Below are 57,671 nucleotides of genomic sequence, written 5' to 3' on the forward strand. Positions count from 1 at the left end.
GCTCCTATTTCATTGATTTGTTTAAAAGAACTTGGCACAAAATAACCGAGATCAGATATTAGCAAATCATTGCTTAATATATTACTTAAATGTTTCCTATATCCCTGGTCTGATCTTACCCCCTCCGTTAAATTAAGTTGGTCTATTATCTGATTCATGTAGTCGAAAACTAATTGTAACTTTATTCCAGACTTAGTATTGCTTTCATAGCCACTGTAGCTAGTACCATAACCTTTATACATCTCTTCCATACTGTTAGGTAGAGTAATATAGCTACTGTCCAATAATTTAACACTATTAAATTGCTGTAAGATTTTGCAATCAACTTGCAAGATATTTTTAAAGAGAATCACAGATTCATTATACATCCTTTTCATAAATTCCACTGCTTCTTCAGTAAATCTAAAATCCAAACCTTGTTTTGTTATATCTATCGAGTCCTCGTTTAGTAATTGACACATTGTTTCTACGCTACAATTATCAACTCCTATATTACCCAAGACCATGGCTTTTACGAATGATGAACCTTTTAGCTTTCTCTTTCTTTTTATAAACCTTGTTGTAATTGAGATTTTCTCTGCTTTTTCATTAAAAATTTCTTTGAGCTTTTTTGATAAGCAAGTTATTTTATTCATTGGTTCTCTCACTAAAAGTATATCTGGGAGAACTTATACCTTATTATTCTATCTCTTTCATACCTTTATTTCCTTAACTTGACGCGTATGATTTGCCATACAGGCTCAAGAATTTAAGCATCCAAACAGCCTATCAGGATGAACCTGAGTTGGAGAGGCTATAGACTTATTGCAGCAGATGGTTCTGGTATGAGATTACCCAGCTCTGGGGAAATTGTATCCGAGTTTGAACCAAATGGAACAACAGGCACCATTGGCAATTTGTTTGTTGATTTGTGTACTTCATTGATTTGCAGTGCTCGTCTTGCAGCTTGGAATATAGGTGAACAAACGTTGGCGGCAGAGCAATTACCCGAAGTTATCACTCAAATGCGTTTATTAAATCAAGAGAAATTATTATTTATCTATGATCGTCTTCAGTAAAATTCATTCAGCAGCATTATGATTTGGAAGTAGATTTTATTTTTTGCTTGCAAAAAAGAAATTATAGTAAGCTATGGGAACGCTGGCGAATTAGATTTTGATTTTATATTAGAAAATGAAAAGCTAAAAAATAAAATGAAAGGACAGAAAGTAAGAGTTATAGTGCTGACATTAGCCAACTGAGAAACAGAGTTTTTGACCGAGACTTTGGAGCAAAGCTTATGTGTTAAGGTGGCACATAGAGGAGTGCTATAAACGACTCAAAGTAGGAGCAGAGTTAGAGAATTTTTCTGGAGAGGCTGTATTACAAGAATTTTGGGCAAACTTGGTCATGTGCAATATATTATCGCTTCATATATGTGATGCACAAGGGCCTTGGAACCCAGATCAAATTACTGAGTATCGTTTAAATTTTTCAGTTTTATTTAGTGTAATGAGACAGAAACTCTATCAGGTACTTATTGCGCCAAAAAACTTTCAAGCCCTTTTTAAGTATACGCGCTAAAGTTAAAATCCGACCGGGACAGCCGCAATAAAGTAGATAAGCCTAAACGCCATCATGTCTTTAGGAGAGTTTGCTAATGAAAGTTCTTAAGTTGACGCCATTGGCTAAACGGATACGGAATGACACCATCCTTTTTTCTGGATTCCAGACTGGAATGACACCTCTGGGCACTTCCGTTGTAAAGGAACCAGTGTCAGCTACTCGGATGACACCTTTTTTCTACTTAGTTTGGGTTATGCAAGAAGTCTAATGAAGTGAAAATAAATTTATTTACCAAAATAGAGTTGCCTTGGTCTACAGATCTTAGTTTCTTTATCATTTATCATTTCATACCACTGAGTAACCCAACCAGTGGTTCTTGCAAGTGCAAAAATAGGCGTGAACATATTTGAGGGGATATCAATAGCATTCATTATTATACCTGAGTAAAAATCAACATTTGGATATAACTTACGCACGATAAAATATTCATCCTTTAAAGCTATTTCTTCAAGTTTTTTTGCAATTTTAAGCAATTCATTATTTTGTTCTAGTTTACTTAGAACCTCATGGCAAGCGCCTTTCAATATACGCGCGCGCGGATCATAATTTTTATAAACACGATGTCCAAATCCCATCAATTTAAATGGATCTTTATCATCTTTAGCTTTTTCGATGAATTTATCTATATCTCCACTTTGCTCTATCTCTTTTAGCATATTTATAACTGCCTCATTAGCTCCACCATGTGCTGGTCCCCAAAGTGTAGCAACTCCTGCAGAGAGGCTTGCAAACAGATTAGAACCAGCCGATCCCACCAATCTGACAGCCGCCGTAGAAGCATTCTGTTCATGATCAGCATGGAGAGTAAATATTTTATCCAGAGCTTTTGCAAAAAGGGCGCTTTTATCATTATCAACAGCATCGCCAAATATCATCTTTAAGAAATTTTCACTGTAACTTAATTCATTGTTAGCATTTATGAATTCCTGATTGTTGATATGCCTATAAATCATTGCAATAATTGTGGAAACTTGCGCTATTGCAGAAATTCCAAAATCTAGGTCTTCACCATTGACATTGTTGCCATGCTTTTCATGATAAGATGCTGACAAACTTGCAAAACATGCAACTAAGATTGACATAGGGTGAGCAGTTTTTGGAAATGCTTTAATTACATTTGTAACTTGCTCTGATACTTTGGATGATTCTTGTATTTTGAGAAGAAATTTTTTGTGTTGCTCTGAACTGGGTAATTCACCATAGAGCAATAAATAAATCACAGCAGTAAAATTATTATTCTCTGCCAAATCAGCTATATTATGTCCCCTATATTTAAGAACTCCTTCATCTCCATCAATGAATGTAATTGTAGAAGAGCATGAAGCTGTAGAAACAAACCCTGGATCGTAAGTGAATAATCCTGTCATCTTATATAAATCCTTGATATTTAACACATCAGGACCTGTTGTTCCGCTTAATACAGGTAGCTCGATTTTTAATCCATTACTTAGTTCTAATAGCACTTTTTTATCCATCACTTAAGCTACTTAAATTTTATACAGAATATACAAACTGAGGAGTATATATTAATACAGTTAACTTTACATTAACCGTATTAAGCGGTCATCAATGCTTTTACTTTTGCATTTAAGCGACTTATTTTACGCGCAGCAGTATTCCTATGAATAACACCTTTATTCACACACTTGTGTAAATTAGATTCAGCATTCCGAAATGCCAGAACAACATTTTCTTTGTCGCCAGACTTGATTATATCAACCAATTTTCTAATAGAGGTGCGAGTTTTACTTTTCCGCATCTTATTTATTAAAGTGCGCTTTGCTATTACCTTTATCATTTTTTTAGCACTCTTATGATTTGCCATATATTAATACCTAAAATACTGTACTTTTCTTTTAATTATAAAGTTTTTTTGTTAATTTGCAATATCAGTTTTTCCTATGGTTAATCTACTGCTTCTCTCTTCAATAATTTTTTCTAAACTTTGCAAGAATTCATTTTTGTTTAACCCAGGATATATTGGGGGCAATATTTCTATTACTGCCTTTCCGGGATTCTTTCTCAGAGAAAGTATGCTTTTTGGCCAAAACAAACCAGTGTTTAAAGCAACCGGTAACACAGGAACAGATAATACGCTATATAAAGCAGCAATACCTGGTTGATATTTTATATTTTGGTTTATAGTTGTTCTTGTACCTTCAGGAAATATTATTATGCTTCTATTTTCTTTTATACGCATTTTTGCTAGTTTGATTATATGGCGTATAGAACTGATACCATCTGAACGGTTAATAAAAATCATTTTCAGCGCTATAAGATGCAAACCAATGAATGGAATCCATTTCAATTCACGTTTTAAAATAAAAACCGCTTTTCTAAATAGTAGTATAAAAATAAATGTTTCAAATGGAGATTGGTGTTTAGATGCAATGATAAAAGGTTGCTTAGGGATGTTTTCCATTCCCCTCACTTCATATTTAATGCCACATAATAAACGCAGCATGAATAATACAACTCTCACCGAACAGACGAGGAAAATGGTTATTACACACTCAGAAAAGAAAATTACAGGGAGAGTAATGAAAGTATAGAATACCTCCCATAATATAAGAAAGAAATTAAACAATAAACTTGAAATCACAAACTCACATAAATTTATTTAAATTTAACTTTATTACAAATTAAAAACAATAAATTTAATTATTGATCATCTGAGTAATAGGATGCGAATCAGCTAATTTGTCCTTTAACTTTTCGTTAGCAATATGAGTATATATTTGTGTTGTAGAAAGGTTAGTATGGCCAAGAACTTTCTGTATCAACACAATATTTGCTCCGCTATTTAGTAGATGGGTAGCAAAAGAATGCCTAATCACGTGTGGAGAGATCTTATTTTCATCAATATTGCATTTTCTTGCCAAATCCTTCATTAATTGACCGACCCTCTGCCTTGTAATTGGTTTATTAGGTTTATCACCTGGGAATAGCCAATCGGATTCCTTTTCTTTAGAGATCAGATTATCACGAACTGATAAATAATTTCTAAGGCTCTGCAATGCTTGTTCATTAAAAAGAATTTGCCTCTCTCTACCACTTTTTCCTTTTATTATTATATAGCATTCTTTGTTATTACTGTTTATTAAATGTGACACTTCACATAATTTCATACTAATTAGTTCAGAAACACGCATTCCAGAAGAGTAAAGGATATCTAAAATCGCACATAGCCTTTTACTGCTTATCTCTTTATTCGATTCGCTTGCTGATTTTCTCACTGTGTCCATTAGCAAAAATATTTCTTCGACACTTAAATACTTAGGCAAAGGACGAGAAACTTTTGGATTCTTTAATTCAGCATCATTAGCCGGCGCTGGATTAAAATCTATTATTCCGTCATTAAATAGACACTTGTAAAAATTTTTCATAGCGGATATTTTTCTTGATATAGAGCTACTTTTATATTTTTTTTGTGTACATAAAGATTTCACATAATCTTTAATATTGGTTTTGTTTACACCAACCAAGGTAGTGCCGCTTTCCAATAAAAATTCTTCAAACTGGTGTAAATCCGAACGATAACTTTCCAGAGTATTTTGTGCAGCGGACCTCTCTGAAGCTAAAGCATCTATGTAATATGTTATGTAAAGATTTTCTTTTTTATTTTGCGACTGTTTATTTTTCATTATCAGTTCCTATATTTATTTCTTTGGCTATAATTTGATTAGAAGTGTTCCCTGTGTTTCTTATGAGAAAATATGAGACAAATAAAGCATTTATCAATAAAGTGAACATCACAAACTTTTGCTTTAACCTTTTTCTTAAATTTAATCTTACTCTTATCATAGTTAAATTATAACGTTAAATCTATAAAAAACACCTTATAAAGTGAGCTCTACTATAAATATAGAATACTTCTTAGCTGTATCTATCTATATTTATTATAACATAACATTGATTATAATTCTAACATGGACAGATAGAGATTCCAATTACGTTAGTGTTATGGGTGTTAATAAATTTTTAATATACACCTTTACAAAAGAAGAAATCAAATGGCATCTTTTTTTAATAAAGTGCTAATAAAAGGAACGGTCACATTTGACCCTATAGATTCATTATCTATCTTTTCTATAATTTTATCAATGCTATAGAAAGAACGTTCTATTCTTGCTAAAATATAATTAATCACTTTTAAATCAATTTTTAACTGTTTATCTGAAAATCGTTTTATTAGCATAATTCTTAATAATTCCTCGCTTGCAGGCAAAATTTTTACGCTGATAGTTGATAATATTCGAGAACTTAAATCTCTTAGTTTGAAGTTAAGCTTTTTTGGTGAAATTGAAGAAGTGATTAGCAGCCTCTTGTCGTTTTCTTTCATGTAATTGTAACAATGTAATAACATTGCTTCATCTTTAATGTTTTGTACGTCTTCTAAAATAAAAGCATCGCTATACCTAATCTCGCTTACGAAGTTATTCACATTGATAAAGATTGCATCGTTTATTGATTGCCAAATATGAGCAAGATGAGTTTTACCGGAGCTTTTAGGTCCAAAAAGAATCAGACATTTCCAAGATAAATCATTAACTACCGAATTATATACGTGCTTATTTTCATCTAAGATGATGTAATTTTGCCGGCTATAATCAGCTTGATTGTTGTTAAATAAATTTAATTGCACGTTGAACCTCTTACGTAACCTCTTTCTGGTAGTAATTTTTGCGCAGAAATTTACTTACGCTCCTCAAATGTGTCAGGTATTCTGGGCTCATTTCTCCTCTTACCATAAATTGATTATGCAAAAGGTCTGTTAGCCGTTTTTATAAAGCTCACTTTTAAAATATTTATTGATTGCATATTCTACTGATACATTGAACATTGCTATTATTGGAATAAAAAGTAATATACCTGTAAATCCAAAATATGAAGCGCATATAGTAATTCCCAGAATAATTACAGTTGGATGTATATGAACTTTTTTTCCTATTAATAAAGGAACTAATATATTTGAATCTATTAATTGTCCAACACCAAATAATAGCAAAACAGCAGCACTTTCAAACCATCCACTAAATTGAGTGATAGCGCTCAAAAACCCAATAATGGTATATAATAATGGCCCTACGTAAGGTATGAACGTTAACATTCCTGATAAAATTCCAATAACAATAGAGTGTTCCAATCCGATTATGCTCAGGCTCACAGAGTAAAAGACCATCATGACAATACATACATTTACCTGCCCCTTTAGATAATTAGATATAATGAAATCCACTTTGGAAAAATAATCTGCAATTTTTCCTCTGTAAGGAATAGGGATTAATTTACTAGCTTTTTCTATAATTAAAGGCCAATCACGTAATATATAGAAAAACACTACAGGAGTAATCACCATTAATGATACCGTGTTAAAGCTTGAACTTAACACTTGGATTATAAAGTTACTAGCAATATCAAGAGCATTCATGAAATAAGATACATAGTTGCTGTAATTTTCTGCTAGATTTTTAGATAAATGATCAAATAAGCTATCCTCGATTTTCATATTAAGAAATTCTAATACAGAGGGGATTACTTTAAGCTTTAATGAAGGCACTTTACTCACTAAGAAATTTAATATTGAAGTAATTTGAACATATATAATAGGTAAAACAAATGTTATGACTAGTATAAAAGCTATTAATAAAATAAGTATTATAAAAATTACAGAACATGAACGTGGTATTCTATACTTTTCAAACTTGACTACTAGCGGATTAAACAAATATGCAATAATAATAGATATTAAACATGGAAAAATCATAGGACGCATCAGGAATAACATCCCTATTATAAAAAGCAGTATGAAACAAATAGTTATATGACGTTTTTGCATGTGTTTAGCATAGCTAATTTACTGAAAAATATGCAATTTATTTTTCCTATGTTGAAAGTATTTTACGATTTGTAATACTATCGTTTTTTACTAAAATTTAGTTGTTTAATCCGCAGGCAAAGATAGATTTTGAGCTCTCTAAATATCTCTTTTGCTATTATAATTATGCTAGTTAATAGGGGAAGTAACTTTTATATGATGTCAGAAATTTTATTTTTCGGAAAGAATCTTGGATAGAGAGGAAAGCTTCTACAAAAAGAAATATGTGCGCTAAGAAATACAAAATAGCAGCATTAATAGTTGCAGCGGGAGTAGGCAGTAGATGCAATTCTACGATTCCTAAGCAATATATAAAACTGGCAGGTAAATCTGTTTTATTTCATACAATTAAAAGATTTCTGGCTAACCAATATATAGATTACATAAGAATAGCAATTAATAGAGACCATGAAAGTTTCTATGAGAAAGCTATATCACTAATTACAGACACTAAATTACTAAGCCCTGTATACGGAGGAGAAAACAGGCAAAGTTCAGTTAAACTAGGGCTTGAAAGCTTACAAAAAATTAACCCAGATTTTGTAGTTATACACGATGCTTGTAGGCCTTTTGTGTCAGATGTTCTGATAGATAACTTGGTTGAATCTATGATTAATGATCAATATACAGGAGTAGTTCCAGCAATAGAAGTTGAAGACACTATGTCATTGGTGAGTAATAGTTTTATTGAATCTACGATTTCAAGAGGAAAGCTCAGAGCCATACAAACCCCTCAAATTTTTAATTTCAAAGAATTATTATCATGCCATCAATCAGTCAAAGAATTTACTGACGATTCATCACTAATGGTAGAGCACAAAAAACATGTTGCGATTATTAAAGGTGAGAAAAGCAATTTTAAGTTAACCACAAAAGAGGATATCAATATGGCAAAGCTTCTTTTTGAAGAGCCAAAATTTCGTGTCGGAGCCGGTTATGATATACATAAGTTCATTAAAGTTCAAAATGGTGCTGAAAGCTTTATAAAAATTTGCGGTGTGAAAATTGAACACAACATGGCAATAGAAGCGCACTCTGATGGTGATGTTGCAATACATGCAATCGTTGATGCAATACTCGGAGCACTGGGATGTGGCGACATAGGAGAGCACTTTCCTCCTAGTTCCTCTGAATGGAAAGATTGCAATTCATCTCACTTTCTTGACTTTGCTGCTAAAAAAGCAAAAGAAAAAGGGTACAGCGTGTCTAATTTAGATATTACTATAGTTTGTGAAGAGCCTAAAATATCGCCTTACAAAGTAGAAATGAAGAAATTCATATCAAAAGCATTAGAAATTGATGATGAATTTGTAAATATCAAAGCAACCACTGCAGAGAAATTAGGTTATATTGGAAGAAATGAAGGAATAGCAGTGCATGCTTCTGTGTTATTGCATACAAACTTTTATTGGAAATAGAAACGAAAAAACTTACTTGACACCCTTCGCCAGCCCCCTTATCATGAAACTGAAGCTATTTATTTATCTTCTCTGTACAGATTAAATGACAAAAAAACTCAACGTATTTGGCGTCTCATGTTTAATTTTTTGCACTATGTGCACCTTATGTCTTTATCAAATTTCTAGCTATACAAGCTAAAATGCGCTTATAAAGCATTTAAAACATCAAAAAACGCCAACTTAAAAAATGGATAGTGAGTAATTAGCTACCCTAGGTTTTCTTTGCCTTTTTTTCTGTTTAGTAAATTTCTTAATGTTTATAATTTAGATTAGTTGCGGCTTAAAAGCAGATGAATCGCGGTTATTAAACGTTTAGAATAAAAAAACGCCATACTTGAAAGTATAATGTAAGTAACTAGCCAACCACGGGGCTTCTTTTGCCTTTTTTTTCGTTTGGTAAATTTCTTAAACATTTATGGCTAAACGACAACCGTCATCCCGCTACGTGTTAGCGGGATCTAGAGATACCGCGGCGGCATGACGTAGGACTGCTGTCATTCAAGTAGCTGACGCTGGAATCCAGCCTTGCTGTAATCTCATCAAGAACGTTGTGTTTTAACATAAGATCAGCCACTTTTATGCTTACCAACTTAATAAAATTCCTGGATCCAAGTAGTCAGGCTACTCGGATGACACCTTCATAAAGTGAAATGAGATCCCGCTAACAAGCAGCGGGATGACGAGAAAGGGGCTACTCGGATGACACCCTCATAAAGTAAAATGAGATCCCGCTAACAAGCAGCGGAATGACGGGAAAAGAGGTGCTGGGATGACACCTTCACAAAGTGAAATGAGATCCCGCTAACAAGCAGCGGGATGACGGGAAAAGAGGTGCTAGAATGACACCGTTTACTATGTAACATCTCATCATATCACAATGTTCGTACAGTTGTGGCGGTATGACGTAGAAAAACTGTTAACTTAAATCTATATTGACATGTCCCATTTTACGCTTATCCCTAACCTCTTTTTTCCCATATATGGTTAAACTAGCTTTTTCGTTGCTCAAATACTTATGAGAATCATATATATCATTACCTATTATATTTTTCGTCATACAAGGAAAGCGTAATACTACTTCCTGCATAGGTAACCCGCATATTATCCTAACTAGCTGTTCAAATTGACTAACGTTACATGCATCCAAGCTCCAGTGGCAAGAATTGTGAGGTCTGGGAGCTAGTTCATTAACTAACAATTCGTTATCCTTAGTAACAAAAAATTCAATAGCCAGAATTCCTATTACATCAAGCGCATTTGCTATTTTCTTTGCAGCTCGTTGTACCTCTTGAGTTAATTTACTATCTATTTTAGCTGGCACTGTTGAAGTGTCAAGTATTCCATCAACGTGGTAATTTTCTGCTATAGGAAAAAAAGCTACTTTACCGTTTTTATCTCTTGCAACGACTATTGAAACCTCTTTCAGTAGATCAACACTTGCTTCAAGAATGTACTCTGTATTCCAATCAAAGGAAGCAAATTGCTTCACTTCAGAATCATTCTCAAGCACATATTGCCCTTTTCCATCATAACCCATTTCTGTTGTTTTCAGCCTTGTTGGATAGCCAAAAGCTCTACTGCTTTTCAGTAGCTCATTATAATTTTGTATACTCTTATAGTTAGCAGTTTTTATACCCAAGTTTTTAATAAAATCCTTTTCTCTCAGTCTGTTCTGCGAAATGTGTAACGCTTTTTTACCCGGATAGAAATTTACATCGATATCAATTGCACTACATGGAATATTTTCAGACTCAATAGTAACTAAATCCACACTCTGTGCAAAAGATTCAAGAGCTTTCTTATTAGAGAAATCTGCTATTGTGAAATCATCAGCAACAGAGCAAGCCGGATCGTCTTTAGCACTGGCAAAAACATGTGTTTTTTGTCCAAGTTTTGTTGCAGCGATAGCAGTCATTTTACCTAATTGTCCACCACCTATTATTCCTATTACTTTTTTGCTAAGCGCATCTGGTTCATTCATACTATAAATTGATACTTCCTAATTAAAGTATACTTGAAAAATCTATGAAAAAAGTATATAATTAAGATACTATTTTCTTATCATGAATATTTTATAATGATAGAATACACACTAACTACCAACTTTGTTGAAGTTACAGTTTTACCAATTTATATTGAAGAGCAATCCATTCCTTATGAAAATTGCTATGTATGGATGTATAACGTTAAGATAAAAAACAAAAGCCAATCAACTATTCAATTGTTAAGTCGTCATTGGCAAACAATAGATTATAAGGGAAAAGTAAATGAAATTGCCGGAGTTGGTGTTATCGGAGAACAACCTGTGATAAAATCTGGAGAGGTATTTAAATACACAAGTGGAACATACTTAAATGTACCGTCAGGAATAATGCAGGGTAAGTATGAATTTCTGAATGAAGAAAGCATAAAAGTTTTTGAAGTTATGATACCACCCTTTTCTTTGGATAGTCCATACATCAAAACTAGACCCCATTAACTGTCAAAATAGTTTATTTGTAACCAGACTGCATTCTGTGATTTTTAGCAAAGCACGATCTTTCATTTGAGCTTTCTTCAATTTAAAATAAATACAGAAACTAGCTATCTTCAAAAATATGGTTGAATAATTGTTAATAATAGTGTATAATTATTAATATTTTCAAGCATTTTTGCCATGGCTCTTTCAAAATTTCTCGATCCTCGCAATGATTTGTGTTTCAAAAAAATCTTTGGAACGAAAAAAAATAAGAATATCCTGATCCACTTTTTGAACGATATTTTAGGGTTTACTGAGATAAATGCAATACAAGAAGTTGAGTTTCTTAGCACTATTATGGATCCCGAAGTTGCCTCTGATAAACAAAGTATTGTTGATGTTCTCTGCAAGGATTCTCACGGAAATAGATATATAGCAGAAATGCAGCTCGCTAGAGACAAGGGCTTCGAAAAACGCGCTCAATTATATGCCGCTAAAGCCTACTCAAGACAATTAGATAAATCTGGCAACTACATTGATTTAAAGAAAGTCTTCTTTATTGCTATATCAAATTGTAACTTACTTCCTGAAGAAGTTGATTATATTTCTACTCACAATATACGTGATATAAAAACTAACGGCCATTACTTAAAAGATTTTCAATTTATCTTTATAGAATTGCCCAAATTTTCAAAAAGTAAAGTAGAGCAGCTAGAAAGTACAATAGAAAGGTGGTGTTTCTTTTTTAAATATGCAGAAGAAACAACAGAAGAGGACTTAAAAGAGATAGCAGAAAAAGCACCAATAATAAAGCTGGCGTATGATGAGTTAGACAAGTTTCGTTGGAACGAAAAAGATTTAGTAGCCTATGAAGAAAGGATAATGGATCTACGCAAAGAAGAAGCCATTCTTGAATACAGACTTGATCTTGCTACTGAAAAAGGCAAAAAAATTGGTAAAGAGGAAGGGAAAATTGAAGTCGCAAAAGCAATGCTGGCTAATAATGTTGATGTCAACACTATTGTCAAGTTTACTGGCCTTTCTATTAGTGAGATTGAAGAATTAAGTGGAAATCTGTGAACGGTTACGTTTATTTTTTATCCTTATCATCAAGTGTAAATAAGGTTATTGTAGAGATTAAGCCTATTATAACTATTATTAACGAAAATGGGGCAGCTTCTCTATAGCGCTCATCGCTTACAAGTTCATATATTCTAGTTGATATAGTTTCAAAATTAAATGGTCTTATAATAAGTGTTGCTGTGAGCTCTTTGATAGTATCCATAAATACGAGCAAAAATCCCGATAATATACTCTTCTTGATGAGAGGGATATGAACATTCAAACATGTGGAAATAGGTCCATGACCCATAGTATATGCAGTCCACTCAATTTCATTTGGTGTTTTTTTGAGCCCTGACTCTACCGCCTTGAAAGATATAGCAAAAAAACGAAATAAATATGAGTAAACTAATGCGCCAATAGTTCCTACCAAGCTAATTTCCACAATATATTGAGTAATGAAAGAGGATATTCTGCTTAAAAATATTATTATGCTAATTGCGATAATTGCATTTGGAATTGCGTAGCCTAAAGAAATGAGACGTGCTACATTATTGATTACCTTATTTTTACGCGCCGTATATCCAATAATTATTGCAATGCTAATTGAGATTAGTGCAGTGATGAATGATAAACTAACGCTATTTGCTATTATGTTATAGAATCTTGCTTCATATATGAAAAACCCCTTCTCTATGCTCCAATATATGAGCGGAATCATTGGCAAAATAAAACCTATTAATATCGGCAATACACACATAAGATAAGCAAAGATCAATGGTATAGTGCCACTTATACTCCGTTTGTTGTGATAATCTGAATTAGTATTGATTGAAGAGTAGGATATTCCTTTTTTTTGTAGTTTTTTTTCGATAGCTATTAGTGTTGCAACGAAAATCAACTCTGCAACTGCTAAAACAGTAGTTGAATATTTGTCATGCAGTAAAAACCAGGTGCGATATATTCCTGTCGTAAAAGTATCGATAGCAAGAAACTGTGGTGTGCCGAAATCTGTAATTACTTCCATTAGTACCAAAGACAACCCAGCTATAATCGATGGGCGTATGGAGGGTATGATGACAGAAAACAGGCTCTTCAATGAGGAGAACCCAAGTGTTGACGCAATAGTGACTGAGTTACTAACATTCTTTAGACTTGAGCGGACTAACATATAAACGTATGGATATAGGCTGAATCCCATTACTAATATTCCACCACCTAGGGATTTTATTTCAGGAAACCAATAGTCACCTTTGCTCCACTCTAAAATGTCTCTTAATGAGCTCTGCACCGGACCTGAAAACTCTAGCGTATTTACATAGACGAACGCTACTATATATCCAGGAATCGATATCGGAAAGAACAAAGCAATCTCAAAAATTTTACTTCCAGGAAATGAAAAAAATGTGGTGAGCCAAGCTGGAATTACTCCAAATATGAAAGATATTCCCCCCACTCCTATCATCAAAATTAACGTACTCAGTATATATTCAGGGAAAAGTGTGCTGATTACCCATCCGGAATTTGCTGTATCTGTAAATAGAATTGATATTAATGATAATATTGGACAGACGAATAATATACTTACTAGAAATAAGAATATATTTTTAAATACTCTTAAAAACATTAATTTGAATCTATATTTTATATTAAAATGTTATATGTAAAAACTGAAGATATCCAGTAATTAACAGCCGTACTATTGAATATCTTTATAATTTTGTATATCATGTTTTTAGTTGATAAGTGAATAATCATGAGCTTCGTCATTGCAACTTTCTATCACTTTGTAGAACTCTCTAATTATTATGACATGAAAGACGAAATAAAAGCTGCATGCAACAACGTTGAGTTAAAGGGCACTATACTCCTTGCAGAAGAGGGTGTTAATGCAACAATATCTGGTGAAAGAAACGCAATTGATAAAATATTCGATTTTCTATGTTCTGATTATAGGCTAAGGGACCTTACATGGAAAGAGAGTGCAGCAGAATATCAACCATTTAGCAAGATGAAGGTAAAATTAAAAAGAGAGATTGTGAATCTTGGTGTAAGCAATCTTGATATTTCCCTTAAGGGTAAATATGTTGATCCAGAGCATTGGGATGATTTTACTTCTCAACCTGACGTTTTAGTAATAGATACACGAAACGAGTATGAAGTGAAATTAGGCAAGTTTAAGAATGCAATTAATCCACACACACAATGTTTCCGTGAGTTTCCTCAGTGGACAGAGTCATTTTCTGAGAGTAAAAACCTGAAAGTGGCTATGTACTGCACTGGTGGGATTAGATGCGAAAAATCTACAGCATATATGAAAAGCCTTGGATTTAGTGATGTTTACCATCTTAAAGGCGGCATTCTTTCTTACCTTGAAAAAACTTATAATAAAAATGGTAATTGGAAAGGAGAATGTTTTGTTTTTGATGATAGAATTGCTGTTGATAACTCACTTACTCCAAGCAACACAATAAAATGCATATTCTGCTCAAATCAAGTTTCAACTGATAAACTGAAATCAGTTCCACGTGGCCAGGTGGTTTGTTCTGATTGTAAACTTCAGTGTTATAGCTATAATAAATAAAACATCATACTGCTGCAGTTGTATGCACGTTGTGATTTGAGAGCAACCTCTACCAGAAAGGGTGTCATGCCAGTGCCCAGACACTGGCATCCAGGTTCTTTTTTTCTAGATTCCAGCGTCACACGCTGGAATGACAAAAAAGCTGATTTTTAACGTAGATAATGGTTATGCAAGAAGTCTATTTCTTGCCCTTAATCAACTCTAAAGCCTTCTCCAAATCTATACTTTCAATATCTGCACTCTTGCCCAAAGCAACGTTTGTTTTACCGCATTTTATATAGAATCCGTACCTACCGTTGCAGATAAAAACTTCTTTTCCCTTTTCATTAACCCCGAGAGATTTTAACTCTTTGCGTGGACTGTTTGCAATAATTTGTACAACTTCGCTCAATTCTGTATTCAGCACCTCTTTGGAGCTTTTCTTAAGAGAAAAGTATTTACCATCATAGAAAATATAGTACCCAAATCGCCCAAGGCCTATTTTTATTTCCTTTCCGGTTTCAGGGTGTTCTCCGATTACTTTTGGCAAGGAAAGTAACTGAGTAGCGGTGCTCAGATCAATCTCATTAACATTTATATCTTTTGGTATGGAAACCGTTTTTTTCTTTTTTAACTCGTTATTAAACTCCAGATAAAGTCCAAAAGGACCCTTTTTGATCATCACTTCTTGGTTTGTTATATCATCTACACCTAAACTTTTTGGATATTCTGAATTGTCGTTACTGCCCGTAATTTCTTTTGTATGGTTGCATTCAGGATAGTTAGAACATCCAAGGAACACCCCGGCTTTTCCAAAGTTCAATTTCAATATGCCACCTAAGCAGTCAGGGCATTTCGTATTCACCTCTTTTCTTCCTTCTTCTGAACAAAACCAATCGATTACCAAATCGTGAATGCCGCTGAAAACTTCATCATGCGTCATTTGCTTGACAGAGTTTACATGACCAAAAAATGGCACCCAAAAGTGGCCTAATTCTTTTTTCCAATCTGCATGTCCATTTGAAATTAAATCAAGCTTTTCTTCCATTTGTGCTGTGAAATCATACTCTACACAACGCTGAAAAAAAGTTTCTAAAAATATAGTAACGATTTTACCACGACTGCTTGGAATAAACCTTTTGCTATCCAATGAAACGTACTCACGATCTTGTAATACCGAAATAATTGTTGCATAAGTTGATGGTCGACCTATACCGATTTCTTCCATTTTTTTTACGATACTTGCTTCACTATAACGAGGTGGCGGTTGAGTGAAATGTTGTTTTGGCTCAACTGAAATCAGCTTGCATGCTTCCCCTTCCTTCATGGCAGGTAGCAGGCCTTCATTTTCGCCTTCCATGTTATCTTGATAGACTCTATAAAAACCATCAAAGAATATACTTGATCCACTTGCTCGCAGAATTACTTTCTGGTCAGTAGAACTAATTTCGACTACCACTTGATCAAGGATCGCCGATTCCATTTGACTTGCAATGGTTCTTTTCCAGATTAAATCATACAATTTAAATTGCTCTGGCGTTAGATAATCCTTAATACTACCCGGCGTTCTACTTATATCAGTTGGACGAATTGCTTCATGTGCTTCTTGAGCATTTTTGACCTTTTTTACATATTTACGAGGAGACTGCGGTAAATATTTATCACCATATAATGACTTAATTGACCCTCTAATTGAGTTTATAGCCTCATCTGCAATATGAAACCCATCTGTACGCATGTAAGTTATCAACCCTACAGTTTCACCACCAATATCGATACCTTCATATAAATTTTGCGCTATGCGCATAACACTTTTCACATTAAAATACAGTTTATTCACTGCATCTTGCTGAAGACTTGAAGTAATAAACGGAGGAAGTGGGTTTCTCTTAACTTGCTTGCGTTCTACTGTGCTTACAGCATATTGCCTTGACTCAATCTCCCTGACTAAGTTCTTTGCTTCTTCTTCATTCTTAATATCAAATTTTTCTAGCTTTTTATTGTCATAGTGGCTTAGCATAGCAAAAAAAGCCTCATCTTTGCTATTTTGCATTTCTGCCTTTATGCTCCAATACTCCTGTGTTATAAATTTACTAATTTCATCTTCTCGTTCGCATATAATCTTTAATGCAACAGACTGCACGCGTCCTGCAGACTTGCTCCCCGACAATTTTGTCCACAGCAGTGGTGACAAACTAAACCCAACTAGATAATCCAAAGCTCTACGTGCTTGTTGTGCACGCACTAAATCCATATTTATTTCACGTGGATTTTTTATAGCCTCTTGAACTGCTCTTTTTGTTATCTCATTAAAGACTACTCTATGAATGTTGCTTTTATCATTGATTGCTTTCTTTTCTTTTAATGTCTCTATCACATGCCAAGCCATTGCTTCCCCTTCTCTGTCTGGGTCTGTTGCAAGATATATATCTGATGTTTTGCTTGCTGCTTTTACTAGCTCTTTTATATATTTTTCTGCTTTTTCAATGGTTTCATACTTTATAGCAAAATCATTATCCGGATCGACAGAGCCGTTTTTTGCTGGAAGATCCCTCACATGTCCAAAGGATGCAGCTACTTTGAACTCTTTACTCAAATATTTACCTATTGTCTTTGCTTTCGCAGGTGATTCAACTATTAATAATGCCATATTGTTAATTATTTTAGTACTTAAAGATAATATGTTGAGAAATATACAATGAAAAGTAAAAAAATATTTTAATGGTTCTTGTGAATTTTACGAACCGGGTTGTGGGACCTTTTCAGAAAACCCTTGGACGTTGCTATTTTTAAGTGACTTTGAAGGCTCATTACAATAGTATATGATCGCAGCAGCAACGAGAAGCTAGATTCCAGTGTCAGCTACTTGCATGACAAAAAAAGGAGCGCTGGGATGACATCCTCCCTTGTGGAAATTGCTCTCAAATCACAATGCCCGTAAAGCTGCGACCCTAGAGGTACTGTTTCTCACCCACTGCAAATATTGCACGGTACTATCCACTTGGTCGTCGTGGCGCGTTTCTGGGAACATTAAAATCTCATACTCAAAATCGTTCAGCCATACTGCTTGGTGCGGCAGAAAAACCTTGCCAGACTCTATAGTCGGAACAATTTGATAAAATCGAGTGAGTTTGTCATCATGTGGCACTATTTCAATAATCGGTAAATCACTGTTTGTCTTTAGCTCTTGTACTAATTGCTGACCACTTGTTTTGGCTTCGATCAAAATCGCGTGTGGTGACCATCTTGCAGCTAGTGATAAAACTTGTTCTTTAAGCTTTGGATACTCAAGCTTTGCGCGATATACATCAAGTAAATAGAATTTATTATCTATTTTTGCCCAGGTGGTGCAGACACTAAAGTTGCTCATGTTACTTGTTGAAACCGCAGTATCCCAACTTTGTGTTATATGCGAGAGATTATCAGGAAATTTTTTATAGCGTTTCAACCACTCTGGTTTAATTATACCACTTGAAAGCGGCAGAGGGTTTTGTTGATATTGAGCAGCAAAAGCGTAACTCCCAAGTTCAGCTTTTATTATCTCAACTTCTTCTTTTCCTCCATCGAGGGGATATAACAACTGACCTTCTTCTCTTGAATATAATATCCTTACAGGTGACGCTGGTTTATTATATAATCGCCTGGTCGCACAGTGCTGAGCTACTCGGATGATAGGAACGGGAGGTATTGGCTTTTTGATTGAATAAATAACCTGCTTATTTTCAGAAATCATTGGCAAACAAATATGATGCCATATGTTTTTTGGCTTGGAGAGAAGGTGTCCAGTTAAGTCCTCCTGGTGTAGCCTGTGCATTACAAGAATGATGACTCCTTTTTTTCTATCGTTCAGCCTGGTTACTAAAGTCTGATCAAACCAGTTTGTGGCACGCTTTCTAAGCGTTTCACTCAAAGCTTGAGCAGAACTGAGCGGATCGTCCACAATGATAAAATCACCACCTTCACCAGTTAGTGTTCCACCAACTGATGTTGCGATTCTGTATCCTCTCTGCACTGTTTGAAATTTATATTTTGTATTCTGGTCTTTGGATAGTTCTATCTCTGGAAATAGCGCTCTATACCAACTAGACTGCATCACGCACCTGGTGTCGAGCGAGTGCTTTTCGCTGAGCCGCTGAGAATAACTTGCAACTATTATTCTCGCAGTTGGTTGGTTTCCCAGTATCCATGCGGGCCACGCAACGCTTATGCACATGGACTTCATCGAGCGCGGAGGCATATTGAATATTATTCGTTTCACTTCACCAGCGCTCGCTGCTTCCAGCCTGTCTGCTATGACTTTTATATACTGATAACCGTTATACTCACACCCCGGCACTACCGTTTGAAAGCACAGTTCAATGAATTTTAGAAAGTTCATGATATAATGTTGAAACCAGCGCGTGACGCTGGGATGACAAAAAAAGGAGCACTGGAATGACACCCTACTTAACCGTCATACCGCGATTCATTCGCGGTATCTCTTAGCCGCTAACAAGCAGCGGGATGACGAATTACTTAACCATCATCTACACCGTCATACCGCGATTCATTCGCGGTATCTCAAAGCATAGATCCCGCTAACACGTAGCGGGATGACGGTTGTTGTTTAGCTATAAATATTAAGAAATTTACCAAATGAAAAAAAAGGCAAAAGAAACCCTGGGGTTATTATCCGCTTTAAAATATTGGCGTTTTTTATGTTTTAAACGCTTGACAAGCGAGATTCAGCCGCTTTTAATTGCAACTAACCTACGCTGCAAATGTTTAAGAAATTTACTAAGCAGAAAAAAAGACAAAGAATCCCCGAGTTAGCTAGTCTTTTACTATCTCTGTCGAGTATTGGCATTTTTTGCTTGTAACGCTTTATAAGCGCGTTCAGCTTATTTAGATAAAAATCTAGATGTAGATGAAGTTTTGTAAAGACATACAGTATCTATATACTGCAAAAAATTGAACATAAGACGCCGATACATTAAGTAATCCTTACCTTTTAATCTGCAGATTGGCGAAAGCAAATACAATAGCTTCAGTTTCATGATAAGGGGGCTGGCGGAGTTTGTCAAGCAACTTTCTATATAATATTTTCTAAAATAAATAGACTTCTCGCATCCAATTTCGGTAGCGCGCGACACACAACTGCAATGACAAGGTTTTGTAAGATAAACATCATATTCACACGAAGTACTTGACTTCACTTGTACTAAGAAGCATTTTATATATGTTGTGTGCCCGTAGCTCAGCTGGATAGAGCAACAGCCTTCTAAGCTGTGGGTCGTAGGTTCGAATCCCACCGGGCACACTCTTTTATCAATACTTTCTATAAATCTTCAAGTACTCTGGCACCACATTTTCAATTGCTAATGGTCGAACCTTCATTGTTTCAAGGTCAACTGACTTTTCGATTGAACTATTCATCATAACTTTCACCTGATCTTGAGTAAGCATAGGGTTCGTATCTCCGGTTATTGGTTTTAGCAGCATAGAAATAATTTTATTTTCTAAAAAGAAAGCTATTAACTTTGCCATTGGAAAAGATACATTGATCAACAAACACTTTCTGTTAGTAACATTCAGAATAAACTTCAATAAGCTTTTGAAAGAGTAAACCTTTGGTCCACCCATGTTATAAATTTTCTTGTCTTGCTTATTAAAACTGATAATACGATATACCACTTCAGCTAAGTCTGTTACACATATTGGCTGAAATTTAGTTGTTCCATTGCCAATTAGTGGTAAGAAAGGAAGAATAGTTGCTAATCTTGCAAATTTATTAAAGAAGTTGTCTTCTTTACCAAATACAAGGCTTGGCCTAATTATTATTGCTTTTTGAAATGCTGAAGTTACAGCTTTTTCACCTTCCAATTTACTTTTGGCATATTTTGACAACTTGCTATTTTCTATTCCCATAGCAGAAAAATGTATCATCATAGGTACATTTTTCATTTTTGCAGCTTTTGCTATCCTTTCAGCTATTTTAACGTGAACAGCGTAAAAATCGTGCTTTTTTGCTTCATATAATATTCCCACTAAGTTTATAGCTACATCACATTCTTCCATACCATCCAGAACTGATTTTTCATCAAAAAAATCGCCTTTAAATATTGATATTTGTCCTAAATTGCCACACAATTTTAAACAAGCAGCTTTTTCCTGATTACGAGTGAATATCTTTATTAAATATCCTTCTGCTGCCAAGCGTCTTACGATGTGTTTCCCTATAAACCCCGTTCCACCAAAAATAATTACACGTTTTATCACAATTAAAGTTCCTAATAATTTGTTACTGTAAATTAATACAATGATTTCGCTTAATATTTTATTACGAATTCCCGTACAATAAGATCCATTTTCATTCCTCGTGAGCCTTTAACTAGAATTGCGTCATTATTCTGAATAATGTTAGCTAAATCACTTTTCAATTGATTAGAATCATTAAAATGCGTGCCTCTTATATTATCTGGCAAAAACTCATGCAATTCTAACATAAATTTACCAACTGTATAAACTTTATCTACATTATTTTCTGTGATAACCTTAACCAGATCTGTATGAAATTTTATGCTTTCATCACCAAGTTCCAATATATCACCAAGCAAAGCTACTTTTCTCTGATTAGAATATGTACTCAAAGTTTTTATCGCAGTTTTCATCGAAGCAGGGCTGGCGTTATAGGAGTCATCAATTAAATGTATATATTTTCTATTGTATTTGACCTTATGAATATTGCCTCTACCTTTCGTTACACTAAAATTCTTAAGTGCAAGTGGTAATTTTGATAAATCAAGTCCGAGGCTCTGCACAACTGCTGCTGCAACAAGTAGCGAATAAGCAAAATGCTCACCTTGCACACGTAAATTACAGTTTATAGTTTGATTATCACTCAGCCTGATTTTTAAATTTAGCCCGTCATCATTTCTTATTAGGTCCAACAAACAAACTTCAGCATTTTTATCTTTACCGAAGCTTATTACATTTCTATTGGCATGTGATGAGAGATAATCATAATATTTATTATCTCTGTTCAAAATCAAAGTACCGTTATTTTTCATACCATACAGAATCTCTAACTTCGCTTGTGCAACGTCAAATAGTGATGAAAAATTTTCAGTATGTGCAGGTTCGATGTTGGTAATAACTGCAATATTCGGATTACTAATCTTTGATAATTCTTTTATTTCACCAGCTTTATTCATTCCCATTTCAAGGATTAAGTACTGGCAGTTTTTTGGAGCTTTTAGAATTGTCAAAGGCAATCCTATATTATTATTTAAGTTACCTTCGTTTGCATGGGACACTCCATATTGCGATAAAACAGTGTGCAGCATATCCTTTGTAGTAGTTTTCCCGACACTGCCTGTAATTGCAATAACTTTAGCGTCAACAAGAACATTTCTAATATAGTATGATGCCATATCGTGCAAAGCTTTCAGGGTATCTTGTACAATAACGAGAGGAAAATTTTTATATTTACCCTCACTTACTATTGCAGCTACTGCCCCTTTTAAAAACGCTTCATGCAAAAAATTATGGCCATCAAAATTCTTTCCCTTGAGTGCAATAAATAAATCACCTTTTTTTATGCTTCTTGTATCCGTTGAAATATTTGAGCTATGTATCCAATTACAACCATTTACGTCTCTTCCGCCAGTTGCATCAATGATATTATTTGTGCTCCATTTAAACATAATTTAGAGAGTATTCTTTATAATAAATTGAACAATAAAAGTAGCGAAAATACTACATGTTTTAGACAATGTACAAATAATGGTTGCAATCCCTATAATTCTATCTTATAATGGATATAGAAGTTTAAATTTTTTCGTCTATAATTAAAATGTATTTAGTTGTAGAAAGTACCTTGGAGGTATGTATGTTCACAGGAAAAAATGAAAAATCTACTTCTATACTAGCTAAAGTTGGTAATGCAGCTTCGGGAGTAGGAAGTTTTCTGGGTAGAGGTGTAAAAGTTCTAGTCAAGGGTGCAGTGTACCCTATATGGCCAAAGAATTGGTTTAAGTCCTGGGATGAAATGCGGCACGACATAAAAAATGGCGGACGTTCTATTATTGGCAACCCACTTGAAGAATATGATCCACCTATAGAAACCACACAAGCTAGTGAGGATCTTGGTGTCCAAATAATGGAGCAAAAGAAAGGAACAGGAAAGGTAACTTTTTTAGCATCAAGGACTCTGACAGGGGATATACCCTATTTGACGCCAGAACGATTAGGTGAAATAAAGCAAAACCTGCCAAATGTAACTATCTTTAAAGAAGAAAACAAAGTTGTAATTGAAGTTGATGTTAAAAAAATAATTGAAGACATCAAAAAGAACAATCCAGGAATTGATGAGAAAAGAATAAAAGAGCTTGCTCTTGAAAAAATTGCTGAAGGAGCTGAAGGAGTTGGTGGCAACCTTAAAAAGCTAGCAAAAATTACTGGCGGAGAATTTAAAGTTCACACAGACTTAAAATTGCTGTATGGTATTGCAGAAAAATTGTATAAGGAATATGATGATCAAAAGCAGTCATCAGACAAAGTTGTGAAGTCTGATGTTGGTCAGCCTTCAGAAACTATAGCTTCAGGTGAGAAAAAATGGGCGCAAGAAGCTATAAAAGCAGGTAAGTCGCAAAGTTGTGGAATGCAAAAATAAGTTATAGGGGAGTATTATGAGTGAAGCTAAAAAAATAGAGGAAAGACATCATAGTCTAACTGTTCCTGGGGATATGTATCACTTACAACCAGGAGTTATTACTGGAAAAAGGGTAAGTGGAATAGAACCCTTTTTGAAAGAACAGCAGGACATGGTAAAAGTAAGGGAACTTGTAAGCTCTTTAAATCTTGAAGATCCTTCTGGTGAAGCGATAAAACCACTATCTACACCTAATGTAGAGAAAAACGAAGAAAGAGGGAAAGGTCGCTCTTAAAATATGAGCAATGAAGTTTATGATAGCGATAACATCTTTGCTCAAATATTAAGAGGTGAGTTACCTTGTGAGAAGGTACATGAAAATGAAAATGTACTAGCTTTTCATGATAAGTACCCTGACGCACCAGTTCATATTTTAGTTATATCAAAAAATCAATATATTTCATATGATGATTTCATTCTAAAAGCTCCTGAAGAGGAAATAGCGGATTTCTTCAAAACTGTAAGAGAGATAGCACACAAATATAATCTAGAAAAAACAGGATATAGATTAGTCACTAACTACGGTGAAAATGGAGAGCAGGTTGTACCACACTTTCACGTGCATATTTTAGGTGGTAAAAAGTTAGGAAAGCATGTAAACTCATAGTGTTATATGTTTTGTTAAATGAGCGAATATTTAACCATAGTAATCTTTATCTGCGTATCAATTGTAGTATCTTTTGCTTTAGGTATATTGCCTATGTTTCTTGCAGTGAGTAAGCCAGATGGTGAAAAGCTTTCCACATATGAGTGTGGCTTCAACCCACTATCCAGTGCAAGAAAAAATTTTGACATTAAATTTTATCTAGTTTCAATATTATTTATAATATTTGACTTAGAAATTGCTTTTCTTTTTCCTTGGGCTGTTTCTTTATCTAAGATAAGCTATGGTGGATTTTGGTCTATGATGGTATTTCTTGCAATACTCACTATAGGTTTTATCTATGAATGGTGTAAAGGTGCATTAGAGTGGGAGTAGTTTATGACAAATCAAATTCTATCTAATGATGACTGGGGTCGTTATAAAAAAGAAGGGTTTCTTGTCACTAAATTTGGTGATTTAACAGATTATGTAATGAATTGGGCAAGGTCTGGTTCATTGTGGCCAATGACATTTGGTCTTGCATGTTGCGCAGTTGAGATGATGCATACTGCATCCAGCCGTTATGATCTTGATAGATATGGTATAATGTTTCGTGCAAGCCCACGTCAATCAGATGTGATGATTGTTGCTGGCACACTAACTAATAAAATGGCAGCAGCATTGCGCAAGGTTTATGATCAAATGGCAGACCCGAAGTATGTTATTTCCATGGGAAGTTGTGCAAATGGTGGTGGTTATTACCATTACTCTTATTCAGTAGTCCGAGGCTGTGATAGAATTGTGCCAGTTGACGTGTATGTCCCTGGATGCCCACCAACCGCTGAGGCGTTGCTATATGGAATGCTATGCCTACAAAACAAAATAAAACGGACTCGGAATGGATAAAACTGCAAAGTATATACAAAAAAAGACCAAATGCGAGTGCATTCAAAAAGATGATGGCATTATTGTAATATATTCAACTTTAGATGAAATTGAAAAGTACCTATTCTTTCTACGTGATGATGAAAAGTGTAGGTTTGAACTATTAGTTGATATTTTTGGGGTTGACTATCCAAATAGAGAGAAGCGTTTCGAGCTAATATACAATCTGCTCAGCATTGTGCATAATATTAGAGTACACATAAAGCTTCAGTTATGTGAAAGCGACATGCCTCCAAGTGTAGCGAAGATATTTAGTACGGCTTTGTGGTTTGAGCGTGAAGTGTTTGATATGTATGGAATAGAGTTTTCTGATCACCCTGATTTGCGTAGGATTCTAACAGACTATGGATTCAAAGGTCATCCAATGTTAAAAGATTTCCCTCTCACTGGTTATGAGGAAGTAAGATATGATATAGAGACAAAAAAGGTTGTGTATAATCCTATAGATTTACCGCAAGATTTTCGTATGTTTGATAGCTTATCGCCTTGGGAAGGTAAAACCATAAAAGTAAATACAAAGGAGTAGAAAATGACAGTACAAAGAAAAAAAATATCTTTAATCGGTGCAGGAAATATCGGTGGAACTCTCACCCATATGATTGCACTAAGGGAACTCGGTGATGTTGTTTTACTTGATATTAGTGATGGAATACCACAAGGTAAAGCACTCGACATAGCAGAATCATCCCCTATTGATGGATTTAATGTCAATATTACTGGCACAAATAGGTATGAAGATATAAAAAACTCCGATGCAATTATAATAACCGCTGGCATCGCTAGAAAACCTGGAATGAGCAGGGATGACCTCCTGCAAACCAATGCTAAAGTAATGAAGGAGGTTGGCGAAAATATTAAAAAATATTCTCCAAACGCGTTTGTAATAGTGGTTACCAACCCTTTGGATGCCATGGTTTCAGTGGTGCATAAATTTTCAAACCTTCCAACTAATATGATTGTTGGCATGGCAGGAGTGCTTGATTCTTCCCGTTTTCGTTACTTTCTTGCAAGTGAGTTAAATATCTCAGTTGAAGATATATCTGCTTTTGTGCTTGGAGGACATGGCGACACTATGGTATCACTAATCAATTGTGCTTCAGTTGCTGGAGTTCCACTTACTCAAATTATCGATATGGGTCTTATCACACAGAAAAAAGTCGATGAAATAGTTGAACGCACTCGCAATGGCGGTAAAGAAATAGTTGATCTGCTTAAGTCTGGATCTGCATACTACGCTCCTGCATCTTCAGCTATATGCATGTTAGAATCATATTTAAAAGATAAGAGGCGCATATTACCATGTGCTGCTTACCTTAATGGTGAATATGGTGTAGAAGAGTTGTTTATTGGTGTTCCTGTAATTATTGGAAAAAACGGAATTGAAAAGATCCTAGAAGTTAAAATGAATGATAGTGAACAAGAAATGTTTAATAAGTCTGTAAACTCGGTGAGAGAGCTGGTGAAATCTTTAGGTTCATAAGCAAATTAATGGTTTTATAGAGCTTCTTTATAGCTCAAACAGCCTAAAAAAGTTGCTTGTGGTTACCTTCGCTACTTGTTCTGGTGACTCATTCCACAACTCTGCCAAACAATCAACAACGTATTTCACCATTGCTGGTTCATTCTTTTTTCCCCTATAAGGCTCAGGTGATAGATATGGTGCATCAGTTTCGACTAAAACACGCTCGCGTGGTACATTTTGTGCAATTTCTCTGAGTAAGCTCGCATTTTTAAAAGTAATAATTCCAGAAAATGAAATATATAACCCCAAATCTATAGATTGATCAGCAAGTTCTTTAGAGGAAGCAAAGCAGTGCATTACTCCACTAAAAGCACCGGCTTTCATTTCTGACCTTAACATATCGATCATCTCATTATCAGCGCTTCTTGTGTGAATAACTAAAGGTAGTCCAGTTATTCTTGACGCTTCTATATGTAATGCAAAACTTTTTTTCTGATTGTCTTTGTTGTCAGATTTATAAAAATCTAACCCGGTTTCACCGATACTAATTACCTTTTGATTTTTGGTAAATTCAACTAATTCATCAACATGTATACACTCACCGTTTTCTATAGCAGCATCAAGCGGATGTATACCAACAGAGGAGTAGACCTGATCATAGGATGAAGAAATTTTTAATAACTTAGGAACATCGTCAATGCTTACGCATATGTTATGCAAAACCTTTACACCATTTTGCTCTGCCCTTGAAATTACTTTTGGTATTTCATCGTCAGAAAAATAAATCAAGTGGCAATGAGAATCTACTATCATGAGCTTACTGTTGAGGCTTTTATTATAGAAGAAAACTCTTCTATCACTGTTTTATAAACTTCTTTTTTAAATGATATAGCACTGGCTACTAAACTATCTATACCTTGCCAACGCCACTCTTTGAACTCTGGATGACCAGTATAATTAATATCAATGTCCTCATCCTCTCCGCAAAACTTCATTAAGAACCACCTTTGCTTTTGACCAGAATATTTTCCATTCCAGCATATTGGTATAACTTCTTCAGGCAAGTTGTAGTATATCCAATCCTTGCTTTTAGTTATAACCTTTACTTTATTAGTACCAACCTCCTCTAGCAACTCACGTAACGCTGCTTGTTCCAGTTCCTCACCATCATCAACACCTCCTTGTGGCATCTGCCAGTAAGAATCGCTATCAAAGCGTTTTCCAATAAAGGCATGTCCTTGTCTGTTAAATAGCATTATGCCAACACAAGGACGGTACTTATCTTTCTGCTCAACCACGAGTACGCTCTGTTTTTAAATGATTTGTTACAGAAGTTTTAATTAATTTTCCATTTTTTTCTTTCTTCATCTCTTCAACAATTTTCTTTGCAACTTCCTTTGCATTCAAGTTCGAGTTATCAATTTCAAGCGAACCCTCAGGTATAAATAGCCTTTTCCCTTCAATTTTCTTTATAGCAAAATCCGGATCAGTAATTTTATTTTCCTGATATCTCTCTTCTGATTGGACACGTCTTACTAGTTTTTCATTATTACAATGTAATACTACAGAAAAAATTTCCATGTCGATTTTTTTACTTAAATTTACCACTGAGTTATATAATCTTTGGTCATAGGGATCACCCTCTATCAATTCATTTGTAAATATATAATGTTTTGATTTTACGTAGTGTTTTTCCAGTATTGCTAATACATTTTCCCTAACTGCAAAAATTTTTTCCCATAGGTCATCTGGAACTTCAGCGTTTTGTAATTTAACAATATCAAATATAATATTATTGAATAGATTATTGCTTACTATTACTGCACCAATGATTTTACACAGTTCCTTTGCAGTAGTAAACTTACCACTGCCTGGAAAGCCGATTAAGTAGATGAGAGTCTTGCCCATAATGAATACTAGTAAAAAGCTATTTTCAATTATATAAAAAGTATATACATTGTACATGCTAAAAACATGATGATAAAATAGATGCAGGTAATACCTTTAACAAGTAGTTGCGTTGAAAATAGTTCATATTTAGAAATTTTGAGTATATAATTATAAATGAATCATATAACCTGTAAACAATGCTTAGCGATATGGAATCGATAAGAAGTACAATTGAAGAGATAATAGATCAAAATAAAGGTCATGATATAGTAACTTTTGATGTGCAGAATAAAACCGTTATTGCAAAATATATGATTATTGCATCTGGTGATTCAAGCCGTCACGTTAAAGCTTTAGCTGAGCACGTAATAAAAAGCCTCAAGCCACATGATAAAATAGATGTAGAAGGTATAGATGAAGGCAATTGGGTAGTTTTGAATTTTCAAGGCATAATGGTTCACATATTCAGGCCGGAAGTAAGGGAGTATTATAAAATAGAAGAGTTATGGAACTGATTGCCTGGATAGCTGGTGCACAACTGCACAAACGTTGTAATTTTGAAGGCAACTCCTGCACAGGTAGTGGTGTCATGAAAGTAGCTGACACTGGATCCAGTTTTTCATGCAATTTCATCGAAAACGTTGTATAGTGTGCTTGTTTATAATTAAGTTCCAGTGTCTGGGCACTGGCTTCTCTATTAGGGTTACCTTCAGCATTAATGACAGGATAGACTGGGGTTTATAAAATGAAACACGCATCTGAATTTTTAAATTTCATCCAAGAAAGAGGGTACCTATACCAATGCACAAACATTGAAGGACTAGATCAATTATTATTGCAGAGCAATTATATAGTTGCATACATTGGGTTTGATTGCACAGCACCAAGTCTTCATGCTGGTCACCTAATTCAGATTATGATGCTCTGTCACCTACAAAAATTTGGTTATAAGCCGATAGTCTTACTTGGAGGTGGCACAACAAAAATTGGTGACCCATCCTTCAAAGATAAAGCAAGAAGCATCTTGCCTGTAGAGAACATCAATCAAAATACATCCAGTATAAGGAGAATATTAGAGAAAATGGTGTCTTTTAATGACAGCAAGACTGGTGCAATGATAGTAAATAACGCAGATTGGTTGGATAACATAAAATACATAGATTTTTTGCGTGATATAGGAGCTTATTTTTCTGTAAATCGTATGCTAAGTTTTGATAGTGTGAAAACCAGGCTGGATAGAGAGCAAACCTTAAGCTTTCTGGAATTTAATTACATGCTATTGCAAGCTTACGACTTTATTGAATTAAACAAAAAATATGATTGTCGTCTGCAGATTGGAGGGTCAGACCAGTGGGGAAATATAGTAAACGGAATTGAACTTGGAAAAAAGTTGAATTTACCTGAGCTATTTGGCCTTACCATGCCTCTTTTATTAAATGCACAAGGAAAAAAAATGGGCAAAACTGAAAGTGGAGCAGTGTGGCTTGATGATAATATGCTAAAGCCTTACGACTACTGGCAATATTTTCGCAACGTTGATGATCAAGATGTTGGACGTTTTTTAAGATTGCTCACTGATGTGCCAATTGATGAGATTAGAAAATTAGAGTCTTTAAAGGATCAAGAAATAAATGAAGCAAAAAAGGTCTTGGCAACAGAAGTGACAAAAATATGTCATGGTGACAAAGAAGCGGGACTTGCACAATTTGCTGCAATTTCTGCTTTTGAGAATGAAGATAGCTCACTACTTCCTGATTACATCATAAAAAAAGAACAAGTTGCAAGCGGCATATCCTTAGTAGACCTACTACATGACACCGGTTTTGAACCTTCAAAAGGCGCTGCAAAGCGTTTAATACAGGGCAACGGATGCAAGATTAATGATAATGTTGTAAACAATATTGATCATGTAATAAATTTCGAAAGCTTTAAAGATCAGCCATTTATAAAATTATCTGCAGGAAAGAAACGCCATATAAAAGTTGTGGTAGATTAGGTCTCGAAGTAAGAAAACAAATTTTATACAAGTGAGAAATTAGATATGGAGCAAATTTTCAAAATTCGAGAATTATGTATAAAACAACTGGAAAGATAGTAGAAAGCGAAATTCTATTATATATAGCTAAAGTGGCTTAGGTTTACCTACAATTTGAAAAACAACAAATTCGTCATTCCGCTACTCATTAGCGGAATCTATACCGCGAATGAATCCATAACTGTACGGACATTGCAATTTGGGCCTACCAGGAGGGCAATGCCTCTTATCCAAGTACCCTCTTCTTGTCATCCCAGTGCTTGACACTGGGATGGCTTTGTTGCATAGCAACTGAAAAAATCTGGTGGCTACTGACAAAATTCATTATAAAATAGCCATTTAACCTTGAAAGAAAAAATATGCCACAAAAAATGAGGGTCAGTAACCATAGCGAATATAACAAATTTCTAGAAAAAAGAGGAAATATTTTTCATTATATCAACGAAGCCATAGAAAAGTGGTACGAGAATGGTCCAAAAATACCAGTTGGCAACAATATTTATAGCGATAAAGTTGTAATTTTGGTGCACATAATAACTTGTTTATTTAGAATAGGCCTGAGGCAAACAGTTGGGTTTATAGCAGGATACCTTGAGCAAATTGGGAAAAATTTGCAAGTTATCAGCTATTCACAATCATCAAGAAGGTTTAAGAAACTCAATATTAAGATCAATGATTGCAGAAAATAATATGGAAGATATCGAAATTGCTATAGACAGTACAGGAATTAGTATATACAACAACACTCCTGGTCATAGCAAAGAAAATAGCGAAGATAGAAAGTATCGCAGCTATGAACAGACAAGAAAATTGCATGTAATGTTGAATACAAACAGCAAAAAAGCCATAGCTGTAAAATACAGTAACGGCTGATCACTATGGAGCTTGTGATTTGCTAAAAGAAGTCGATTTTCAGTATGTCATAAAAGTACTATATGCAGATAGGGCATATGACAGAGAAAAGCTCTATAAGCTGTGTAATCAATATGGTATAAAAACGAAAATTCCTCCGAAAAACAACGCAGCAGAGCATCCAAAGTTAGACTATATGGCTGAGAGAAATGCTGCAGTCAAGCTCATAAAGTCATATGATGAAGATGGTATAAAGAAGTGGAAAAAAGAGATGAGTTATGGAAAAAGATCTTATATAGAAAGTTTTTTCTCGCGACTGAAACAAACATTCGGGTTTAGTTTTAGGAATAAATCTGAGACAAATAGAGAGAAGGAACTACTTGTTAAATGCTATTTGCTCAATAAGTTCACTGATATTGGTATGGCTAAATTTGAGATAGCTTCATAAATTTATTGTGCGTTACCTACTATCCGAAGAGCGATGCAACAAAGCCCACTGGGATCCAGGAATTTTATTAAGTTGGTAAGTATAAAAGTAGCCGTTTTATGTTAAAACACAACGTTCTTGATGAGATTACGGCAAGGCTGGATTCCAGTGTCAGCTACTTTCATGACACCATTTGCTGTGCAATTTACCTTCAAAAATGAATGTTCATACAGTTATGGAATGAATCGCGGTATGACGTAGGGAAACCTTTCTTGAGTTAGCTATAGCACTATAAAATTGTCCGCAGGGCCATATAAAAGTCGTGGTGAGTTAATAAATTTTTATGGAAGAAAGGATATATTAGAAAATTGAGGGTTTTAAAGGAGGTAAAAATGAGACTGTATTATAAAGCATACGCGTCAAGTTAAGAGATTGTGAGCAAATTTAGAGAGGTTAAAGTGGATACTCTAGCCCTTCTACGTTTGTCTTTTAATGAAAATCGCGACCAAGTTATAGTGAGTTTTTTAAGAAATGCTTTTAAACTATTAATTTTGGTTAATACTAAAAATAACTCTCTAACCCGCCTTTTTAGCTCAATAAATGCCTTTGTTAAGCTAAGTTCTGTATTCTTTTTCACTTCTGTGCAACCAACTATGCCGTGAAATATAAGAATTGCGCACAATTTAGCATATAGTTCACATAATACTCTGCATGGCTTTCCTTTTAGCTTATCAAGCCTGATATGGCTTTTATACAATTTAAATAATAACTCAATTTGCCACCTTACTCTGTAAATCGTTAATACTTGCTCAGCACTAATTTTATTTTCTGGAACATTAGTTATAAATATTGACCAGTTCAACAATTTTTGATTTCTTTTAGAGGATGTATATCCCTGCGATCTTGCTAATCTATTAGCTTTCCTTCTTCTGGCCATAGACTGTTCTTCAGTTAGTTTCTGACATATAATTCTTACTCTAATTTTTGCTTCTTTTCCTAACAATACCTCGTTTTCTAAAAATAACTTATCCTCTAAACATTCTAATAACTCCATTTTTTGATTTGTTTCTACATCATATATGTTGGTATCGGATTTATAACGACTTATGAAATAAGCTCCTATTTCATTGATTTGTTTAAAAGAACTTGGCACAAAATAACCGAGATCAGATATTAGCAAATCATTGCTTAATATATTACTTAAATGTTTCCTATATCCCTGGTCTGATCTTACCCCCTCCGTTAAATTAAGTTGGTCTATTATCTGATTCATGTAGTCGAAAACTAATTGTAACTTTATTCCAGACTTAGTATTGCTTTCATAGCCACTGTAGCTAGTACCATAACCTTTATACATCTCTTCCATACTGTTAGGTAGAGTAATATAGCTACTGTCCAATAATTTAACACTATTAAATTGCTGTAAGATTTTGCAATCAACTTGCAAGATATTTTTAAAGAGAATCACAGATTCATTATACATCCTTTTCATAAATTCCACTGCTTCTTCAGTAAATCTAAAATCCAAACCTTGTTTTGTTATATCTATCGAGTCCTCGTTTAGTAATTGACACATTGTTTCTACGCTACAATTATCAACTCCTATATTACCCAAGACCATGGCTTTTACGAATGATGAACCTTTTAGCTTTCTCTTTCTTTTTATAAACCTTGTTGTAATTGAGATTTTCTCTGCTTTTTCATTAAAAATTTCTTTGAGCTTTTTTGATAAGCAAGTTATTTTATTCATTGGTTCTCTCACTAAAAGTATATCTGGGAGAACTTATACCTTATTATTCTATCTCTTTCATACCTTTATTTCCTTAACTTGACGCGTATGGTGTCTGGGTACTGGGATGACATCCTTCTTGGCGGAAATCACTCTTATATCACAACAGCTGCATAGCCTAAATTGCTTTAGCTATAGCTCTGTTTTTGCAACTTCAAATATCTGCTACTCATAGTAAACACTTCTGGATCTTGAGAGGTTAGCTTGAGTATAGCGAGTATGTTGATAAACAACAAAGCAGCAATCGAGATATCAGCAACATCCCATAGCAACTGGACTTTACCTATCGCACCAAGCGGAATGATCATGGTAAAAATTACAATCCAGATTTTAGTGTATTTATTATCCATAGACACATAGCGTATTGTCTGTTTTGAGCAAAAAAACCAAGTAAAAATAGTAGTAAAGGCAAAACAAAACATTATGGCCATAATTAAATAGTCAATATAGGGCCAATTCATAGCTTTTCTAAAAGCAAATATGCACATGTTAGTACTCTCTAAATCAGTGACCCAAGAATCTGTGACAAGCAGTACCATTGTTGTAATAAACACTATGAATGCAACTATAAAAGGCGATATTATTGTGATTAGGCTCTGTTCAATAATAAATTTATTATTATTTTTCTTAGGAACAATTGAAGAATGTACGATTCCTTCGAGGCCAAGCCCTATATCTGTTGCAAAAATACCTCGCAAAGTTCCAACTTGAATAATAGTCAACATTTCTAAAATCAAACCTAGAGATAAACCAGAGTTAAAGCTACTAGTTGTAAAAAAACTGCTTGTTATTAGTTTTAGAGAAGGAAGAATATTTTCACTAAATTTAAATAATATGATACCGCAAAGTGTGAGGTAACTTACCGTCATTATCGGTATCATAGCCGATATAAAAATTTTAATTTTTTTTAAGCTGAGAGCTGCAACAACAAAAAATATTATGGCCATTACAATGCCACCAATGACTACAGGCACATCTATCATGTTAAGTGGTATTGATAGAGAATTTACCTGAACAAGGTTACCAACTGTTATTGAAACCATTATCATAACAACTAGAAACACAATTGTAGCTTTTCTAGAGTTAAATGCATCAGCCATGTAGGCTACAGGGCCACCTATAAACCGTCCGTTCTTTTCCTTTCTGGTTTTTATACTTAGATGACAAGTGACATATTTTATCACAGAAGTGATAACAATAATTATCGCCATCCACAAAATAGAGCCCGGTCCTCCGGTTTTTAGAGCAACAGCAGTTCCTGAAATATTTCCTACTCCTAAATTTCCCCCTAAAATTGTAAACAGAGCGGCTATAGAAGAAAATTTATTTTCTCCTTTTTTAGCTCCAAGGAGTGAAAGGGCGTATGGTAATCTAAATACCTGTAGCCATTTTAGTTTAATCGATAGGTAAACACCAGCAACTAGCATGAGTAATATTGTTGGCAGTAATAAAACAAACTTTACTGTATCCATCTGTAAAAGTGAGATTTTTATTTGAGTATACAACAAAAATTGAAAATACCTAACCTATTTTCTATGTATGACTTCGTTTCCGTCATTCTAGAAACCTTTTCTTGTCATCCAAGTAGCGTGACACATAACTGTACGAACATTGTAATATGGTACAATGTTAAGACGATGTCATTCCAGTGCTTGACACTGGAATCCAGCTTTTAATGCAACCCCTCACCAAAAATATTGTGTTTTAACATAAGGTTAGCTACTTTTATACTCACCAACTTAGTGTCCAATCTGGATCCCAGTGGGCTTTGTTGCATCGCTACTTATGAAAGGCTAACTATAGTTAGGATTATAAGCAACCTATTGAAAATCTTGTTTTTTTGCAATCAATCTGATCAAATTTAAGAATAGTAATTTGTTATTTATATTAATAAATTTAATTCTATTGAAAATAGCTAAAGCATTGAAATTCTTGAATTTTAGCCGGATTGGTAAATGGTAGTGAAATTTCTTTTACTCAAATTTAGGTATTCATTGACCGTTCTTGTTATAAATACCAGAATAATAAGCTACTGATATTCTCTACCTTTTTTATCTTTAATCCATCATAGCTAGCGATGCAACAAAGCCATCCCAGTGTCTGGACACTGGGATGACATCTTTTTTCTTGGTACAAATTACTCTTATATCTCAATGTTCGTACAGTTAGTGCGTGACACTGGGATCTAAATTTTTTATGCGAAACCATTATGTTTATATACTTGTAGGCCCAAGTTCCTCACATAGTGAACAAAAAAGTAAATGAGATTCCAGTGGGCTTTGTTGCATCGCTAGCTATGATGGATTAAAGATAAAAAAGGTAGAGAATATCAGTAGCTTATTATTCTGGTATTTATAACAAGAACGGTCAATGAATACCTAAATTTGAGTAAAAGAAATTTCACTACCACTCACTAATCCGGCTAAAATTCAAGAATTTCAATGCTTTAGCTATTTTCAATAGAATTAAATTTATTAATATAAATAACAAATTACTATTCTTAAATTTGATCAGATTGATTGCAAAAAAACAAGATTTTCAATAAGTTGCTTATAATCCTAATTATAGTTAGCCTTTCATAAGTAGCGATGCAACAAAGCCATTCCAGTGTCACGCGCTGGAATGACACCTACCCCATGAGAACTCTATTTTTCATACCACTCATTTATAAGTTTATTGATATCAGAATCTATAAAATCCTTTAATGGTTGCCTGATTTTTATCTCAACATTTTTAGGGATGCACCTATCTTTACATATCGCATAATTTATATGGAAGTTAAGGTCAATATACCCTTGATTTAAAAATATATTCATCTTAAAGGGAAATAATACCATACCCTCATATACGTTACTTACAAACGTCTCTCTCCCTACTTTATCTTTATGTTCCTTTGGAATAGGCCAGTGAATATTTATATCTGATGCATTACCTTTGTAACTAATAGACGTGGGAAGGCCAAAATCTCCAGGATCTTTATAATATATGTGCCAGCCTGGTTCTACTGTAACCTTTATTGCACCTTTAAGAGTGAAGCTTGCTTCATTTATCTCGCCAATAAGTAAATCAAATTTTGCAATTTCCTCGTCAGCATATAGTTGAGTGCAAGAAAAAAATAAAAACAATATTAAATATATATGTATTTTCATTAAGGTAAATTTCTCCTTTTATAGAGAAAGTAATTTAGATTTTAATTATTATATTTAATAGTATTATATAGATTATTTATTAATATAGCATTATGCTATAGCTAAACTGACTTACGACAATCTGAAAAACGACAAATTCGTCATTCCGCTACTTGTTAGCGGAATCTATGCCGAGATACCGCGAATGAATCCACAACTGTACGAACATTGTGATTTTGGCCCATAAGGAGGGTGTCATCCCAGTGCTTGACACTGGGATGGCTTTGTTGCATCACACTTTATGAGATGGTGATTTATGGTAAATTCATGTAACTATCTCAAATTTAGCCATACCAATATCAGTGAATTTATTAAGCAAATAGCATTTAGTTCTTTTTCTCGATTTATCTCAGATTTATTCCTAAAACTAAATCCGAATATTTGCTTTAATCTTGAGAAAAACCCTTCAATATAAGATCTTTTCCCATAATTTACTTCTTTTTTCCATTCTTTCATGCCATCTTCACCGTATAATTTTATTAACCTAATAGCAGCATTCCTGTCAGACATATAATCTATTTCTGGATGTTCTGCCGCATTGTTTATTGGTGGAATTTTTGTCTTTATATCATATTCGTTACACAACTTATAAAACTTGTGCCTATCACATGCTCTATCTGCATATAGTGCTTTTATGGCATGCTGAAAATCAACTTCTTTTAGCAAATCACAAGCTCCATAGTGATCAGCCGTTACTGTATTTTACAGCTATGGCTTTTTTGTTGTTTATATTCAACATTACGTGCAATTTTCTCGTTTGCTCATAGCCACGATATTTTCTGTCAGTGCTATTTTCCTTGCTGTGTGTTGTTGTATATACTAATTCCTGTACTGTCTATAGCAATTTCGATATCTTCCATATTATTTTCTGCAATCATTTATCTTAATATTAAGTTTCTTAAACCTTCTTGATGCTTGTGAATAGCTGATAACTGCCAAATCTCTTCCTATTTGTTACAAATACCCTTTTATAAACCCGACTGTTTGTCTTAAACCAATTCTAAAGAAACTGACGATTATATGCACCAAAATCACAACTTTATCACTATAAATATAGTTGCCGCCCTGCATTTTTGGACAATTCTCGTACCAATTTTCTATGGCGTCATTGATATAACAAAAAATGCTTCCTCTTTCTTGGAGAAATTTGTTATATTCATGGCAGTTACTGACTCTCATTTTTTGTGGCATATTTTTTCTTCAACAGTTAAATGGCTATTTATAATGAATTTTGTCAGTAACTGCCAGTTCTTTTCACTTGAGCGATGCAACAAAGCCCACTGGGATCCAGGAATTTTATTAAGTTGGCAAGCATAAAAATAGCTGTTTTTTGTTAAAATACAATGTTTTGATGATTATGGAAATGCTGGATTCCAGTGTCAAGCACTGGAATGACATCACAGGGGCACTGGAATTTTTGTTTCAATATTTGTACATTAGCCATGCATCTGAACAGATACTGTAAATTAGCTATATTACATTAGCCCATCAGATGAGTTGTAATGGTTATAATTGTCTGATAAGTGATCTCTAACATCGTGACCTAACTCATTGGCATCAGGCTTAACTTCGTGATCTAACTCATTAGCATCGAGCTTAAACAAAGAAGGATTATCATCAGATTGTTGATTAGACTCTTTCTCTTTCGACCCAAATAACCATGAAAAGAGTGATGAGATAGAATCAATAATGGATTTAATTGCTGAAAAAATATTGGATAAGAAATTACTGGGTTGCTGAGTATCCTCTTCGGCTGATTCTGGTTCAGGCTCTTTTCCTGCTGTGTCATCCACATCTTGTTCAGGCTTACTTCTGCTTATGAGTGTCTTATCTAACCATTTGGACATATTCTTGTCTGGATTATGAAAATACATTTTCTCTATGTCCTTGTTTTCATCAACAAAAATTACTACAGTTGCATTCTGACTTAATGACCCTTCATTTAATCTATAACGTTCACTAACGAGCGATTCATGAGAGTTCTTTATATCTTGAATCAATCGAAGTTTTTCTTCTTCTACTAAAAGGTAACCTCTGTGTTGTATAGCATAATTGGTCCCTTTGTACTTAAATTGCAACATTCCTGTAACCTCTGTGTAGTCATCACCTTTTTGTTCTTCTTCTGGCTCTGGATTCGTGCGGTTTTCATTTACCTCTTCTTCAGACTTACTTCTGCTTATAAGTGTCTTATCTAGCTGTTTGAATATATTTTTGTCGGAGTTTCGAAAATACATTCGACTTATCTCCTTATTTTCATCAACGTGAATCGATAAAACTGTATTCTCATTCCCCAATCCATCACATTCACTAACGAGCGATTCATGAGAGTTCTTAATGTCTTTGATAAATTGAAATTTTTCTTCTTCTGAAAAGTACTTGCATCTTACGTTATAAGTGGTGCCTTTGTATTTAAAACTAAATATCCATCCATGGTCTTTATATTCATCTACTAGTTCATGAATATTCTTGACATTTTGTATAGCTTTAAATTTTTCATCTTCTGAAAAGTCCTTGTATCTTACGTTATAAGTGGTGCCTTTGTATTTAAAACTAAATATCCATCCATGGTCTTCATATTCATCTAGTCCAGAATTCTTGACACGTTGTATAATTTGAAATTTTTCATCTTCTGAAAGGTCCTTGAGGTATATACTACCAGTTGTATCTTTATATTTAAATTTAAACATCCATCCATGATCTTCATATTCATCTACTAGTTCACGAATATTCTTGACATTTTGTATAGCTTTAAATTTTTCTTCTTCTGAAAGGTTCTTGTGATATTTATAAAGCGTACCTTTATATTTAAATTTAAACATCCATCCATGGCCTTCATATTCATCTACACCCATCTGCTTGCAAATAGCTTTATAATTTTTTTCTTCTACCTCTCGTCCAATGACATTCGCTATGAGTTCAGTATCCAGAATATTCAAAGTTTGGACTGTTGCCGATGGTGAAAAACGCAATTGAAATATGTGGCCTAGCTCATGACCTAGAACAAAATCCATGGCACTTTGCTTATATGTCAGAATATTCTGACAATCTGTTACTCCTCGTGTAATATATCCTGGACCACCATCTTCATCTATGCCGAGAAGATTGTTATACTTTGTATAATCGCTTCTATTATTAAAAATGTGAACCGTTATATTGTAACTTGCATTACTATTTTTCAAGCAAAACTTTTCTTTAAATGCTTCATAGGCAGTTTTAATGTCTGTTTCTATTTGGTCTTGTTCCTGCTCAGATAAGTTGTCGTATTTTATAGTACAATTTATATACCCGTATTTAACGGTAAAGCTGTTAGACAAAACATCATGTATATTTGTGGAAAAATAATTGAACTGCTTTGACTCAGCTTCCTTATACAATTGATGCCCATATTTATCCCTAGAATACTTTGGTAGTTTAGGTACTTTGGCAATTAAGTTTTTGTTACTATCAAAAAAAGAAATATCAGAATTACCAATCCTAAAATCCTTTATAGATTGCCCGCAAGTGCCATCATTTGCACAATCATGATTATCTTTCTTATTAAACCATGCGTTGGTGTATTTTTCCATTTTGATACCTCACTACCAAACCTTACTATATTATTATCTTGGTAAAAATCATAATAATTCGTTAACTTGTATTTTAAATCTGTATCAAATGTGCTTTTCTCGTAAGGTATCAATTGTGAAGTAATTAACTTTATTTGTTTAAAATTTTGCTAAAATAGCTCTTTTTATACTATGTTTTATATAGCTAAACTGACTTAGATTTACTGACAATTTGAAAAACAAAAATTCGTCATTCCGCTACTATAGTATTTTCTAAAACGAATGATAAACGTCTAAAATGGTATTACCAACTAAAAGGTGTAAGTTTGTACATTGATGCATTAGAGGTCTGAGGCGACTTTTGATGGTGTGCCAACAATGCTCTATCGGATTTAGATCTTATTATTACCCACAAATATAAATGTTTGTTGCATAGCTCTTAATGGCATAACTTTTGCTTGAAATAACTGTTTATATGGTGCAATTTACAGCTTTTAGTTGCTAAAATTATAACTCTTAGTTTAATAATTTTAATCTAATAAGCTTTCAGGTTAATAAAATTAAATTATTTGAGTAAATACAATACTATGTTTTTATTTGTGGGTAATAGTAAGGCTTAAAGCAAAATGTAGTACGAACGGTAGGTGGATCTAAAAGATCGAATTACAATCCTGTATACAGCATTTTGCATTATTGTTTGATTATATTTATAGGTACAAAAATGGCTAGAATAATTTTCATGGGAGTAGATGTTTCCAAGGAAGCATTGGACATCTCAATTAATGGCAAGCATAAGCGCATAGCAAACGTGAGTGATGCTATATCTAAGTTTATAGAAACAAATATAGTCGATTTACCCATCAAGTTATGTGTAAGCTGGTGGCTATGAAAAGCTCATTATAAAATTGTTGCAAGATAACTGTCCATAAAGCTCACCCGAATCGGGTATATGCATTTGCCAAAGCTTGCAATCATTTTGCAAAAACTGACAAGTTAGATGCTAAATTACTGGAAAAATACGCTGAATTTGTCAGTAAAGACGGTGAAGTAAAAGGATGTATAATTTCACAAAAGCAAGAGGAATTAAAGGAGCTGGGGGCAGTTGAGCGTAATTTAAATGATGCAATTCATGCAAACAAGTGTCGCCTGCAAAGTGCGACGGGAAAAGCTAGAGAATACATAGAAAGACAGATAGGGTTTGCTGAAAAACAATTGAAAGAAATTAGGCAAGACATAGAAGACGCAATAGCTGAATTGAAAGGAAAAAATGAGCTTTTAATCAGCTATAAAGGTATTGGATCAAAGACGGCGAGCGTTCTACTGACAGAGGTGCCTGAGCTTGGTAGATTAGAGAATAGAGAAATTGCATGCTTAGTTGGAGTTGCACCTAAAACTAGTGAAAGTGGAAGAAAAGTTGGCAAAGCTCAAATCAAAGGAGGCAGGTTTTATGCAAGGAAAGCACTATACATGTCAGCTCTTGTTGCTATGCGCCACAACAGAAAAATGAAAGCGTTTTATCAGCGTTTGGTTGATTCTGGCAAAGCTGCTAAGGTTGCATTAGTTGCTGTCATGAGAAAAATTATCGTTTGTTTAAATGCCATGATAAAAAATAACAACTTTTATCTTGACTTTCCATAAGATGGTACAAGCCTCCACCTTCTAGGTGGAGAAACTTTAGTTTGTCAATGTCATAACTGTACTTTATAAAGTATAGTTATGACGGAATATGACAAAGGAAAACACACTGTATTTTATCATAGGTACCATATAGTCTGGATTACAAAATATCGGTACAGAGTATTAACTAAGGCTATGAAGGAGAGAATACGAACAATCATAGCAGAAGTATCTGAAGAAATGGGGATTAAGATAGAAAACGGAGTAATATCATCAGATCATTTACATTTATTCGTAGTAATACCTCCTCATATAGCTGTGAGTGATTTTGTTCAAAGAGCCAAAGGCAGGTCTTCACGCAAAGTTCAACAAGAATTTCCAGAGCTAAATAAAATGTACTGGGGAAAGCGTTTTTGGGGAAGAGGATACTTTAGTGCTACCAGCGGACATATCACAGATGAAGTCATTAATGAGTACATCAATAAACATACAGATGCACATCAGCCTCATTCTATATCTAGTATAAGATTGGAGTAGCTTTAGCTTCTCACCGCGCTTCCAGCGCTATATCCAACCTTTCGGCTCTCAGCCGATAGTGGTTGAGTCTTAAGACGGTAGATGACAGACCATTGATTGTATGGGTTCCATCTGTTATATATAATCTTTTTGAATACGAAGAAAACTGATGAATGAGTATGATATTACGGTTATAGGTAGCGGTCCTGGTGGTTATATAGCGGCAATTAGGGCGGCACAGCTTGGGTTTAAAACTGCAATTGTGGAAAAAGAAAAAAATTTAGGCGGTATATGCTTAAATTGGGGATGTATACCAACAAAATCACTGCTTAGAGCATCTGAGGTTTATAGGCTAATAAAAAGATCAAAAGAGTTTGGTATAGAAGTAAAGGGAGCTAATTTTGATATACAATCAATAGTGAAATACTCAAGAAACGTTGTTGATAAATTGTCAAGCGGTGTTGCATATTTGATGAAAAAAAATAATATCAAAGTTCATCAAGGTTTTGGTAAACTTGCAGGCAATGGTACTATAAAAGTCGTTAGCGATAAGGAAGAACAAGAAATTGTTTCCAAGCATATCATTTTAGCAACAGGCGTGAGGGCACGGAATCTGCCTGGAATAGAGGCAGATGGAGATTTAATATGGAATGCGCAGCACGCTATGACTCCAGAGAGATTACCAAAATCGCTACTAATTATAGGGTCTGGTGCAATTGGAATAGAATTTGCAAGTTTTTATAGTACTTTGGGTGTTGATGTAACAATCATAGAGATAAAGAGCACTATTTTGCCGCTGGAGGATAAGGACATTTCAGATTTAGCACAAGAAATATTCACAAAACAGGGGATAGAAATATATACAAGCAGTAGCGTAAAAGCTCTTACTAAAAGTAAAGACTCTGCTCAAGTGCTACTAAGTAGTGGTGAGAGCAAAGAATTTGAGAGGGTGATTGTTGCGGTTGGAATTCAAGCAAATATTGAAAATATAGGTTTAGAAAATACAAAAATTAAATTAAGCCCTTCTGGCTTTATTGAAACGAATGAATGGTATGAAACTAGTGAATCAAATGTGTATGCAATAGGTGATGTAGCTGGCCCACCATGTTTAGCACATAAAGCGAGCCATGAAGCCGTGATCTGCATTGAAAAGATTGCTGGTAAAAATGCTCATGCGTTAAAAAAAGAATGCATACCAAATTGCACTTATTCTCATCCACAAATAGCGAGCATCGGCCTTACTGAGGAACAGGCAATAAAAGGTGGGTATGATATAAAAATAGGAAAATTTCACTCTAACTTTAATGGTAAGTCTGTTGCACTCAGTGAAACTGAAGGGTTAGTGAAAACGATTATAGATAAAAAAACCGGAGAAATTCTGGGTAGCCACATGATAGGTGCAGAAGTAACGGAGTTAATTAGCAATTTTGCTCTTGCAAAGCAACTAGAAGGAACAGACTTCGACATAAAATCTACGATTTTTCCTCATCCAACCATTTCAGAGATGATACATAAATCAGTGCTTGCTGCAGATGTTAAATAGTTGAACTAACGTTCCATCGTTTTAGAGTTGTCAATGTCTTGAGTAGTAGTTTGATTAGGCACTTTAGTTTCAATAGATTGATTACCACCAGCATCAGAATTCTGTAACTCTTCTTTCAATCCCTTAGCTGCTTCTTTAACTTCAAGCTTTGCCTTTGGATGAAGATCTTCTGGGCCTTTTCCTTTAGTATCCAAACCTTGTTGTAGATTAGTGCTTTTCATTTTATTATGCTGCTCGTGCTCAGGTAGGTCAACGACCGAATTGAAAAGAATTTTTATTATATTTTTTAGCAGTTCTAAAAAACCTCCGCTTCTGCCTTCTCTTTGTTCTTGAGGTTTATTTTTCTCATTAGGTTCTTTTTTACTATTACTTTTAGGCATTTTTAACTCAACTATCATAACGCTTAATAAAATTCTACGTGCAAATTGTTAAATAACAGTTAACAATCTAGGATTTATTATTTACAGATGGATATTATTTTAGCAACAGGTGGCACAGGCGGACACATTTTTCCAGCTATAACTTTAGCAAGAGCACTAAAGGCACAAGGATATAGTTGCATAGTATTTACTGATAAAAAAACAAATAAAAATACTGACGTGGGAAACTACACCTTGCCATTATTTAAACCAAGCAGCAACAAATTTAAGTTTTTCCTTTTCTTGATATACAGCTCTATGTTAGCACTGTATCAAGTAAGAAAATTAAAACCAAAATCGGTCATTGGTTTTGGTAGCTATGCTTCTTTTCCAACTCTTCTTGCAGCAAGAGTTCTTTCTATACCTATAATTTTACATGAACAAAACACAGTTTTAGGGAGAGTAAATAGATTCTTTTTCAAGAGTGCAAAATTAATTGCAACCAGCTTTCCGGAGACTAAATATGCAGAGGGCAATAAATGTATTTTTACAGGAAATTTTGTTGATATAAAAGCACAGAGCCATTCTAGCACTGAGAAAATCCTAAATATATTGGTCATAGCAGGCAGCCAAGGTGCAAATTTTTTTGATGATGTAGTAAGCAGCGTAATTTGTGATTTACCTATTAAAATGAAAAAGAAAATTAGAGTGACGCAGCAATGTACGAAGAAAAATGTAAACAAGGTCAAAAGTCTATACAAAAGTGAAAAGATCGATTGTGAATTGAGTGAATTTTTTGATGATATGGAGAATAGACTGGCCAATGCTCACTTGGTAATTAGCAGAGCAGGAGCAACTTCAATAGCAGAGATCACTCTTGCTAGGCGTTCTGCTATATATATTCCTTACCCTTACTCAAAAGATAATCACCAATTTTATAACGCAAAATATATTGAAGACTCGAGAGCAGCTATAATAGTTAAGCAGAATAGTGAAGCAAAAAAAAATCTAACAGAGGTACTATTTGATCTATTAAATAATTCTCAAAAATTGCGTGATATGACCAATAGTACAGAAAAAACAGGGATAAAGAATGGGACTACTGAGTTTGTTAAGGTGATTGTTCACAGGTTTAGTTGATGGCTGCTTGCTTTTTCTTCAAACACGTCCCAAAGATCCTTTTCTAGCGATATATTATACAATTTATTGATATAAACTACTCCCGTGGGTGAAGTTGTGTTAATTTCGAGCAGGAAGTCATCTATAATATCAATACCAACAAATATTAGCCCTCTTTTCTTTAATTCAGGACCAATTTTGTTACATATTTCATTGTTTCTATCGTTCATTTGAGCGGGCTCAAAACTTGCTCCAAGTCGCATGTTTGTTCTGATCTCTCCACTGATTTTTGGAATTCGTTTCATTACACCAATTGGTTGGCCATAAAGTAGCAATATTCTTTTATCTTTATCTATGTTTTTACAAAATGATTGTGCAATCACAGGGCATTCGTATTTTGCTATCATGAGATCCACTACTACTTGAATACTATTCTCATCTTGTATTCTTATCACATCGTTTCCTCCATAACTATACAATGGCTTCAGAATAATATCTTGATAGTTGTAGTAGAAATCTCTAATCATTGATATATTTTCAGTAATCAAAGTTGGCGGAATTAGCTCTGGAAATAATGAAGTTATCAATTTTTCAGGACAATTTCTTATTTCTGTTGGATTGTTAATTACCAATGCGCTGGTTTTTTCTAAGATATATGTTGTTGTAATATAACGCATATCAAAGGGTGGATCCTGTCTGATAAATATGATGTCCATTTCATTCAAGTTGATTGCTACATCCTCTTTAGAGATAAAACTAAAATCATCAACGCTGACTTTCTGAGCCAGAGCAATTGGATGGTTTAGCTTTAGTGCTAAATTGTTAGGAGCATAGACAAAAACTTCGTGCTTCCTCCTTTGTGCTTCCTTTATTAGCACGAATGTAGTGTCAGTTTCAAAATTTATATTTTCATTCATCTGAAAGGCAACTTTCATTTATGTTCTCTACCTATTGTCACAATTGTACAAATGTTATAATTTGAAAGCGATTTTTGCCTAATGGCGTAACTTACTGTACCTATATCGTACATAACTTACAACTTGTTTTACTCCCTTTACTTTTCTTGCAATTGCTATTACAGCTTTTAATTCCGCTTTATTTTGGGCTATACCCATCAAATAAACAACTCTATCAACCGTATTAACGCTATAATTAATTGACTTAATATTTCTTTTTCCCAGGAGTCTTGTTCTTATTTCCGCTGTTATCATGCCATCTACAGTGGTGTCTAGCATGGAAGCCATTTGAATTGGTATTACTCTTATTTCATTTATCACTTCTTTAATTTCTTTTTGCTGCCAAGCTATTTTTTCTGCTGTAAGTTGTTTTTCAGGAGTGTCAACACTTCCAATGAGCAATACTCTTCCTTCACTTACTTTAACCTTTATGGATGAAAATAGCCCATGTTTTAAGAGCCCCTTATTAATTCTGATGACCATAGTCGTATCATCAATGATATTTCCCAAGGATTTGTCCTGCATTGTTATTGCTGTTGCTGTCGCTGTAGCCACCACACCACCTATTATAAGGGTTGTGCAACCACTTTGTGTAATCAAAAAAATTGCGAGTAAGAAGCTTGTTATTAATCTCATTATTGATTTTCAGGGTTTAGAGCTTTCATTAAGAAATGTTAATAAGCTTTTTTGATTGTGTAAATACCATAAATTAAGTAAGACTTTAAACCTTGAATATTTTTAATGGAATACCTATAATAGGGTACTGAAAATTTCTTGCGGATATGGCGGAATTGGTAGACGTGCCAGGTTTAGGTCCTGGTGAGCTTGCTCGTGGGGGTTCAAGTCCCTCTATCCGCACTTTAAAGTCATGTAACTTAGGTTTTAAGGGAAAATTTATAATCACTAAATACACTTTTGTTTGTGTAAAAACCTGTTCTTAAGGATTGTGTTTAACTTAAATTCTGGTAAAATGACTCTATTAAGATATGAATTAAAATGTTAATAAATGAATTATGATGTCTAATAATATACCTCAAAATACAGTCGAAGTAAGTAGCGTATATACCTACAAAGAGCTTAGTATAGATAAACTAAAGTATGAGTATGAAATCACAGTTGGTAGTGATTATATAAAACAAAAGGTAAATTCCAGGTTGCAAGAGATAGCAGAAAATGCAAAATCACCTGGATTTAGGGCTGGAAAGATGCCCTATGACCTTGTTGTTGCAAATTATAAAAACGAGGCTTTGGAATATGTGATAAATAATACAATTGATTATTGCTCAAGTGATTTGATGAAAAAAATTGAAGTCAAGTCTCACATTTATCCTAAGGTTGATGTTATATCATTACCAGATCTGGGCAAAGAAAATGAGGAGGGCAATTTTGTATACAAGCTATCTTTTGAGTCGATGCCTGAAGTACCGATGATAGATCTTGACAAAATAAACTTAAAGAAAATTGAAGCAAAGATTGAAGAGGAAGATATAAAAGAATTTATTGATTCTATCAAAACAAAGTTCCCCAATTTTGCCTCTGTTGATGATGCTTCTTATCAAGCGAAAGATGGGGATAAATTGATAATTGATTTTGAAGGGCGGATTAGGAATAAGCTCTTTCAAGGTGGAAGTAGCAAAGATTTTGCCGTTAATTTAGGGTCTGGCACATTTATTAATGGTTTTGAAGATCAATTAACTGGTATGAAAAAGGGAGAAACAAAGAACTTTAAGTTGAAATTTCCTGAAAATTACCAAGCCATTTCCCTTGCAGGACAGGAAGCTGATTTTTCTGTGCGAGTTAATGAGATTCAAATTGCCAAAGATTTTGAAAATGATGATGAAATAGCTAAGAGTATTGGGTTTAAAGATTATTCTTTGCTAATAAATCATGCAAAAAAAATGATTGGTGATCAGTGCACCGAAATGAGAAATCTCTTAATTAAAAAGGAGCTGTTTGATTATTTGGATGCTAATTATAGTTTTGATTTACCCACAGACATAGTAAAACAGGAGCAACAAAGAATGGAAGGAGAATTGGGTGCTCAAAATGATTCTCGTAAAGAAGCTGAAAAACGTGTAAAGCTTGCTATGTTATTTATGAAATTTAGTGCAGAACATAAAATATCATTAACTCAAAATGATGTTTTGAGTGTTCTTGTAAATCAATATGTCAGTAAAGATGTGCAATTTGACAGAGTACTTAAGCATTTTGAATCAAATAAACAATTTCAAGAATTAGTTAGAGGGCAAGCGCTTGAGTATAAAGTGACAGATTATATAATAGAAAAAGTTAGTAAAGAAGAGCAGATTGTTTCTGTGAAAGAATTAAAGGAATTATTTGATAATATTTAATAGGAAAAGGTATGACTCTTATACCAATTGTAGTTGAACAAACTAGTCGCGGTGAGCGCGCTTATGACATATATTCAAGACTAGTGAAAGAAAGAATAATTTTTGTAACAGGTCCTATTGAAGACAATATGGCCAGTGTAATAGTAGCACAGCTTTTATTTTTAGAATCGGAAAATCCCGATAAAGACATTTGTATGTACATCAACTCACCAGGTGGTGTTGTAACTGCTGGTTTGTCGATCTACGATACAATGCAGTATATAAACCCAGACGTTTCAACTTTATGTATAGGTCAAGCTGCGTCTATGGGTTCTTTATTGCTTGCAGCTGGTACAAAAGGTAAGCGCTACTCTCTACCTCATTCAAGAATTATGATACATCAGCCATCTGGTGGTTATCATGGTCAAGCAACTGATATAGAAATACATGCTAATGAAATTTTGCGGGTTAAGAAAAAACTAAATCAAATTTATGAAAAACATACTGGAAATTCACTGAAGAAAATTGAAGGAATGATGGAAAGAGATAAATTCATGGATCCTGAAGAAGCAAGGAAAATTGGCTTAATTGACAGGGTGATAGCTGAGCGTACAGATATTGAAATTGAAAATATTAAAGTTAAACAAAAGGTGGGTTAATGGATAACAATAATGATTTACACTACTGTTCTTTTTGCAACAAGGCGCAAGATGAAGTAGATAAATTGATTACTAACTCTTCGGATGGTTTAAAGGTGTTTATTTGTAATGAGTGCATAGAATTATCCCATAAAGCAATAAGTCAAAAGAAAGATAGATCTTTTAATTCAGATCGTATATCTGATATGAAGCTATTACTAAAGAAACCTGAGGATATAAAAAACTTTCTCAGCAAGCATGTTGTAGGTCAAGAACACGCGCAACACGTTTTATCTGTAGCTATGTATAACCATTGTCAATCCATGGTACAATTTCATGCTATAAGTGATATTGAAATCGAGAAGTCAAATATAATGCTTATTGGTCCCACTGGTTCTGGTAAGACTTTGCTAGCCAAAACACTTGCTAAAGTTTCAGATGTGCCATTTGCTATGGCTGATGCGACAACTTTAACTGAGGCAGGTTATGTGGGTGATGATGTAGAAAGCGTGTTGTCGCGTTTATTACAAGCTGCAAATTATGACGTTGTAAAAGCACAGCGTGGTATAGTGTTTATAGATGAAATAGACAAGATTACAAGAAAATCTGAAAGCACTTCAATAACCCGTGACGTTTCAGGTGAAGGGGTCCAGCAAGCTCTGCTTAAGATTATGGAGGGTACAGTTGCTTATGTTCCGCCACAAGGAGGGCGAAAACACCCACAACAAGAGTTTATACAAGTAGATACTAGTAACATACTGTTTATTTGTGGAGGAGCTTTTGAAGGCCTCGATAAAATTATTGAAGCGAGAAAAAAGGGAACGTCAGTTGGCTTTGGAGCAGATATAAGTCAGTCTAAAGAGCAAAAGAAAAAGAATGCTTTACATGATGTTCAACCTGAAGATTTAATCAAATTCGGTTTAATACCCGAATTTGTAGGGCGGGTTCCAATAACTGCTGTTTTAGATGAGCTGGATCATGAAGATTTAATACATGTGTTGACAGAGCCAAGGAATGCACTAATAAAACAGTACAAAGCATTGCTTGCGTTTAGCAAAGTAAACCTTGAGTTTTCAGATGAAGCAATATCAGCTATTGCTAAAAAGGCTATAAGCTACAAAACAGGTGCAAGAATGTTACGTGCTATCTTGGAGTCACTTTTGCTTGACATTATGTATACATCTGGAAACGGAGGCTTTGAAGGTAGCACTATAGTAATCACTAAGAAAATGGTAGAATTAGGAAAAGCAACGGTTAATCATAATAACAATGGCAATGTTATAACGGTTAATGATTAATTTGAGGCATATATTATGAACATTGAACGTGCTGTAAGCTCTAGTTTTACTGCATTGCCAGTATTACCTTTAAGAGATGTAGTAATTTTTCCAAATATAATGGTGCCTTTATTCATAGGCAGAGAAAAATCTGTTAATGCACTAGAGTATGCAATAAGTAGTAGTAATCACCAAAATGAGATTTTTCTTGTAGCACAGAAAGATGGCTCTGTTGATAATCCAGAGCCTGAAGATCTTTATGAAGTAGGTGTGTTAGCAAGCATTGTACAACCGTTAATAAAATTACCTGACAATGCAGTAAAAGTTATAATCCGGGGGATAAGAAGGGGAAGAGTTGTAGAATATATTAGCTCTCATACTTTATTACAAGCCAGGGTAGAGTTAGACAGTCATTATAAAGAAGATGAAGACAATATTGACTTAGAAGCTTTAAGGCGATCTGTTGTAGACGCGTTCGATAGCTGGTGTAAGCTAAACAAGAAAAATCAGCCCGAGGTTGCCATTAACTCCATTGATCAAATCAAAGAAGTTGATCAACTTGTAGACACGGTAGCTTCACATTTAAATATAAAAGTATCAGATAAACAAAGCATACTTGAGGCTTATGACCCAGAAGAGCGTTTAAAAAAAGCTTTTGCTTTTATTGAGAGAGAAATGAGTATTTTGAACGCACAAAACCGTTTATATAAGACAATTAAATCGCAAGTTGAAAGCACTCAGAAAGTTTACTACCTTAACGAGCAATTGAAAGCTATACAGAAAGAATTAGGCGAATTTGAGAATGGTGATGAAGGGAATATACTCAATGAATTTGAAAAAAAGATAAATGAAACAAAGCTTTCTCAGGAAGCAAGAGAGAAAGCTATAACTGATTTGAAGAGATACAAGAAAATGAATCCCATTTCTCCTGAAGCTACAGTTATATCTAGTTACTTGCATTGGTTGCTTGAGTTGCCATGGGGAAAGTACAAAGATGCAAAAATTAACTTAAATGCAGCTAAGAAAACCTTAGATGAAAATCATTATGGCATAGAGAAAGTAAAAGATAGAATAATAGAATTTTTAGCGGTATTAAAAAGAGTAAAAGAGATAAAAGGTCCTATACTTTGCTTAGTTGGACCGCCAGGTGTTGGTAAAACTTCTTTGGCTAAATCTATGGCAAGAGCAGTAGGAAGAGATTTTGTTCGTATAGCTCTTGGTGGTGTGCGTGATGAGTCCGAGATACGAGGGCATAGGAAAACTTATATTGGCTCAATGCCTGGTAAAATCATTCAACACATGAAAAAAGCTAATTCATGCAACCCGCTTTTTCTGCTTGATGAAATAGATAAGATGGGTTCTGATTCCCGTGGCGATCCTGCGTCTGCATTACTTGAGGTTTTAGATACTGAGCACAATAAACACTTTACGGATCATTACTTGGAAGTTGAGTTTGATCTTTCAAGTGTAATGTTTGTAGCTACCGCAAACAGCTTAAATTTACCACATCCTTTGCGTGATAGGATGGAAATTATACAATTGTCCGGGTATACTGAAGATGAAAAAATCAGTATTGCTACACACCACCTTATTCCGAAGTTAAAGAAGGAGCATGGTTTGTATCAGAAGGAATGGGACATAACTAATGAGGCGTTATACGAGTTGATACGTTTATATACACGTGAAAGTGGTGTGCGGAGTATGGAAAGGGAGCTTGCAAAGCTCATGAGAAAGGCAGTTAAAGAAATATTGACTGATAAAAATAAGAAAATATCCGTAAGGGTTGACAATTTACAAGATTATTTAGGGGTACGTAAATATACCTTTGGCATTGCGGAAAATGAGAGTTTAGTAGGAATAGTAACTGGGCTCGCCTATACTGAAACAGGTGGTGATATTTTGATGATAGAATCAGTCCTAATTCCGGGCAAGGGAGAAATAAAATACACAGGAAAGCTTGGAGAGGTTATGCAAGAATCTATAAAAGCTGCGTATAGTTATATTCGATCAAATTGTTTGTTTTTTGGTATAAAGCCCGAAAAATTCCAAAATAATGATATACATTTGCATGTACCTGAGGGTGCTGTACCAAAAGATGGCCCTTCTGCTGGCGGCGCGGTATGTACGTCTATTGTTTCTCTTATGACAAATATACCAGTTAACAAAAATGTTGCTATGACAGGCGAAGTGACATTGCGTGGTAGAGTTTTAGCTATCGGGGGCTTGAGAGAAAAATTGCTTGCAGCGCTCAGAGGATCAATCAAAACTGTGATTATACCAAGTGAAAATGAGAAAGATATGCAAGAAATTCCGGCAAGCATCAAAGAAGGGATCAACGTAGTTTTTGCTAAGAATATTGATGAAGTTATGAAAGTTGCTTTAATGCACCCTACTACTCCAATTAATGGTGATGATAATCAAAATAGTGTGCCTTCCTCTATAGAAAATAAAGATGATACTTTTCCTATGTCGGAAACATTGAAGCATTAGATTAAGAAGGTATTATACAATCTCCACTTCTTTTTTATCCGGCAAAAACCCACCAACTTGTGTGTCCCATAAGGATATGACTTGCTTTGTTGTTATGTCATTCATATTTTTTACTTATTCTATCTCCCAGTTTAATTCAAGTAGATGATATATTATAATAGTCCTTTTCATGGAAACCTTTTCTGGTAGATTGCTTTCTAGAAAAACATTGGTCAAGGTGCCAACTGTGGTTTATAATAATATAAATTATATCATAGTTGATTTGCGTTTATCAGAGCTGAGGTATGTTTTATTTTACAAATTTTTTGCCTATTTTACTGTTCCTATTTCTTTTTGTAGGAAGCGGCATATATTTTACTGTTCTTGGCGTGTCAAATGCTTTTTATCAGTTATCTCCACTAGTAGCCATTGTTCCTGCCATAGCTCTGGGTTGGGTTTTATACAAGGGCAATACTGAAGAAAAAATGTATGCCTTTCTAGATGGGGTAAGAGATCGTAATATTATCACTATGTGCATCATTTTTTTACTTGCAGGTGCATTCAGTGAAGTAACTAAAGCAATCGGTAGTGCTGATGCCACAGTTAATTTGGCTCTTTCATTTATACCAACACAATTTTTACTCATAGGATTATTTTTTGTAGCAGCTTTCATCTCCACTGCTATTGGTACATCAATGGGCACCATTGCAACAATTGCTCCTATTGCAGTTGAACTGACACAAGCTGGGATTTCTCCTTCCTTAGGAGTGGCAACCGTTGTAGGAGGAGCAATGTTTGGCGACAATTTATCTATTATCTCTGATACTACAATTGCATCTGTGATGTCTCAAAAGGCTGATATAAAGAAAAAATTAAAACTGAATGCAAAAGTGGCACTAATTGCTTCTATATTCACAATAATTATATTATTTTATAGCTCAAGCAATAGTGCTGCTATTTCAGTTAAGGAGTATTCTTTATTGCTTGTGGCTCCTTACATCATACTTATATTGCTTGCAAACTTTGGAATCAATGTATTTACGGCATTGGTTTTAAGCATAACTTTTGCTGGAATTATTGGATTTATAAATAACAACAATCATGGTTTATTGTTTTTAAGCCAAAACATCACCAAAGGGTTTATGAGTATGCATGAAATTATGCTACTGTCATTGATGGTTGGCGGGCTTTCAGGACTAGTAGGTAAAAATTCTAAGGAGTTTGCAGATAAACTTTCATCTTGGGTTATGATACAACGTGGTGGACAAAAAACTGCACAGTTATTTATTGCAAAAATAGTCAGCATATTTGATATTTTACTTGCAAATAATACCATCGCTATAATTTTTAGCGGTGAAATTGCTAGAGATATTGCTAAGAAATATGAAATACCGCCTCACTATAGTGCAGCATGGCTAGGCATATTTTCTTGTGTATTTCAAGGATTAATACCGTATGGCGCTCAATTGCTTTTGGCTAGCACTATTGCTGGAGTTTCACCTTTGGCAGTCATGCCACACGTATACTATTGCTATGTTTTAGGTATTATTGCAGTGTTATATATTGTATTGAACAAAATTGAGAAAAAAGATTGTGCTTAATATACAAGACAACGCTCCGCTCTGTAGAAAATGGATGTTCTTGGCAGTATGTGCTCTTGCTTGCTCTGGGTTACTGTCAATAATTGTTATTTTTCTACGATTGCCTTTTATCTCCTCTCTTGTTCCTTCTGCACAATATATTTTTGATAATGCGCTGGTAATACACGTGAACTTGTCAATTTTAGTGTGGATGTGCTCTATAATATCTCTGCTCTTTATCATAAACCTACAAAATACCAATAGTTGGTTTAACTTTTCATGGGTTCTATCAACCCTTTCGATGCTGCTCATGTTTATATCCGCATTCGTTCCAAACACTGAAGTTATCAAAAGTAATTATATTCCCGTGTTACAAAACAAATTATTTTTGTTTGGACTCAGTTTGTTTATTGCCAGTATATTAGTAAATACAATGCTAGCATACACATCAAAAAAAGAGGTTTCATTTCTCTCTGTTGGGCAAATCATACGCGTCAAGTTAAGGAAATAAAGGTATGAAAGAGATAGAATAATAAGGTATAAGTTCTTCCAGATATACTTTTAGTGAGAGAACCAATGAATAAAATAACTTGCTTATCAAAAAAGCTCAAAGAAATTTTTAATGAAAAAGCAGAGAAAATCTCAATTACAACAAGGTTTATAAAAAGAAAGAGAAAGCTAAAAGGTTCATCATTCGTAAAAGCCATGGTCTTGGGTAATATAGGAGTTGATAATTGTAGCGTAGAAACAATGTGTCAATTACTAAACGAGGACTCGATAGATATAACAAAACAAGGTTTGGATTTTAGATTTACTGAAGAAGCAGTGGAATTTATGAAAAGGATGTATAATGAATCTGTGATTCTCTTTAAAAATATCTTGCAAGTTGATTGCAAAATCTTACAGCAATTTAATAGTGTTAAATTATTGGACAGTAGCTATATTACTCTACCTAACAGTATGGAAGAGATGTATAAAGGTTATGGTACTAGCTACAGTGGCTATGAAAGCAATACTAAGTCTGGAATAAAGTTACAATTAGTTTTCGACTACATGAATCAGATAATAGACCAACTTAATTTAACGGAGGGGGTAAGATCAGACCAGGGATATAGGAAACATTTAAGTAATATATTAAGCAATGATTTGCTAATATCTGATCTCGGTTATTTTGTGCCAAGTTCTTTTAAACAAATCAATGAAATAGGAGCTTATTTCATAAGTCGTTATAAATCCGATACCAACATATATGATGTAGAAACAAATCAAAAAATGGAGTTATTAGAATGTTTAGAGGATAAGTTATTTTTAGAAAACGAGGTATTGTTAGGAAAAGAAGCAAAAATTAGAGTAAGAATTATATGTCAGAAACTAACTGAAGAACAGTCTATGGCCAGAAGAAAGAAAGCTAATAGATTAGCAAGATCGCAGGGATATACATCCTCTAAAAGAAATCAAAAATTGTTGAACTGGTCAATATTTATAACTAATGTTCCAGAAAATAAAATTAGTGCTGAGCAAGTATTAACGATTTACAGAGTAAGGTGGCAAATTGAGTTATTATTTAAATTGTATAAAAGCCATATCAGGCTTGATAAGCTAAAAGGAAAGCCATGCAGAGTATTATGTGAACTATATGCTAAATTGTGCGCAATTCTTATATTTCACGGCATAGTTGGTTGCACAGAAGTGAAAAAGAATACAGAACTTAGCTTAACAAAGGCATTTATTGAGCTAAAAAGGCGGGTTAGAGAGTTATTTTTAGTATTAACCAAAATTAATAGTTTAAAAGCATTTCTTAAAAAACTCACTATAACTTGGTCGCGATTTTCATTAAAAGACAAACGTAGAAGGGCTAGAGTATCCACTTTAACCTCTCTAAATTTGCTCACAATCTCTTAACTTGACGCGTATGGTGCCCAGACACTGGGATCCAGGAATCTTGATTGGCACTAAGTTAGTGAGCATAAAAGTAGCTAATCTTATGTTAAAACACAACATTTTTGATGGGGTTCGTGAAAGGCTGGATTCCAGACTGGAATGACAACTTAAATCGTTTGATGTTACCATAAAATAGCTTGTGTCATCACATTAGTAACACAACCTTCCTTAATAAAAATTCAACCAATGCTTGTGATAATTATATTAGCTAGTATTAGCTAGAACTAAAGGCAGAGGGTTATTAGTGAGGGATATATGGGCACTAACGATACACAACAAGAACACATTTATAATGAGCGCATTCAAGAAATTTTTCCTTTATTTGATAAAATAAAAAAGGAAGACGACCCAATTTATAATGCTAGAGTTGATTTTAACACAGTAAAGTTTTTAACAAAACACGCCAACTGGAATTGGGACGAAGAAGAAAACAAAGATAAAGCATATGGAGTTATTCTTCAGAAATGCGACAAGACAAAGAAAGCTGGACAAGAGCTTGAAAGTGAAGTTAAAGAAAGGTTGAAAGAGTATGTTGATGATGTTGCAGGAGTTTCAATATACGGTAATCACGCAAGTATTACGCTGGGAGATGACAAAAAAGAGTTTAAAATCAGCGAATTTTTAAATAGTGATTTTTGTGAGAAGAATGAAATCTCGGGATTTTCAACATTGCATAGTGATGGAAAGAGCGGAATGCATGGTTTTGTTGCCGAGGAAGAAGGGAAAAAAATAAGACATTATGTCGTAACTGATGGTTCATATGAAATGACTTTAAAGTGGTATGCGGAGGGGAAGGAATGTAAGATCAAAATTAAGATTGATGCTAACGGTGTAGACCTTGTTAAAGGTGATGATTTTTCTCTAGAACGGTTAGAAGTAAACAGAGATGTAA

At 34.3% G+C, this 57,671-nt stretch carries 50 protein-coding genes, 2 tRNA genes and 4 pseudogenes (2 of these 56 only partly in view); 29 read left to right on the top strand and 27 right to left on the bottom strand.

From position 1 onward, the window contains the following. A protein-coding gene (locus tag OPR50_RS07365) for an IS4 family transposase (RefSeq protein ID WP_265023871.1) crosses the window boundary here: on the bottom strand, window positions 1–635 show its 5' portion. Its footprint begins 691 nt before the window's first position; 635 of the gene's 1,326 nt are visible here — the first part of the coding sequence; the start codon lies at window positions 633–635; its stop codon lies beyond the left edge, outside the window. 104 nt (window positions 636–739) lie between these two features. Here OPR50_RS07365 and OPR50_RS07370 point away from each other — a divergent pair. Continuing rightward, window positions 740–1,640, top strand: a pseudogene (locus OPR50_RS07370) (transposase); the annotation flags it as partial. 189 nt (window positions 1,641–1,829) lie between these two features. Here the strand turns inward: OPR50_RS07370 and OPR50_RS07375 are convergent. From OPR50_RS07375 to OPR50_RS07405, 7 genes are all read right to left on the bottom strand, one after another. Then, on the bottom strand, window positions 1,830–3,080 hold the full coding sequence (locus tag OPR50_RS07375; RefSeq protein WP_015589409.1) for a citrate synthase: 1,251 nt from the start codon (window positions 3,078–3,080) through the stop codon (window positions 1,830–1,832). Between the two features lie 80 nt (window positions 3,081–3,160). Next, entirely contained in the window at window positions 3,161–3,430 is a 270-nt protein-coding gene (gene rpsT, locus OPR50_RS07380; RefSeq protein ID WP_012673338.1) for a 30S ribosomal protein S20, read from the bottom strand. Between the two features lie 51 nt (window positions 3,431–3,481). After that, entirely contained in the window at window positions 3,482–4,069 is a 588-nt protein-coding gene (locus OPR50_RS07385) for a lysophospholipid acyltransferase family protein (RefSeq protein ID WP_010081980.1), read from the bottom strand. Window positions 4,070–4,262: 193 nt separating this feature from the next. Next, on the bottom strand, window positions 4,263–5,249 hold the full coding sequence (locus OPR50_RS07390) for a tyrosine recombinase (RefSeq protein WP_265024014.1): 987 nt from the start codon (window positions 5,247–5,249) through the stop codon (window positions 4,263–4,265). Further along, complete coding sequence (locus OPR50_RS07395; protein ID WP_007549057.1) at window positions 5,239–5,409, bottom strand: hypothetical protein; 171 nt, start codon at window positions 5,407–5,409, stop codon at window positions 5,239–5,241. The genes OPR50_RS07390 and OPR50_RS07395 overlap by 11 nt, the downstream gene beginning before the upstream one ends. 205 nt (window positions 5,410–5,614) lie before the next feature. Then, window positions 5,615–6,250, bottom strand: a complete 636-nt coding sequence (locus OPR50_RS07400) for a DnaA ATPase domain-containing protein (protein WP_006280257.1) — start codon at window positions 6,248–6,250, stop codon at window positions 5,615–5,617. Window positions 6,251–6,379: 129 nt separating this feature from the next. Next, window positions 6,380–7,444, bottom strand: coding sequence for an AI-2E family transporter (locus OPR50_RS07405; RefSeq protein WP_151808091.1), 1,065 nt, complete (start codon window positions 7,442–7,444; stop codon window positions 6,380–6,382). 263 nt (window positions 7,445–7,707) lie between these two features. Here OPR50_RS07405 and OPR50_RS07410 point away from each other — a divergent pair, with 263 nt between their 5' ends. Further along, the gene (locus tag OPR50_RS07410; protein WP_010963060.1) at window positions 7,708–8,901 is read left to right on the top strand and encodes a bifunctional 2-C-methyl-D-erythritol 4-phosphate cytidylyltransferase/2-C-methyl-D-erythritol 2,4-cyclodiphosphate synthase; all 1,194 of its coding nucleotides are present in this window, start codon (window positions 7,708–7,710) and stop codon (window positions 8,899–8,901) included. A gap of 958 nt (window positions 8,902–9,859) precedes the next feature. Here OPR50_RS07410 and OPR50_RS07415 read toward each other — a convergent pair. Beyond that, a complete protein-coding gene (locus tag OPR50_RS07415; protein WP_264339552.1) occupies window positions 9,860–10,924 on the bottom strand; it encodes a 5-(carboxyamino)imidazole ribonucleotide synthase in 1,065 nt (354 codons plus the stop codon). 96 nt (window positions 10,925–11,020) lie between these two features. Here OPR50_RS07415 and apaG point away from each other — a divergent pair, with 96 nt between their 5' ends. Then, entirely contained in the window at window positions 11,021–11,422 is a 402-nt protein-coding gene (gene apaG / locus OPR50_RS07420) for a Co2+/Mg2+ efflux protein ApaG (RefSeq protein WP_265024015.1), read from the top strand. 177 nt (window positions 11,423–11,599) lie between these two features. Then, a complete protein-coding gene (locus OPR50_RS07425; protein WP_265024016.1) occupies window positions 11,600–12,481 on the top strand; it encodes an Rpn family recombination-promoting nuclease/putative transposase in 882 nt (293 codons plus the stop codon). A gap of 10 nt (window positions 12,482–12,491) precedes the next feature. Here the strand turns inward: OPR50_RS07425 and OPR50_RS07430 are convergent, their stop codons facing one another. Beyond that, window positions 12,492–14,090: an ABC transporter permease gene (locus tag OPR50_RS07430; RefSeq protein WP_182309659.1), complete on the bottom strand. Its 1,599-nt coding sequence runs from the start codon at window positions 14,088–14,090 to the stop codon at window positions 12,492–12,494. A 129-nt stretch (window positions 14,091–14,219) separates the two neighbouring features. On the opposite strand from OPR50_RS07430, the gene trhO reads away from it, so the two are divergent. Continuing rightward, entirely contained in the window at window positions 14,220–15,047 is an 828-nt protein-coding gene (gene trhO / locus OPR50_RS07435; protein ID WP_265024017.1) for an oxygen-dependent tRNA uridine(34) hydroxylase TrhO, read from the top strand. A 178-nt stretch (window positions 15,048–15,225) separates the two neighbouring features. Here trhO and topA read toward each other — a convergent pair whose 3' ends face one another. From topA to terL, 3 genes are all read right to left on the bottom strand, one after another. Further along, window positions 15,226–17,676, bottom strand: coding sequence for a type I DNA topoisomerase (topA, locus tag OPR50_RS07440; RefSeq protein WP_265024018.1), 2,451 nt, complete (start codon window positions 17,674–17,676; stop codon window positions 15,226–15,228). An 87-nt stretch (window positions 17,677–17,763) separates the two neighbouring features. Next, window positions 17,764–17,853 carry a hypothetical protein gene (locus OPR50_RS08965; RefSeq protein WP_419198969.1) on the bottom strand — a complete coding sequence of 30 codons (90 nt, stop codon included), beginning with the start codon at window positions 17,851–17,853 and terminating at the stop codon, window positions 17,764–17,766. Window positions 17,854–17,952: 99 nt separating this feature from the next. Next, complete coding sequence (gene terL, locus OPR50_RS07445; protein ID WP_265024019.1) at window positions 17,953–19,404, bottom strand: phage terminase large subunit; 1,452 nt, start codon at window positions 19,402–19,404, stop codon at window positions 17,953–17,955. Between the two features lie 847 nt (window positions 19,405–20,251). Between terL and OPR50_RS07450 the strand changes: the two genes are divergently transcribed. Beyond that, window positions 20,252–20,325: transfer RNA gene (locus OPR50_RS07450), tRNA-Arg, on the top strand. Window positions 20,326–20,333: 8 nt separating this feature from the next. On the opposite strand, the gene OPR50_RS07455 is transcribed toward OPR50_RS07450, so the two are convergent. Both OPR50_RS07455 and OPR50_RS07460 read right to left on the bottom strand, forming a co-directional pair. Beyond that, window positions 20,334–21,284, bottom strand: a complete 951-nt coding sequence (locus OPR50_RS07455) for a complex I NDUFA9 subunit family protein (RefSeq protein WP_264339548.1) — start codon at window positions 21,282–21,284, stop codon at window positions 20,334–20,336. 50 nt (window positions 21,285–21,334) lie between these two features. Continuing rightward, entirely contained in the window at window positions 21,335–22,711 is a 1,377-nt protein-coding gene (locus OPR50_RS07460) for a UDP-N-acetylmuramoyl-tripeptide--D-alanyl-D-alanine ligase (protein WP_265024020.1), read from the bottom strand. Between the two features lie 185 nt (window positions 22,712–22,896). On the opposite strand from OPR50_RS07460, the gene OPR50_RS07465 reads away from it, so the two are divergent. From OPR50_RS07465 to mdh, 7 genes are read left to right on the top strand one after another with little or no spacing between them, the layout of a single operon-like run. Further along, window positions 22,897–23,679 (top strand): hypothetical protein, encoded by a 783-nt coding sequence (locus OPR50_RS07465; protein WP_155969270.1) that lies wholly within the window; start codon window positions 22,897–22,899, stop codon window positions 23,677–23,679. 16 nt (window positions 23,680–23,695) lie between these two features. Then, entirely contained in the window at window positions 23,696–23,953 is a 258-nt protein-coding gene (locus OPR50_RS07470; protein ID WP_264339546.1) for a hypothetical protein, read from the top strand. A 3-nt stretch (window positions 23,954–23,956) separates the two neighbouring features. Next, window positions 23,957–24,325, top strand: coding sequence for an HIT domain-containing protein (locus tag OPR50_RS07475; protein WP_010082356.1), 369 nt, complete (start codon window positions 23,957–23,959; stop codon window positions 24,323–24,325). An 18-nt stretch (window positions 24,326–24,343) separates the two neighbouring features. Further along, complete coding sequence (locus OPR50_RS07480; RefSeq protein ID WP_006279576.1) at window positions 24,344–24,697, top strand: NADH-quinone oxidoreductase subunit A; 354 nt, start codon at window positions 24,344–24,346, stop codon at window positions 24,695–24,697. A gap of 3 nt (window positions 24,698–24,700) precedes the next feature. Further along, a complete protein-coding gene (locus OPR50_RS07485; protein ID WP_006279574.1) occupies window positions 24,701–25,207 on the top strand; it encodes a NuoB/complex I 20 kDa subunit family protein in 507 nt (168 codons plus the stop codon). Continuing rightward, window positions 25,200–25,772 (top strand): NADH-quinone oxidoreductase subunit C, encoded by a 573-nt coding sequence (locus OPR50_RS07490; RefSeq protein ID WP_006279573.1) that lies wholly within the window; start codon window positions 25,200–25,202, stop codon window positions 25,770–25,772. Before OPR50_RS07485 ends, OPR50_RS07490 begins: the two co-directional genes overlap by 8 nt. 3 nt (window positions 25,773–25,775) lie before the next feature. After that, window positions 25,776–26,726 carry a malate dehydrogenase gene (gene mdh / locus OPR50_RS07495; protein ID WP_264339545.1) on the top strand — a complete coding sequence of 317 codons (951 nt, stop codon included), beginning with the start codon at window positions 25,776–25,778 and terminating at the stop codon, window positions 26,724–26,726. 27 nt (window positions 26,727–26,753) lie between these two features. On the opposite strand, the gene OPR50_RS07500 is transcribed toward mdh, so the two are convergent. Genes OPR50_RS07500 through OPR50_RS07510 form a run of 3 tightly spaced genes read right to left on the bottom strand, consistent with a single transcriptional unit; the run spans window position 26,754 to window position 28,616 of the window. After that, window positions 26,754–27,521 carry a TatD family hydrolase gene (locus tag OPR50_RS07500; RefSeq protein ID WP_264339544.1) on the bottom strand — a complete coding sequence of 256 codons (768 nt, stop codon included), beginning with the start codon at window positions 27,519–27,521 and terminating at the stop codon, window positions 26,754–26,756. After that, window positions 27,518–27,964: an RNA pyrophosphohydrolase gene (locus OPR50_RS07505; RefSeq protein ID WP_406830273.1), complete on the bottom strand. Its 447-nt coding sequence runs from the start codon at window positions 27,962–27,964 to the stop codon at window positions 27,518–27,520. The genes OPR50_RS07500 and OPR50_RS07505 overlap by 4 nt, the downstream gene beginning before the upstream one ends. A gap of 34 nt (window positions 27,965–27,998) precedes the next feature. Continuing rightward, window positions 27,999–28,616: an AAA family ATPase gene (locus OPR50_RS07510; protein ID WP_265024022.1), complete on the bottom strand. Its 618-nt coding sequence runs from the start codon at window positions 28,614–28,616 to the stop codon at window positions 27,999–28,001. 179 nt (window positions 28,617–28,795) lie between these two features. Between OPR50_RS07510 and rsfS the strand changes: the two genes are divergently transcribed. The 4 genes and pseudogenes from rsfS to OPR50_RS08970 all read left to right on the top strand — a co-directional run bounded on the left by rsfS (window position 28,796) and on the right by OPR50_RS08970 (window position 31,933). Continuing rightward, window positions 28,796–29,113 (top strand): ribosome silencing factor, encoded by a 318-nt coding sequence (gene rsfS / locus OPR50_RS07515; RefSeq protein WP_265024023.1) that lies wholly within the window; start codon window positions 28,796–28,798, stop codon window positions 29,111–29,113. After that, a complete protein-coding gene (locus OPR50_RS07520; protein ID WP_265024024.1) occupies window positions 29,104–29,247 on the top strand; it encodes a hypothetical protein in 144 nt (47 codons plus the stop codon). Before rsfS ends, OPR50_RS07520 begins: the two co-directional genes overlap by 10 nt. 96 nt (window positions 29,248–29,343) lie before the next feature. Beyond that, window positions 29,344–30,594: a tyrosine--tRNA ligase gene (gene tyrS, locus OPR50_RS07525; protein ID WP_265024025.1), complete on the top strand. Its 1,251-nt coding sequence runs from the start codon at window positions 29,344–29,346 to the stop codon at window positions 30,592–30,594. 398 nt (window positions 30,595–30,992) lie between these two features. Beyond that, a pseudogene (locus OPR50_RS08970) lies at window positions 30,993–31,933 on the top strand (IS5 family transposase). A 403-nt stretch (window positions 31,934–32,336) separates the two neighbouring features. Here OPR50_RS08970 and OPR50_RS07545 read toward each other — a convergent pair. From OPR50_RS07545 to OPR50_RS07570, 5 genes and pseudogenes are all read right to left on the bottom strand, one after another. Beyond that, window positions 32,337–33,662 carry an IS4 family transposase gene (locus OPR50_RS07545; RefSeq protein ID WP_265023871.1) on the bottom strand — a complete coding sequence of 442 codons (1,326 nt, stop codon included), beginning with the start codon at window positions 33,660–33,662 and terminating at the stop codon, window positions 32,337–32,339. A 167-nt stretch (window positions 33,663–33,829) separates the two neighbouring features. Next, entirely contained in the window at window positions 33,830–35,173 is a 1,344-nt protein-coding gene (locus tag OPR50_RS07550) for an alanine:cation symporter family protein (RefSeq protein ID WP_265024027.1), read from the bottom strand. Between the two features lie 1,173 nt (window positions 35,174–36,346). Next, window positions 36,347–36,850 (bottom strand): protein-disulfide reductase DsbD domain-containing protein, encoded by a 504-nt coding sequence (locus OPR50_RS07555; RefSeq protein WP_155968372.1) that lies wholly within the window; start codon window positions 36,848–36,850, stop codon window positions 36,347–36,349. Between the two features lie 304 nt (window positions 36,851–37,154). Next, window positions 37,155–38,080, bottom strand: a pseudogene (locus tag OPR50_RS08975) (IS5 family transposase). Window positions 38,081–38,364: 284 nt separating this feature from the next. Further along, window positions 38,365–40,455, bottom strand: a complete 2,091-nt coding sequence (locus tag OPR50_RS07570) for a hypothetical protein (RefSeq protein ID WP_265024028.1) — start codon at window positions 40,453–40,455, stop codon at window positions 38,365–38,367. Between the two features lie 700 nt (window positions 40,456–41,155). On the opposite strand from OPR50_RS07570, the pseudogene OPR50_RS08980 reads away from it, so the two are divergent. From OPR50_RS08980 to lpdA, 3 genes and pseudogenes are all read left to right on the top strand, one after another. After that, window positions 41,156–42,072 (top strand): annotated as a pseudogene (locus OPR50_RS08980) (IS110 family transposase). Between the two features lie 78 nt (window positions 42,073–42,150). Then, the gene (gene tnpA / locus OPR50_RS07585; protein ID WP_006279552.1) at window positions 42,151–42,588 is read left to right on the top strand and encodes an IS200/IS605 family transposase; all 438 of its coding nucleotides are present in this window, start codon (window positions 42,151–42,153) and stop codon (window positions 42,586–42,588) included. Window positions 42,589–42,736: 148 nt separating this feature from the next. Then, entirely contained in the window at window positions 42,737–44,110 is a 1,374-nt protein-coding gene (gene lpdA, locus OPR50_RS07590) for a dihydrolipoyl dehydrogenase (protein WP_264339154.1), read from the top strand. A gap of 5 nt (window positions 44,111–44,115) precedes the next feature. Here the strand turns inward: lpdA and OPR50_RS07595 are convergent, their stop codons facing one another. Further along, the gene (locus OPR50_RS07595) at window positions 44,116–44,508 is read right to left on the bottom strand and encodes a hypothetical protein (protein WP_006279962.1); all 393 of its coding nucleotides are present in this window, start codon (window positions 44,506–44,508) and stop codon (window positions 44,116–44,118) included. A 69-nt stretch (window positions 44,509–44,577) separates the two neighbouring features. Between OPR50_RS07595 and murG the strand changes: the two genes are divergently transcribed. Then, the gene (murG, locus tag OPR50_RS07600) at window positions 44,578–45,609 is read left to right on the top strand and encodes an undecaprenyldiphospho-muramoylpentapeptide beta-N-acetylglucosaminyltransferase (RefSeq protein WP_265024030.1); all 1,032 of its coding nucleotides are present in this window, start codon (window positions 44,578–44,580) and stop codon (window positions 45,607–45,609) included. On the opposite strand, the gene gshB is transcribed toward murG, so the two are convergent. Continuing rightward, entirely contained in the window at window positions 45,594–46,523 is a 930-nt protein-coding gene (gene gshB / locus OPR50_RS07605) for a glutathione synthase (RefSeq protein ID WP_265024031.1), read from the bottom strand. The genes murG and gshB overlap by 16 nt on opposite strands. Before the next feature lie 60 nt (window positions 46,524–46,583). Then, window positions 46,584–47,180 (bottom strand): BON domain-containing protein, encoded by a 597-nt coding sequence (locus OPR50_RS07610; RefSeq protein ID WP_006279461.1) that lies wholly within the window; start codon window positions 47,178–47,180, stop codon window positions 46,584–46,586. A gap of 140 nt (window positions 47,181–47,320) precedes the next feature. Between OPR50_RS07610 and OPR50_RS07615 the strand changes: the two genes are divergently transcribed. The 6 genes from OPR50_RS07615 to OPR50_RS07640 all read left to right on the top strand — a co-directional run bounded on the left by OPR50_RS07615 (window position 47,321) and on the right by OPR50_RS07640 (window position 54,859). Further along, a tRNA-Leu gene (locus OPR50_RS07615) sits at window positions 47,321–47,402 on the top strand. 158 nt (window positions 47,403–47,560) lie between these two features. Next, window positions 47,561–48,895, top strand: a complete 1,335-nt coding sequence (tig, locus tag OPR50_RS07620; RefSeq protein WP_264339575.1) for a trigger factor — start codon at window positions 47,561–47,563, stop codon at window positions 48,893–48,895. Between the two features lie 11 nt (window positions 48,896–48,906). Further along, window positions 48,907–49,533 (top strand): ATP-dependent Clp endopeptidase proteolytic subunit ClpP, encoded by a 627-nt coding sequence (gene clpP / locus OPR50_RS07625; protein WP_006280254.1) that lies wholly within the window; start codon window positions 48,907–48,909, stop codon window positions 49,531–49,533. Continuing rightward, a complete protein-coding gene (gene clpX, locus OPR50_RS07630) occupies window positions 49,533–50,810 on the top strand; it encodes an ATP-dependent Clp protease ATP-binding subunit ClpX (protein ID WP_006279985.1) in 1,278 nt (425 codons plus the stop codon). Before clpP ends, clpX begins: the two co-directional genes overlap by 1 nt. Before the next feature lie 15 nt (window positions 50,811–50,825). After that, window positions 50,826–53,279 (top strand): endopeptidase La, encoded by a 2,454-nt coding sequence (gene lon, locus OPR50_RS07635; protein WP_265024032.1) that lies wholly within the window; start codon window positions 50,826–50,828, stop codon window positions 53,277–53,279. A gap of 284 nt (window positions 53,280–53,563) precedes the next feature. Beyond that, window positions 53,564–54,859, top strand: coding sequence for a Na+/H+ antiporter NhaC family protein (locus OPR50_RS07640; RefSeq protein ID WP_264339151.1), 1,296 nt, complete (start codon window positions 53,564–53,566; stop codon window positions 54,857–54,859). Here OPR50_RS07640 and OPR50_RS07645 read toward each other — a convergent pair. After that, a complete protein-coding gene (locus OPR50_RS07645; protein ID WP_265024033.1) occupies window positions 54,815–55,177 on the bottom strand; it encodes a hypothetical protein in 363 nt (120 codons plus the stop codon). The genes OPR50_RS07640 and OPR50_RS07645 overlap by 45 nt on opposite strands. 237 nt (window positions 55,178–55,414) lie before the next feature. On the opposite strand from OPR50_RS07645, the gene OPR50_RS07650 reads away from it, so the two are divergent. Together OPR50_RS07650 and OPR50_RS07655 are read left to right on the top strand one after the other, a co-directional pair. After that, window positions 55,415–56,740 carry an IS4 family transposase gene (locus OPR50_RS07650; protein WP_265024034.1) on the top strand — a complete coding sequence of 442 codons (1,326 nt, stop codon included), beginning with the start codon at window positions 55,415–55,417 and terminating at the stop codon, window positions 56,738–56,740. Between the two features lie 294 nt (window positions 56,741–57,034). Next, window positions 57,035–57,671 carry the beginning of a hypothetical protein gene (locus tag OPR50_RS07655; RefSeq protein ID WP_265024035.1) on the top strand. It continues 2,042 nt past the right edge of the window, so the window shows 637 of its 2,679 coding nt (coding positions 1–637); its start codon is at window positions 57,035–57,037; its stop codon lies off the right edge, out of view.

It is taken from the genome of Wolbachia endosymbiont (group A) of Epagoge grotiana, assembly GCF_947251775.1.
Lineage (GTDB): Bacteria > Pseudomonadota > Alphaproteobacteria > Rickettsiales > Anaplasmataceae > Wolbachia > Wolbachia pipientis.

Bases quoted from the DNA above. Each gene is read 5' to 3' on its own strand.
- OPR50_RS07375 (WP_015589409.1), bottom strand. From the start codon at position 3,080: ATGGATAAAAAAGTGCTATTAGAACTAAGTAATGGATTAAAAATCGAG.
- rpsT (WP_012673338.1), bottom strand. From the start codon at position 3,430: ATGGCAAATCATAAGAGTGCTAAAAAAATGATAAAGGTAATAGCAAAG.
- OPR50_RS07385 (WP_010081980.1), bottom strand. From the start codon at position 4,069: ATGCTGCGTTTATTATGTGGCATTAAATATGAAGTGAGGGGAATGGAA.
- OPR50_RS07390 (WP_265024014.1), bottom strand. From the start codon at position 5,249: ATGAAAAATAAACAGTCGCAAAATAAAAAAGAAAATCTTTACATAACA.
- OPR50_RS07395 (WP_007549057.1), bottom strand. From the start codon at position 5,409: ATGATAAGAGTAAGATTAAATTTAAGAAAAAGGTTAAAGCAAAAGTTT.
- OPR50_RS07405 (WP_151808091.1), bottom strand. From the start codon at position 7,444: ATGCAAAAACGTCATATAACTATTTGTTTCATACTGCTTTTTATAATA.
- OPR50_RS07410 (WP_010963060.1), top strand. From the start codon at position 7,708: ATGTGCGCTAAGAAATACAAAATAGCAGCATTAATAGTTGCAGCGGGA.
- OPR50_RS07415 (WP_264339552.1), bottom strand. From the start codon at position 10,924: ATGAATGAACCAGATGCGCTTAGCAAAAAAGTAATAGGAATAATAGGT.
- apaG (WP_265024015.1), top strand. From the start codon at position 11,021: ATGATAGAATACACACTAACTACCAACTTTGTTGAAGTTACAGTTTTA.
- OPR50_RS07425 (WP_265024016.1), top strand. From the start codon at position 11,600: ATGGCTCTTTCAAAATTTCTCGATCCTCGCAATGATTTGTGTTTCAAA.
- OPR50_RS07430 (WP_182309659.1), bottom strand. From the start codon at position 14,090: ATGTTTTTAAGAGTATTTAAAAATATATTCTTATTTCTAGTAAGTATA.
- trhO (WP_265024017.1), top strand. From the start codon at position 14,220: ATGAGCTTCGTCATTGCAACTTTCTATCACTTTGTAGAACTCTCTAAT.
- topA (WP_265024018.1), bottom strand. From the start codon at position 17,676: ATGGCATTATTAATAGTTGAATCACCTGCGAAAGCAAAGACAATAGGT.
- terL (WP_265024019.1), bottom strand. From the start codon at position 19,404: ATGAACTTTCTAAAATTCATTGAACTGTGCTTTCAAACGGTAGTGCCG.
- OPR50_RS07460 (WP_265024020.1), bottom strand. From the start codon at position 22,711: ATGTTTAAATGGAGCACAAATAATATCATTGATGCAACTGGCGGAAGA.
- OPR50_RS07465 (WP_155969270.1), top strand. From the start codon at position 22,897: ATGTTCACAGGAAAAAATGAAAAATCTACTTCTATACTAGCTAAAGTT.
- OPR50_RS07470 (WP_264339546.1), top strand. From the start codon at position 23,696: ATGAGTGAAGCTAAAAAAATAGAGGAAAGACATCATAGTCTAACTGTT.
- OPR50_RS07475 (WP_010082356.1), top strand. From the start codon at position 23,957: ATGAGCAATGAAGTTTATGATAGCGATAACATCTTTGCTCAAATATTA.
- OPR50_RS07480 (WP_006279576.1), top strand. From the start codon at position 24,344: ATGAGCGAATATTTAACCATAGTAATCTTTATCTGCGTATCAATTGTA.
- OPR50_RS07485 (WP_006279574.1), top strand. From the start codon at position 24,701: ATGACAAATCAAATTCTATCTAATGATGACTGGGGTCGTTATAAAAAA.
- OPR50_RS07490 (WP_006279573.1), top strand. From the start codon at position 25,200: ATGGATAAAACTGCAAAGTATATACAAAAAAAGACCAAATGCGAGTGC.
- mdh (WP_264339545.1), top strand. From the start codon at position 25,776: ATGACAGTACAAAGAAAAAAAATATCTTTAATCGGTGCAGGAAATATC.
- OPR50_RS07500 (WP_264339544.1), bottom strand. From the start codon at position 27,521: ATGATAGTAGATTCTCATTGCCACTTGATTTATTTTTCTGACGATGAA.
- OPR50_RS07505 (WP_406830273.1), bottom strand. From the start codon at position 27,964: ATGCTATTTAACAGACAAGGACATGCCTTTATTGGAAAACGCTTTGAT.
- OPR50_RS07510 (WP_265024022.1), bottom strand. From the start codon at position 28,616: ATGGGCAAGACTCTCATCTACTTAATCGGCTTTCCAGGCAGTGGTAAG.
- rsfS (WP_265024023.1), top strand. From the start codon at position 28,796: ATGCTTAGCGATATGGAATCGATAAGAAGTACAATTGAAGAGATAATA.
- OPR50_RS07520 (WP_265024024.1), top strand. From the start codon at position 29,104: ATGGAACTGATTGCCTGGATAGCTGGTGCACAACTGCACAAACGTTGT.
- tyrS (WP_265024025.1), top strand. From the start codon at position 29,344: ATGAAACACGCATCTGAATTTTTAAATTTCATCCAAGAAAGAGGGTAC.
- OPR50_RS07545 (WP_265023871.1), bottom strand. From the start codon at position 33,662: ATGAATAAAATAACTTGCTTATCAAAAAAGCTCAAAGAAATTTTTAAT.
- OPR50_RS07550 (WP_265024027.1), bottom strand. From the start codon at position 35,173: ATGGATACAGTAAAGTTTGTTTTATTACTGCCAACAATATTACTCATG.
- OPR50_RS07555 (WP_155968372.1), bottom strand. From the start codon at position 36,850: ATGAAAATACATATATATTTAATATTGTTTTTATTTTTTTCTTGCACT.
- OPR50_RS07570 (WP_265024028.1), bottom strand. From the start codon at position 40,455: ATGGAAAAATACACCAACGCATGGTTTAATAAGAAAGATAATCATGAT.
- tnpA (WP_006279552.1), top strand. From the start codon at position 42,151: ATGACGGAATATGACAAAGGAAAACACACTGTATTTTATCATAGGTAC.
- lpdA (WP_264339154.1), top strand. From the start codon at position 42,737: ATGAATGAGTATGATATTACGGTTATAGGTAGCGGTCCTGGTGGTTAT.
- OPR50_RS07595 (WP_006279962.1), bottom strand. From the start codon at position 44,508: ATGATAGTTGAGTTAAAAATGCCTAAAAGTAATAGTAAAAAAGAACCT.
- murG (WP_265024030.1), top strand. From the start codon at position 44,578: ATGGATATTATTTTAGCAACAGGTGGCACAGGCGGACACATTTTTCCA.
- gshB (WP_265024031.1), bottom strand. From the start codon at position 46,523: ATGAAAGTTGCCTTTCAGATGAATGAAAATATAAATTTTGAAACTGAC.
- OPR50_RS07610 (WP_006279461.1), bottom strand. From the start codon at position 47,180: ATGAGATTAATAACAAGCTTCTTACTCGCAATTTTTTTGATTACACAA.
- tig (WP_264339575.1), top strand. From the start codon at position 47,561: ATGTCTAATAATATACCTCAAAATACAGTCGAAGTAAGTAGCGTATAT.
- clpP (WP_006280254.1), top strand. From the start codon at position 48,907: ATGACTCTTATACCAATTGTAGTTGAACAAACTAGTCGCGGTGAGCGC.
- clpX (WP_006279985.1), top strand. From the start codon at position 49,533: ATGGATAACAATAATGATTTACACTACTGTTCTTTTTGCAACAAGGCG.
- lon (WP_265024032.1), top strand. From the start codon at position 50,826: ATGAACATTGAACGTGCTGTAAGCTCTAGTTTTACTGCATTGCCAGTA.
- OPR50_RS07640 (WP_264339151.1), top strand. From the start codon at position 53,564: ATGTTTTATTTTACAAATTTTTTGCCTATTTTACTGTTCCTATTTCTT.
- OPR50_RS07650 (WP_265024034.1), top strand. From the start codon at position 55,415: ATGAATAAAATAACTTGCTTATCAAAAAAGCTCAAAGAAATTTTTAAT.